Annotated in this window: 41 protein-coding genes and 1 pseudogene (2 of these 42 running past the window's edge); 17 read left to right on the top strand and 25 right to left on the bottom strand. The window is 40.7% G+C overall.

The genetic code is table 11. The features are described 5' to 3' along the window. The 8 genes from L3V46_RS05325 to L3V46_RS05290 all read right to left on the bottom strand — a co-directional run. Window positions 1-636 carry the 5' portion of an ABC transporter substrate-binding protein gene (locus L3V46_RS05325; RefSeq protein ID WP_004823403.1) on the bottom strand. The gene continues 423 nt to the left of window position 1, outside the view, so 636 of the gene's 1,059 nt are visible here — the first part of the coding sequence; it begins with the start codon at window positions 634-636; its stop codon lies off the left edge, out of view. Between the two features lie 294 nt (window positions 637-930). Further along, complete coding sequence (locus L3V46_RS05320) at window positions 931-3,159, bottom strand: TonB-dependent siderophore receptor (protein ID WP_239045131.1); 2,229 nt, start codon at window positions 3,157-3,159, stop codon at window positions 931-933. 143 nt (window positions 3,160-3,302) lie between these two features. Further along, window positions 3,303-4,277 carry a siderophore ABC transporter substrate-binding protein gene (locus tag L3V46_RS05315; RefSeq protein WP_239045130.1) on the bottom strand — a complete coding sequence of 325 codons (975 nt, stop codon included), beginning with the start codon at window positions 4,275-4,277 and terminating at the stop codon, window positions 3,303-3,305. Between the two features lie 6 nt (window positions 4,278-4,283). Beyond that, a complete protein-coding gene (locus L3V46_RS05310; protein WP_239045129.1) occupies window positions 4,284-5,054 on the bottom strand; it encodes an ATP-binding cassette domain-containing protein in 771 nt (256 codons plus the stop codon). Next, the gene (locus L3V46_RS05305) at window positions 5,051-5,998 is read right to left on the bottom strand and encodes an iron chelate uptake ABC transporter family permease subunit (protein ID WP_239045128.1); all 948 of its coding nucleotides are present in this window, start codon (window positions 5,996-5,998) and stop codon (window positions 5,051-5,053) included. Before L3V46_RS05305 ends, L3V46_RS05310 begins: the two co-directional genes overlap by 4 nt. Next, window positions 5,995-6,939 carry an iron chelate uptake ABC transporter family permease subunit gene (locus L3V46_RS05300; protein ID WP_239045127.1) on the bottom strand — a complete coding sequence of 315 codons (945 nt, stop codon included), beginning with the start codon at window positions 6,937-6,939 and terminating at the stop codon, window positions 5,995-5,997. Before L3V46_RS05300 ends, L3V46_RS05305 begins: the two co-directional genes overlap by 4 nt. Next, entirely contained in the window at window positions 6,939-8,708 is a 1,770-nt protein-coding gene (locus L3V46_RS05295) for an ABC transporter ATP-binding protein (protein ID WP_239045126.1), read from the bottom strand. The genes L3V46_RS05300 and L3V46_RS05295 overlap by 1 nt, the downstream gene beginning before the upstream one ends. Continuing rightward, a complete protein-coding gene (locus L3V46_RS05290; RefSeq protein WP_239045125.1) occupies window positions 8,702-10,507 on the bottom strand; it encodes an ABC transporter ATP-binding protein in 1,806 nt (601 codons plus the stop codon). The genes L3V46_RS05295 and L3V46_RS05290 overlap by 7 nt, the downstream gene beginning before the upstream one ends. A gap of 213 nt (window positions 10,508-10,720) precedes the next feature. Here L3V46_RS05290 and L3V46_RS05285 point away from each other — a divergent pair, with 213 nt between their 5' ends. After that, a complete protein-coding gene (locus tag L3V46_RS05285; protein ID WP_209827401.1) occupies window positions 10,721-11,341 on the top strand; it encodes a TetR/AcrR family transcriptional regulator in 621 nt (206 codons plus the stop codon). 167 nt (window positions 11,342-11,508) lie between these two features. Here the strand turns inward: L3V46_RS05285 and L3V46_RS05280 are convergent, their stop codons facing one another. From L3V46_RS05280 to L3V46_RS05270, 3 genes are all read right to left on the bottom strand, one after another. Continuing rightward, on the bottom strand, window positions 11,509-12,957 hold the full coding sequence (locus L3V46_RS05280; protein ID WP_239045124.1) for an NAD-dependent succinate-semialdehyde dehydrogenase: 1,449 nt from the start codon (window positions 12,955-12,957) through the stop codon (window positions 11,509-11,511). Window positions 12,958-12,988: 31 nt separating this feature from the next. Next, a complete protein-coding gene (gene gabT / locus L3V46_RS05275; protein ID WP_239045123.1) occupies window positions 12,989-14,251 on the bottom strand; it encodes a 4-aminobutyrate--2-oxoglutarate transaminase in 1,263 nt (420 codons plus the stop codon). Window positions 14,252-14,529: 278 nt separating this feature from the next. Continuing rightward, on the bottom strand, window positions 14,530-15,855 hold the full coding sequence (locus L3V46_RS05270; RefSeq protein ID WP_239045122.1) for a hypothetical protein: 1,326 nt from the start codon (window positions 15,853-15,855) through the stop codon (window positions 14,530-14,532). Between the two features lie 306 nt (window positions 15,856-16,161). On the opposite strand from L3V46_RS05270, the gene L3V46_RS05265 reads away from it, so the two are divergent. Continuing rightward, entirely contained in the window at window positions 16,162-17,667 is a 1,506-nt protein-coding gene (locus L3V46_RS05265; RefSeq protein ID WP_004823419.1) for a PLP-dependent aminotransferase family protein, read from the top strand. A gap of 415 nt (window positions 17,668-18,082) precedes the next feature. Next, entirely contained in the window at window positions 18,083-19,540 is a 1,458-nt protein-coding gene (locus tag L3V46_RS05260; RefSeq protein WP_239045121.1) for an amino acid permease, read from the top strand. 120 nt (window positions 19,541-19,660) lie between these two features. Here L3V46_RS05260 and L3V46_RS05255 read toward each other — a convergent pair whose 3' ends face one another. Genes L3V46_RS05255 through L3V46_RS05230 form a run of 6 tightly spaced genes read right to left on the bottom strand, consistent with a single transcriptional unit; the run spans window position 19,661 to window position 26,484 of the window. Continuing rightward, window positions 19,661-20,719, bottom strand: a complete 1,059-nt coding sequence (locus tag L3V46_RS05255; RefSeq protein WP_056513081.1) for a 2,3-butanediol dehydrogenase — start codon at window positions 20,717-20,719, stop codon at window positions 19,661-19,663. A 22-nt stretch (window positions 20,720-20,741) separates the two neighbouring features. Continuing rightward, a complete protein-coding gene (locus L3V46_RS05250) occupies window positions 20,742-21,527 on the bottom strand; it encodes an acetoin reductase (RefSeq protein ID WP_239045120.1) in 786 nt (261 codons plus the stop codon). Window positions 21,528-21,538: 11 nt separating this feature from the next. After that, window positions 21,539-22,939, bottom strand: a complete 1,401-nt coding sequence (gene lpdA / locus L3V46_RS05245; RefSeq protein ID WP_239045119.1) for a dihydrolipoyl dehydrogenase — start codon at window positions 22,937-22,939, stop codon at window positions 21,539-21,541. A 10-nt stretch (window positions 22,940-22,949) separates the two neighbouring features. Next, complete coding sequence (locus tag L3V46_RS05240) at window positions 22,950-24,485, bottom strand: 2-oxo acid dehydrogenase subunit E2 (protein WP_239045118.1); 1,536 nt, start codon at window positions 24,483-24,485, stop codon at window positions 22,950-22,952. 1 nt (window position 24,486) lies between these two features. Further along, the gene (locus L3V46_RS05235; protein ID WP_004717558.1) at window positions 24,487-25,506 is read right to left on the bottom strand and encodes an alpha-ketoacid dehydrogenase subunit beta; all 1,020 of its coding nucleotides are present in this window, start codon (window positions 25,504-25,506) and stop codon (window positions 24,487-24,489) included. 15 nt (window positions 25,507-25,521) lie between these two features. Next, complete coding sequence (locus L3V46_RS05230) at window positions 25,522-26,484, bottom strand: thiamine pyrophosphate-dependent dehydrogenase E1 component subunit alpha (RefSeq protein WP_004823426.1); 963 nt, start codon at window positions 26,482-26,484, stop codon at window positions 25,522-25,524. A gap of 362 nt (window positions 26,485-26,846) precedes the next feature. Between L3V46_RS05230 and lipA the strand changes: the two genes are divergently transcribed. From lipA to L3V46_RS05210, 4 genes are all read left to right on the top strand, one after another. Further along, window positions 26,847-27,854: a lipoyl synthase gene (lipA, locus tag L3V46_RS05225; protein ID WP_239045117.1), complete on the top strand. Its 1,008-nt coding sequence runs from the start codon at window positions 26,847-26,849 to the stop codon at window positions 27,852-27,854. Between the two features lie 295 nt (window positions 27,855-28,149). Continuing rightward, entirely contained in the window at window positions 28,150-29,247 is a 1,098-nt protein-coding gene (locus L3V46_RS05220) for a helix-turn-helix domain-containing protein (protein WP_004823428.1), read from the top strand. Between the two features lie 828 nt (window positions 29,248-30,075). After that, window positions 30,076-30,993 (top strand): siderophore-interacting protein, encoded by a 918-nt coding sequence (locus tag L3V46_RS05215; protein ID WP_275424472.1) that lies wholly within the window; start codon window positions 30,076-30,078, stop codon window positions 30,991-30,993. A gap of 517 nt (window positions 30,994-31,510) precedes the next feature. Then, window positions 31,511-33,679 (top strand): TonB-dependent siderophore receptor, encoded by a 2,169-nt coding sequence (locus tag L3V46_RS05210; protein WP_239045116.1) that lies wholly within the window; start codon window positions 31,511-31,513, stop codon window positions 33,677-33,679. A 179-nt stretch (window positions 33,680-33,858) separates the two neighbouring features. Here L3V46_RS05210 and L3V46_RS05205 read toward each other — a convergent pair whose 3' ends face one another. Then, complete coding sequence (locus L3V46_RS05205) at window positions 33,859-35,451, bottom strand: BCCT family transporter (RefSeq protein WP_004717570.1); 1,593 nt, start codon at window positions 35,449-35,451, stop codon at window positions 33,859-33,861. Between the two features lie 263 nt (window positions 35,452-35,714). Between L3V46_RS05205 and betI the strand changes: the two genes are divergently transcribed. The 6 genes from betI to L3V46_RS05175 all read left to right on the top strand — a co-directional run bounded on the left by betI (window position 35,715) and on the right by L3V46_RS05175 (window position 43,038). After that, window positions 35,715-36,338 (top strand): transcriptional regulator BetI, encoded by a 624-nt coding sequence (gene betI / locus L3V46_RS05200; RefSeq protein ID WP_004717575.1) that lies wholly within the window; start codon window positions 35,715-35,717, stop codon window positions 36,336-36,338. Continuing rightward, the gene (gene betB / locus L3V46_RS05195) at window positions 36,331-37,803 is read left to right on the top strand and encodes a betaine-aldehyde dehydrogenase (protein WP_004717577.1); all 1,473 of its coding nucleotides are present in this window, start codon (window positions 36,331-36,333) and stop codon (window positions 37,801-37,803) included. Before betI ends, betB begins: the two co-directional genes overlap by 8 nt. A gap of 90 nt (window positions 37,804-37,893) precedes the next feature. Further along, the gene (gene betA / locus L3V46_RS05190) at window positions 37,894-39,588 is read left to right on the top strand and encodes a choline dehydrogenase (protein WP_004717579.1); all 1,695 of its coding nucleotides are present in this window, start codon (window positions 37,894-37,896) and stop codon (window positions 39,586-39,588) included. A gap of 67 nt (window positions 39,589-39,655) precedes the next feature. After that, window positions 39,656-40,450, top strand: coding sequence for a TorF family putative porin (locus tag L3V46_RS05185; protein ID WP_004717580.1), 795 nt, complete (start codon window positions 39,656-39,658; stop codon window positions 40,448-40,450). Between the two features lie 599 nt (window positions 40,451-41,049). Beyond that, window positions 41,050-41,637, top strand: a complete 588-nt coding sequence (locus tag L3V46_RS05180; RefSeq protein WP_004823436.1) for a TetR/AcrR family transcriptional regulator — start codon at window positions 41,050-41,052, stop codon at window positions 41,635-41,637. Between the two features lie 192 nt (window positions 41,638-41,829). Next, a complete protein-coding gene (locus L3V46_RS05175; protein WP_239045115.1) occupies window positions 41,830-43,038 on the top strand; it encodes an MFS transporter in 1,209 nt (402 codons plus the stop codon). 133 nt (window positions 43,039-43,171) lie between these two features. On the opposite strand, the gene L3V46_RS05170 is transcribed toward L3V46_RS05175, so the two are convergent. Further along, a complete protein-coding gene (locus L3V46_RS05170; RefSeq protein ID WP_239045114.1) occupies window positions 43,172-45,076 on the bottom strand; it encodes a hypothetical protein in 1,905 nt (634 codons plus the stop codon). 8 nt (window positions 45,077-45,084) lie between these two features. Beyond that, window positions 45,085-46,085: pseudogene (locus L3V46_RS05165) on the bottom strand (T6SS immunity protein Tli4 family protein). Between the two features lie 371 nt (window positions 46,086-46,456). On the opposite strand from L3V46_RS05165, the gene L3V46_RS05160 reads away from it, so the two are divergent. Beyond that, on the top strand, window positions 46,457-46,831 hold the full coding sequence (locus L3V46_RS05160) for a hypothetical protein (protein ID WP_167321156.1): 375 nt from the start codon (window positions 46,457-46,459) through the stop codon (window positions 46,829-46,831). Between the two features lie 226 nt (window positions 46,832-47,057). On the opposite strand, the gene L3V46_RS05155 is transcribed toward L3V46_RS05160, so the two are convergent. Next, window positions 47,058-49,385 (bottom strand): TonB-dependent receptor, encoded by a 2,328-nt coding sequence (locus L3V46_RS05155; RefSeq protein ID WP_239045113.1) that lies wholly within the window; start codon window positions 49,383-49,385, stop codon window positions 47,058-47,060. A gap of 146 nt (window positions 49,386-49,531) precedes the next feature. After that, window positions 49,532-51,010 carry a PLP-dependent aminotransferase family protein gene (locus tag L3V46_RS05150; RefSeq protein WP_239045112.1) on the bottom strand — a complete coding sequence of 493 codons (1,479 nt, stop codon included), beginning with the start codon at window positions 51,008-51,010 and terminating at the stop codon, window positions 49,532-49,534. Between the two features lie 108 nt (window positions 51,011-51,118). Here L3V46_RS05150 and L3V46_RS05145 point away from each other — a divergent pair, with 108 nt between their 5' ends. Further along, entirely contained in the window at window positions 51,119-51,574 is a 456-nt protein-coding gene (locus L3V46_RS05145) for a GNAT family N-acetyltransferase (RefSeq protein ID WP_239045111.1), read from the top strand. 101 nt (window positions 51,575-51,675) lie between these two features. Here the strand turns inward: L3V46_RS05145 and L3V46_RS05140 are convergent, their stop codons facing one another. Further along, window positions 51,676-53,106, bottom strand: coding sequence for a PLP-dependent aminotransferase family protein (locus tag L3V46_RS05140; RefSeq protein ID WP_239045110.1), 1,431 nt, complete (start codon window positions 53,104-53,106; stop codon window positions 51,676-51,678). A gap of 109 nt (window positions 53,107-53,215) precedes the next feature. Here L3V46_RS05140 and L3V46_RS05135 point away from each other — a divergent pair, with 109 nt between their 5' ends. Then, window positions 53,216-53,998 (top strand): aldolase, encoded by a 783-nt coding sequence (locus L3V46_RS05135; protein WP_239045109.1) that lies wholly within the window; start codon window positions 53,216-53,218, stop codon window positions 53,996-53,998. Window positions 53,999-54,003: 5 nt separating this feature from the next. Continuing rightward, complete coding sequence (locus tag L3V46_RS05130; RefSeq protein ID WP_034615826.1) at window positions 54,004-54,888, top strand: dihydrodipicolinate synthase family protein; 885 nt, start codon at window positions 54,004-54,006, stop codon at window positions 54,886-54,888. Window positions 54,889-55,104: 216 nt separating this feature from the next. Here the strand turns inward: L3V46_RS05130 and L3V46_RS05125 are convergent, their stop codons facing one another. Further along, window positions 55,105-56,298 carry a hypothetical protein gene (locus L3V46_RS05125; RefSeq protein ID WP_239045108.1) on the bottom strand — a complete coding sequence of 398 codons (1,194 nt, stop codon included), beginning with the start codon at window positions 56,296-56,298 and terminating at the stop codon, window positions 55,105-55,107. Between the two features lie 145 nt (window positions 56,299-56,443). Then, a protein-coding gene (locus L3V46_RS05120) for a thiamine pyrophosphate-binding protein (RefSeq protein ID WP_239045107.1) crosses the window boundary here: on the bottom strand, window positions 56,444-57,671 show its 3' portion. It continues 413 nt past the right edge of the window; 1,228 of the gene's 1,641 nt are visible here — the last part of the coding sequence; its start codon lies off the right edge, out of view — the gene reads right to left on this strand; the stop codon is at window positions 56,444-56,446.

The following is a 57,671-nucleotide window of genomic DNA, read 5'->3' as shown; positions in this document are numbered from 1 at the left end:
ACGTTTGGTGGCTGCCTCAACAGCCGATGCCCCTTTGACATATACGGCATCGACCTCACCTGTAATCAAGGCATCAAGGCCTGACCAATAGGCACTGGCATCACGATCTTGTTTCGATTCAGCACGCTCAGGAACTTCAATAAAATCAACATCACGAAAACTTAAATTTGCAAGTTGTAAAGCCCCTCGAATACCTTGCAATGACATGGCTCTAAAAATACTGCCTGCACGTTTATCGGCATATTCAGGTAAAGCCACTTTGGCATTTTTTAAGTCTTCAGGTTGACGAATTGCTGAATCAGGTCGAACAATAATCACTTGCCATTCATCAATCCAAGTTAATCCAATCAGACGACTTGGGGCACCTTCTGAACGCGCAGCCAAAGCAGGTACATTGCCACCCTCACGGAATAAAGCCGGAAGCTGATGATCAAAATGATGCACAGACAAGCCTTTACGTGCATCTTGCAATACCGCAACATCAATACCATGTCGCTCAAATTTTTCGACCAAGGTGCCGCGTTTTAATGAGATTCCTGTTGCAGTGGGTACTGGACATCGTGTGACCCAAATTTCAGATAAAGTACTTTTTACAAATTCTTTAGAATTTTCTTTTTTATCGACGACAAGTGACATAGGTATTCCTTAAGATACTTCCAATTTCATATCACTTGTATTGAGCAGCTTTTATGCCAATATTTATTTTTATAATTTTCAATGCCTTATGAAAAATATAATTTTAATAAATGTTTAGATTTCATCACTTGTTTTAGATTTAGTGTTGTTTTATCAACAGCGCTTTAAGCAAGCCTGCCCTGAGACACTCCTCATCCGCTTTATTTTTTTGATTGAACAGATTTAAATGATTTAAAGCGCCTCATTGAATCAACATACAGCACCATATAAAAATATAGTGCTGTATCGCTTAAATTAAAAATCGATAGAAGCCGACAGCATATAAGTTCGAGGCGCACCCAAGGCTAAACTGGACAATTGTGGCATGCCCCAATAGGCCTTATTGGTCACGTTATTGATACTCGCAGCTAAGCTCAGTGGAAAACTTGAAACATTGGTCTTATATCTCGCCCCAACATCAAACAGTGTTCGTCCAGAAGCATGTAGTGTATTTTCCTGATTGATATATTGCTTTGAAACTGCTGTGGCATTTCCAGTCAAGGTTAAACCCTGCAACATCGAAATATCCCACTCCATGCCTAATTTCGCCTGTTGCTTGGCAACCCCAGTCGCAGTATTGCCTTGGTTTTTACCACCTGCAGTTTTGGTTAATTCAGGATCAATATAGGCAACACCACCGATTACACGAAGATTCGCATTAGGTGCTCCAAAGAAGCTCCATTCAACTCCTCTATTGCGCTGCTCGCCATCAGCAGTAAAAATATTGCTGACGGGATCGGTATAGCTACTTGGTTTTTCAATTTCAAACAGACTCAAAGTATTTGAGAATTTACCCAAGTCTACTTTAACCCCAAGTTCTTTTTGTTTTGTTTTAAAAGGTGCAAAAACTTCACCCGCATTTGCTGCAGTATACGGTGCAGTTGAGCCTTGGCTTAAGCCTTCAATATAGTTTGCATATAAGGAAATATGCTCTGTGGCTTTAAACAATATCGCAGCCCCAGGTGTGGTGGCACTTTCATCATAACGTGATGTCCGACTGCCTGTAACAATATTAAAAGCTTCACTCAGCACATTCTGTTGTCGTACACCCAAGGTCAATTGGACTTGATCTTGAGCAAAAGATAAGGTGTCCGCAATCCCATAACTGTTTAAACGAGATGCTGTTTTAGAAATATGTGGCGCATTAAAGCGAACTGGATTTCCCCAAACTGGATGATAAAGATTGGTGATCCATTCAGCCCCAGCCACATTTCTTACCCCATAGTCATTTTGATCATGTTGGTAATACGTTGCATTGACAACCCATTGGTGACCAATAGATCCTGTATCAAATTTTCCTTTTATGCCCAGATCAGCTGATTTCTTTTCAAGGTCAAAAGCCAACTGACCAATCTTGGTTTCAAGCCTGCCTTGACTGTCGAGCACGGTCGCTGACATGGCACCATTATATTTATAATCAGTTTTACTTTGTCCATAAGTGGCATATGCCATAACTCGATCACTCAAGTCATATTCGCCACGAAGCATAGCGCCCTTATCTTTGGTTTCAACAAAAGACCAGTCTGGATTTAATAGTGTGTCTGGTTTTGGTGGTTTAGGAATCGCAACCCCTGAGAGTAAATTAATCCCACGGTTGACACCATCTACTCGATCCTCAGCTGTATAGAGGTCTGCTGAAATACGTGCACGTTCGCCACGCCAATCCAGACCTAAAGAAACTAAGGCTGTTTTTTTATCTTGGTCTTTAATTGCGCCTGTTCCATCACGATATACTGTATTTAAACGTACACCAAAATCTTTATTTTGACCGAAACGTCTGCCGATATCGAGATGACCACCAAACTGTGAATCAGACATATAGGTCGCGGTAAAACGTTGCAATGGATCATCGCCTGCACACTTGCTGACTAAATTGACCATGCCCCCCACAGATCCTGCTGGCGGCATCCCATTGAGTAATGCTGTAGGTCCTTTGAGGACTTCGATTCGTTCAAACATTTCGGGAGAGGTTCGATAAAAAGGTGTGATGCCAAACATGCCGTTCATTGACATATCACTTGTACTCGAAGCAAAGCCACGAATATAGTAGTTTTCACTCCATCCGCCACTGGCACCATTGGTAAATACCGATGGGTCGGTTTTAGCAATGACATCGGTAATATCTTTTGCCTGTTGATTTTCAATATATTGGTCTGTATAGCCAATGCTATTAAATGGCGTTTCTAAGAAGCCTTTTTCACCTAAAAAACCTAACTTATTCTGCGAAGAAATCTGCCCCGCTAAAACACTGTTTTTTTCATTCACAGCTTGTACATGAATGGTGGGTAAATTTTGCAATGCCTCGCGATCTGATGGTGGCAGGTCAGGTGTTTGCGCATGAATTGTTGAGATCGGAATCACCAAAGTTAATCCGAAACCCAACAACATTTGAGCAGAAATCAAGTTTTTCAGTTTAAATTGCGGGCTTAAATCTCGGCACTGTGGTTTCAAAGCGTGCTGAAAAAGTGGATGACCATATTTCATATATAAATTTCCTTTCATTTTTTAAGCACAAGTTTCCCTATCACACTTTTTTTATTGAAAAGTATGCTGTAGTCACTTGTTCACGGTATGAGTGTTTTGGCTAGAGCTTATCTGGCTATAAATTTATCGTGTAAAGACCTAATTCATAGCTGATACCCCTTGATGACATCATCAATTAAAATATGCATGGAGGTTGGGCTTGCCGCAGTGATGTACCAAGCATCTGCATCAACAAAAACCACTTTGCCATTTTTCCATGCTTTGGTTTGGCGTAATAAAGGATTACTCATCCGCTCAGCATCAATCGTCGGACGATGTTCCATGACGGCTGTACGATCGACGATATACAAAATATCGGGATCAGCCTGTTTGATAAATTCACTAGAAATCGGTTGACCATGCAAACTTGTATCTACCACTGTACTGGCTGGTTTTACCCCGAATGCATTAAATACAAAGCCATAACGTGACTGAACCCCAAAGTTGCTAAAGGCACCATTGTTATGTAAGACCACCAAAGCTTTTTCAGGACGATTTGCAGTTATTTTTCGTACTTCTGCTACTTTGGCATCCAATGCATCTACTTTTTGCGTCGCCAATTGCTGTTGATTAAAGATCTGGCCTAAAGTGATCAAATGCGCTTTAATCGCCTCAATGTGATGCTGCTGACTGTTATTGAAATTGATGTCATAGTGCACAGTCGGTGCAATTTTACTCAACGCTTGATACTGATTTGCTTGCAGTGGCGTCATTAAGATGATGTCTGGTTTGAGTGTGTAAATCCGTTCCATATTGGGCTGAACAATCGCACCTAGATCTTGAACCTTTTGATCATCTTTATACTTTTGCAAAAAATGTGGTACATAATCTTTGGGCATACCCGCAATAGGAATACTCAGTTGATCAAGAAAATCAGCTTCATTCATATCCAATACCGCAGCACGTTGAGGATGATAGGCAATGCTGGTGGTTCCTAGTTCATGTTTAACCATGATCGGGGTTGCTAATTTTTGAGCCCCTTGGTTCGCATCAGCAGCAGGTTTTTTGTCACATCCCGATAAGCTGATTGCGGCTATCATGTTCAGTGCCAGAGTCCAGCCGTTATTTTTCCATTTCATGTGTATTCAAGCTCCTGTTGAGTTGAAGTAGTTGCACATACAGCCTTGTTCACTGTAGGTAATTTCAAAATCAAGTTCATACAAATCATCTAATTGTTGCGCAGTAATCACCTGTTTGACTGGGCCACTAAAACGTAGTTTGCCGTTCTTCAAGGCAACAATATGGTCAGAATAATTCGCTGCAAAATTGATGTCATGAATCACCAGAATCACGGTACGCCCCTGTTCATCACATAATCGACGTAATGCATGCATGATCTGAACAGCATGTTTCATATCAAGGTTATTTAAAGGCTCGTCCAATAAAAGCACCTCAGTCTGCTGAGCAATGGTCATCGCCAGAAAAGCCATCTGCCGTTGGCCTCCACTCAATTCATCGATATAGGCTTTACGTAATGCTTCTAAATTTAGAAATTGAATCGCCTCATCAATCACCTGATGATCGTTTGCGGTCAAAGCACCACCGCTATAAGGGAACCGCCCAAAAGACACCAGTTCTTCTACGCTCATGCGTAAGTTAAAGCTTGGAGACTGTCGTAAGGTTGCAACATATTTGGCATATTCAGCCGTTCGGATCTGGGTAATATCTTTCTGCTGAAATAAAATTTGACCTTGATCAGGGCTCGATAAATTTGCCAGCATCATCAATAAAGTCGATTTACCCGCTCCATTTGGACCAATGAGTGAAGTCACCTGCTTTTCAGGAAATTCAATATTGACATCCGAAAGCACATTTTTTCCCCCATAGGCTTTATGGATATTACGCACCCTAATCATGAAACACCTCTGGCACGAACTGTCAGTACAAGAAAGTACACACCACATACCAAATTGACTAAAATACTGACTGTCGTTTTATAATTAAAAACATGCTCAACTAAAATCTGAGCGAGAATAAATATGGCGATCGCAACAACACAGCCGATAACTAAGGTAAATTTATGTTGATGCGTTCCAGCGAGTGCATAAGCAATATTGGCAATAAACACCCCCATAAATGCGGTAGGGCCAATCAAGCTGGTTGAAATTGCAACCAAGATCGCAATCAAGGCAAGATAAAATTTGACGTATTGATGATGATCAATCCCCAATGAAATTGCCTGTTCACGACCGAGCACCATCACATCCCAAACAGCATATTTTTTTCTCAGTAACCCAAGAACCATAACGACCGTCACCACTGCATAAATTAATGTTTCAGGTTGAGAACGATTAAATGACGCATAGCTGAGCCCTTGAAATACTGAAAACTCACCGGGGCTTATTTTGAGCTGGATAAACTGAGTGACGGTACTAATCACCATAGTGAGTACTAAACCAAATAACAGCAGTTGAAAGACATCATTGCGCACTCGGGTCAGCAACCAACGGTGCATTGCCCACGAATAAAACAGCATCAGCAAGATTGAAACAAAGAAATTTCCATTTAAACCCAGCCATGACAATCCAGAAGTGCCAAGAAAAAACAGCAACATGACCTGCCATAACAAATAGACGGTTTCATAGCCCATGATGGATGGGGTTAAAATACGATTGCCGACGATGGTCTGAAAGATAATCGAAGAAAATGCAACACATATTCCGCCAAGCACGATGGTGGCGAGCCGAACCAGCCGTTGCGGAATGACATAAGCAAAATCTAATCCTGCATTTAGAAAGACAAACAATACCGCCAGCACCAGTACGCCGAATACCAGCAGCGATAGCTTCAACTTTGTCACGATCGAAGCCCCCTCAGAATCAATATCAGGAATAAAACCCCACCAACACCACCAGCAGTTAAACCGATAGGCACTTCAAAGGGATAAAGTACAGAGCGTCCGATAAGGTCACAGACCAGCAGTAAAGAAGCACCTGCCAAAGCCACAATGGGTAAGGTTTTTGCCAAGTTTTCGCCATACATCAAGGCAACCAGATTGGGAACCACCAATCCGACAAAAGGAATAGCGCCAACGGTAATCACCGTTGCTGCAGAAGTGATTGCAACCAGCAACAAACCAATTGCAGCCATCCTTGCATAGCCTAGCCCCAGACTTGAGGCCATCTCCTCGCCCATCCCCAGTACCGTAAAGCGATGAGCAAAAACATAGCTCAGTACCACGATGGGCAAGATGATATAAATCATTTCATAGTGGCCTTGAATGACTCTTGAAAAGTCCCCCATCAGCCAGCCTTGCATGCTCTGCAAAATATTATTGCGATAAGCATAGAACTCTGCCAATGCACTCAATATGCCGCCATACATCAAACCAATCACGGGCACTAAAACGGTATTCCTAAATTGGATACGGCGAATGATGGCGATATAAATCAGACTGGCAAGAAAACAAAAAAGCATCGCAAACAGCATTTTACTGAGCACACTTGCGGCTGGAATAAGCGTTAATGACACTAAAATTCCAAGCTTGGCTGCATCCAAACTCCCAGTTGTACCCGGTTCAACAAAACGATTTCGGACAATATGCTGTAAGATCACACCACACACTGACAAGCCCACACCCGTTAATACAATCGTGATCAAACGTGGAATCCGACTTGCACTAAGGGTGAGCCATGCATCACTGGATGCAGAAAATAAATCTGACCATGCGATTTGCTGAGCACCCAGCAGTAAGGATGCGATGCACAACATACCAAACAGCAACAATAAAACGACAGGCATTAGGCATGCTCTCCGACCTGTACATTTTTGCCTAGTCGCCATCCTTTAACCGCCTGCCCCTGCGCTAAATAACGGGCATAATGTCCATGCAACAAGCGTAATTGTGCGGGTGTTCCCTGCTCAATCACTCGGCCTTTTTCCAATACCGCGATGTGATCTGCAGCAGCAATTGTCGAGAGTTGATGTGCGATCACCAATATTGTTTTTTGACCCCGTAAGCGATTCAGCAATTCACAAATAATCGCCTGATTTTCTGCATCTAAAGCAGCAGTTGCTTCATCCACCAAAAGAATAGGTGCGTCTTTAATCAATGCGCGTGCAATGGTAATCCGTTGTCGTTCACCGCCTGATAGTCGTACACCACCCTCTCCCACCATGCTTTCAAGACCATCAGGAAGGCGCGCCAACATTTCTGTGATGCCCGCTTGCTGGACTGCCTGCATCACCTGTTCATCGGTTGCATTGGCTTTACCCATACGAATATTCTGAGCAATCGAGCCCGAAAACAAATAGTTGTCTTGGAAGATTTGACTGATCTGTGTAGTCAGTTGTTCATAACGTAATTGCTTGACATCCACCCCACCTAACAGCACTTGCCCTTGATTGACATCAAAAAAACGAGCAACGAGCTTGGCTAAAGTGGTTTTTCCAGAACCAGAAGCACCTATCAGCGCCATCATACTGCCTGAAGGGATATATAAATCCACACCCTTTAAGACATCAGGCTCATCCTCTGCATAACGGAATTGAACATTTTTAAATTCAATCGATGCATCATTGGGGCTTTTAGAAATCTCAACTTGTGCTAATGCTTTGGCGTTAAAAATCTGTTGTATGGCTTCAAGTTGACTGCCTGCACTACGCAATACTTCGCTATAGCTTGCAACCTCAAGCAAGGTGTCAATAAATCGACAAACGAGGAGCAGTGAAACGGTAATGTTAACAATGTCTGCCAATAAGAGCTGATTTGCGCTGTGGATGTTTAGCCAAAACACCGTAACAATCAAAAATAGCGCAAACACAATTTGAATGGCCCAGCTATTCAATACCGCAGATAAGGACGACATTAAAATAAGCTTTAAACCGAAATGTCGTTGCTGGTCTACAGCTTGATGAATAAATCGGGTGCTACGACCTTCACCATTAAAAGCACGTAAAACGGATTGAGCTTGCGCGAACTCCACCATACGTTGGCTTGTTTCAGCAAAACTCTGTTGGTATCGCTCATCTGTAAAACGAGCAATTTTGCTGGTCAATCTAAAGACCAGCACAATCAACGGAAGCGCAACCAATGCAATTAAGCCGAACACACCATGTATACATAACAATGCGATGACAATGACCAAAGGCGTGATCACACTGCTAATCACAGGGGTAAAAACGTGTGCTGGTAATTGTGCAACCGACATCATGCCTTGAGTGACAAGATGATTGAATTGAGTGGTATTTTGTTGGGTAAACCAACCGACTGGTAGACTTGCGGCATGATGCCCCAAACGCAGACGGGCATTTTCTAAAACAGCAATACCAACCGCAATTCCCATTTGCTCCACTACGCGGCGAAGACACCAACACAGGATGATTGCAAAAAATAATAAGATCAGCCAAAGCGCCATTTGATCAAGATTAGCAAGCATCAATTGAGACAAAATCAACGCCAACATGATCAAGCTCAGGCCACAAAACACAGCATATACAACTGCCATCGCCAGATAACGGTGAAGAATAGTGACATCATCACCCAGCAATTGAGAAAAGGTTTTTAGCATGATGCTTCTCCCATTTGCGTGTGAACATGCTTTTCGGTATAGGACCATAATTGGTGATATAAACCTTGCTGAGCGAACAACGCTTCATGGGTCCCCTGTTCAACAATTTGTCCTTGATCAAGGACAAGAATTTGGTCAGCATTCATAATGGTATCTAAACGATGTGCAATAACTAAAAGGGTTCGACCTTGAGCAAATTTTGAAAGTGCATCCTGAATTGCAATTTCATTTTCAATATCAGCGGCAGCTGTGGCCTCGTCCAGCACCAATATCGGGGGGTCCAGTAAAATTGCTCTGGCAATACTGATCCTTTGTCGTTCCCCTCCTGACAACTGGGCATCTTTCCCCACAATAGATTGATAGCCCTGCGGCAACGCCATAATTCGATCATGAATATTTGCCGCCTTTGCTGCGTGTTCTATTTCTTGTTGGCTAGCATTTAGACGTCCGAGTGCAATATTGTCACGTACACTGGCATGAATGAGACGGGTATCCTGCAAAACAAATCCGATCTGTTGATAAAGTGTGGTGGTTTGAATATCGCGTAGATCTACGCCACCAAGCATGATCTTTCCTGCAACAGGATCAAAAAAGCGAAGCAACAGCTGAGCAATGGTTGACTTCCCTGCACCCGATGGACCGACAATTGCAGTGATGGTTCCAGACTTAAGTGAAAAATTCAGATCCGATAGCACTTGATGCTGCGCTGTATAGCCATAGCTGACTTGATGAAAATCAATACTGCTGTCTTTAATCTGTAATTTTGGATTTCCTATAGCCATTGGCAATACTGGTGTATCCAATAATGCCAAAATTCGCTGCGCGGCAGCCTGACTGGCCTGTAGATCATGTAATAAGGTATGCAACAATAAAACAGGGGCACAGATGGTTGGTGTAATCAACATAAAAGGCAGTAAATTTATGGGTTTAAGCCAACCCAAAGAAATCAATAGTGTTCCACTCAGCAGTACAACACCTAAGATGGTGATCGGTGAAATCATCGCATGGGCATGCGCCATAGATTTGACTAAGGGACGAGTAAATATTCGAAAAGCATCTGCAAAGGAATGAACGGCCTGCTGATAGCCCTGTGAAGCCTGACCAGTTTTGCCAAAGGTTTTGACGACGGGTATCGCATGAATAAATTCAACAGCGGCACTATTGATCTGACCCAGCTGAGTGGCAAATTGCTGAATATTATTTTCACTAGCACGCATGGCCTTACGTAAAAATATGACAAAGCCTAAAAATGGCAACAATGCTAAAATTGCCATGCGCCAATCCATCATCAATAGAAAAATTACAGCAACACTAATTGTGCCGAATGCACGTCCAACAGCGGGATAAAAATGTGCAGTTAAACTATGCAACAGACCAATGTCATCCTGCATGATTTGTTTAACTTCTCCCGAACTTCTGCCTGTAAACCAACCCAGAGGAACTTGAGTCAGATGCTGGGTTATATTGCTTTGCAATTGCCCAGTAATTTCATGATCCGCCAAATGCGCGATTAACTCACTGACAGTCAACAAAAACATGCCGAGCAACAAACACCCGATACTGAGTAACATCATCCATAGGATTTTATCGTCACCCTGTTGTGCTCCACCAAGTGTAGTTACTTCGGTAAATATAGTACTGATCACCCATGTAATCGCGATCAAAGGCACCAAGGTGAGCATTGAACCAACCGCTGCTGTGACCGAAGCCAGAATTAACTTGAGCCGAATTGGATGCAATATAAAATTCAATGGATTTGAATACTGAGCCTGAACTTCTTTTACATGACTTGCACACATAACAGTAAAAATCCTGTGTCTGATCGTTCATATCCATCTGCTTTTGGTCAGTTGATTCTGACTAAAACTCCGCTAGATATGCCATCAAACAATAATGAGAATTAATATCAATAGATTTAGTTGCATTGTAGTAAACTAATTAAGCAAAGTAAACGATTTGACCCTCATCCATTCACATGGCAACATTAAAAAATTAATTTTTACGGAATAAATATGTCTTCTCTGAGCAAACCGTCTTCTCGCGGTCGCCCACGTACCATCACCCATGAACGCATCATGAATGCTGGGATTGAGATCGGTTTATTGAACCTTACATTTGTTGGCGTTGCAGCTGCACTTGGGGTCAGTCATATGGCGTTATACAAACATATTGCCAGTTTAGAAGATCTTAAATATTTGATTGCAGAAGAAATTTTTATTCGTTGGGAAATACCGCAGCCTTTAGAAAAAAATCCGATTCCATTAAAACAATACCTGTTTGAATTTATGCATTCAATTCGGGAACTGGTGAAGTCCAACCCTGGTTTTACCCCCTATTTAATTCGTCGCATGGCATCTACACCTTCAATGATTGCCAAAATTGAAAAACATCATCATCAAGTTGCGGCGGCTTATTCTCTTTCTGAAAAGCAGGCGGGCTGGTTAAATGCAACCATTGCATTTCACTGTATCGCGGTTGCAGATACGATTTATTCTGTAGCGGGTAAAGAACCGATTAAAGACACCCAACGTGCCGCTGAAGAAGCAGAAATGGAGGCGGAATTTATCCAGAGTATGGAAGCATTAATCATTGGGGCACTAACCATGATCAATGAAAGAGATGATTTAAAATAACCAGATATAAGACTTTATAGATTCAGGCTGTCTTTAACAGCTGATTCGCTAAGATCATTGTGCAATGGCTAAGCTACAAATTAAATTTTCCCTAAATTAAAAAAATCAGTCTTGAATGGACAAAACTGATTTTTAAAAAAGTATAAAGCATGATGAAAAGAACGTATTTATGCAGATAAATCCACACATAGATATTTCATTTCGAGATATTCATCAATACCAAATTTAGAACCTTCACGTCCCAGACCTGATTGTTTGATTCCACCAAATGGCGCAACTTCATTTGAAATAGCACCAGTATTAATACCAACCATGCCATATTCCAATGCTTCACCTACACGCCATTGACGTGCTGAACTCTGTGTAAACACATAAGTCGCCAGTCCAAACTCAGTATCATTTGCCATTGCCACAGCTTGTTCTTCATTGCTGAAACGGAATAATGCAGCCAAAGGACCAAAGGTTTCTTGCTTTGCAACGTGCATGTCTTGAGTCACCTCAGTTAACACCGTCGGCTCAAAGAAAGTTCCGCCTAAACTTGAACGTTTTCCGCCAATTTTAATCTGTGCCCCTTTGCTGATTGCATCTGCAATATGTGATTGCACTTTAGCAACAGCATCTTCATCAATTAAAGGGCCTTGAGTTGAGCCTTCTTGACGACCATCGCCAACTTGTAAGTTCGCCACAGCAGCCGTCAATTTTTCAGCCAATGCATCGTAAATACCATCTTGTACATAGATACGATTCGCGCAAACACAGGTCTGACCACTATTGCGGAATTTACTCAGCATAATGCCTTGTACGGCTTGTTCCAGATTGGCATCATCAAAAACCAGTACTGGTGCGTTGCCACCAAGCTCCAGTGATAATTTTTTGATTGTTGGCGCACACTGTTGCATTAAAATACGGCCCACTTGAGTTGAACCCGTAAAACTCAACTTTTTAACAGTATCACTTTCACACAGTGTTTTACCAACTTCAATTGCATCACCACTGATATGAAGCAATACATCTTGTGGCAAACCCGCTTGCACTGCCAAGACTTCTAAAGCATACGCCGTTAATGGCGTTTGCTCCGCAGGCTTAACCAGCATCGAACAACCCGCAGCAATGGCAGGCGCAGCTTTACGGGTAATCATCGCCGCAGGGAAATTCCATGGCGTAATCGCAGCTGTTACCCCAATCGCTTGCTTAATAACCAGCAAACGCTGATTTGGCTGTGTTGGGGTCAGTACCTCACCATCAATACGACGCGCCTGTTCGGCAAACCAGCGAATAAATGATGCCGCATAAGTAATTTCACCACGTGCTTCCAACAAAGGCTTACCTTGCTCTGCGGTCAAAATTTGTGCGAGTTGCTCCTGATTTTGCAAAATCAAGTTGTACCATGCCCACAACACATCCGCACGCTGCAAGGCTGTTTTTGCTTTCCACATTCTTTGTGCAGCTTGTGAACGGATAATTGCTTGTTCGACCGCCTGACGATCATATGCTTTCACCCATGCTAATGGCACATGAGTTGCAGCATCACTCACTTCGATGTAACCACCATTTAACGGTTGTTCAAAGTGAATATCTGCATGCTGTAATAAATATTTCAAATGATCTTGAAGCATTTCAATCTCCCATTTCTTATGATGCAACCAGTTATGCTGCAACCAGCGTTGCAAACCCTTGTTTTAAAATAGCGAGACCATCTTTGAATTGCGCTGTTGGAATTGTTAATGGGTATAAGAAACGAATGACATTACCATTGCGGCCACAAGTTAAAATCAGTAAGCCATTTTCCATTGCATGCGTCTGTATAGCTTTTGCTTGTTCAGCTGTTTCTAGTTCAATTGCAACCATTGAACCCAAAGCGCGAATATCGGTAACAATGCTGGTGGTGGCCTTAATTGTATTTAATACTGAAACCAACTCAGCACCCAATACATTGGCGCGATCACATAGATTTTCACTTTCAATAACATCAATAACTGCATGTGCTGCAGCAACCGCAATTGGACTGCCCGCATAAGTACCGCCTAACCCGCCAGGATTCGGTGCATCCATCACATCAGCACGACCAACTACACCTGAGATAGGGAAACCACCACCTAAGCTTTTTGCCATAGTGATGAGGTCAGCTTTAGTTTCATAGTAATTCATAGCAAATAATTTGCCTGTGCGTGCAAAACCAGACTGAACCTCATCTGCGATCAGCAAAATACCATGCAAGTCACATAGTGCACGTAAACGCGTTAAGAATTCCGCTGGGGCCACATTGAAGCCACCTTCCCCTTGCACAGGTTCAAGTACAATTGCAGCCACATCATGTGCAGCAATATCTTCAGCAAAAATATCTTCAATGCTTTGAATTGCGTCATCAATCGTAATGCCTTTCGACGCCACTGGATAACGCGCATGGAAAACGCCTCCAGGCATCACACCGAAATCACGTTTATAAGGTGCTGTTTTACCTGTCATTGCCATGGTCATAAATGAGCGACCATGGAATCCATTTCCAAAAGTTACAATACCGTGGCGACGTGTATATGAACGGGCAATTTTTACTGCATTTTCTACAGCTTCTGCGCCCGTAGAAAAGAATGAAGTTTTTGCAGGACCATCTATCGGGGCGCGTTGATTAATACGCTCGGCAAGAGATACATAACTTTCATAAGGTACAACTTGATATGCTGTATGGGTAAATTTTGTTAATTGTTCAGTAACAGCAGCAATAATTTTAGGATGACGATGACCTGTGTTTAGTACCGCAATTCCACCAGCAAAATCGATAAATTGATTGCCTTCAAGATCCCAAATTGTCGCATTTTCTGCTTTCTCCGCATACCATTGACACATGACACCAACTCCTCGAGGTGTTGCCTGCTGTTTACGCGTATTCAAAGCAGAGTGTTTACTGTCCATTTTATATCCTCAATCTTGATTCATACATGATAAAATTTCAGCATCCATATCACCCAATTGATGATATGCAAATGACATGTTGATTTGTCTTATTGTGCGCTTTTATGGGTATGAAACGAGAGCCACTTTAATTAAGTGCGAGAGAGCCAATGTATACACTTGCTCTATTTTTTAAAAAATTAAAATTCAATAAATACGGATAAATCTTAGCTTTAAAATTAGCTGATAAAAAAATGGCACCTTTTAAAAGGTGCCATTGTTTAAGTTATGCGAAAAAACTAAAAACTATAAATAAACAGTAAATTAAGGAGTTTACTCTGCCCCGATGCATCGCCCTTTGCTAGAGAATTGGCATCACCACCAATAAATACATCATTTTTCCCCACGATATATTCTGCTGCTAACGAAAATTGCTTTATGTCCATATGTGCACCGAGGATTTGCCGGGTTGATGTGGCAAAATCTGACTTATTTTTATCAAACACGGTATAGCTATAATAAGGGGTAATATCATAATCTCTATAAAAATCATTGATATGATAATCAATATTCGCTACATAGTAGTTGCTTTTGTTGGCAACAAAATATTTAGATTCAAATGAACCAACCGTTGTATAATCTGTAGCGTTTAATGACTTGGTATCACTACGATTCTGCCCAGCGGTCAAGGTTAAATTCGCCTTTTGGTAATTTAAGCGACCAAAAACATTCCATGCATGACGATGACCCGTTTGCCCATTACTATTATTTTCCAAATCCGAATACCAATACGATCCCCCTACATTGAATTGAACAGGATAATCATCGAACTGAATTTTCTGATTAATCCGTGCAACCCACATATTTTTTTCTTCGATATTCTCTGTCGTTGTATTTTCAGGCTCAACATAATTGGCTGCATAACGCGCTGAATCTCCACCACCTCCTGCAAAACTTCCACCATCACGAGCAAAATAAGCCAAGTCCAAAACAGTATTGGTGCTGAGTTGCTGCTGCCAATTGATTCCTAAATTATGCACATCTTCTAAACCGGCATTGTCCAATAAACTCCCGTACCAACTACTGGTCCAGAAACGACCTATACCAAAAGGCATATCCTGTAGTCCAAGCCTAATCCTGCTCGTATCACTTAACTTATAACCAAGATTGGCATTGACCAAAGTTGAAAAATCACACAAGGTATCATTTTGATAGCAGCGATATTCCACGCCACCAAACAAGGTCTTGGCATCATATTTTAAATCGAGTTTCGCAGCGTTAAACTTTAATTTATGGTCACTGTCCGAATAATCTTTATCTTGGTAATTCGCACGTACCCACCCTGACACCGTCAGTTTCCCCAATGCCGTATCAGCATTTCCCCAAGAAAGATCCTCAGCATAAATAGCCGTAGATACCGTCATTACGCTGAGCAGCGTAACCAACAAAATCAATTTTACTGGAATATCAGGCCTTAGACTCCACTTCTGGCAGTTCAGCATACCTCTCTTTTTGCTAAATTGATCTTCGCTAAGTGCATCAAAATATGCAGATGGCTGAAGATCATTATTCCAAGTAATTGCCCCTTGTTGCTTATGTGTAAAATCGCTCACTATCTTGTTCATTATATGATCCTATTTTTGTATGTAGACGCATTTCCTCGCGACTGCAAAAAACTAAAAATGATGTAGCCTTGTTGATATTTACGATTCCCTAAGTTTTAGCAGCACAATCTGAGCTAAAAAATAAGCTTGATTTTTTTGCTTGGGCTTTTAGTCAGATCTGTGTATATTTTTTTCTGCCATTTACGGGTTGCTATTTTTCAGCCAGAGATGAAGCAATTTTTTAACAATCATGGTCTGACTAGATCATTTTGCACGTGTTGACAGTGTGCCCACGAGAGCCATTTTCAATTTGTAGGAGAGAGCCAATTGCGTAGCTTGCTTGGAGATTATTTACTACAACGATTGCAGCAAGATATCGATGGAACCTTGCAGTTACGGCTATTTCGCTGCTTACGCAATGCCATAATTGATGGTGTATTGGCACCTAAAACCCGTTTACCTGCATCGCGTGACTTGGCAAAAGAAATTAAAGTTTCTCGCAATACCGTGTTAAGCGCGTATGAACAATTACAAGCACAAGGTTATGTAAATGCCCGTACTGGACAAGGGACTTGGGTCGCAGACGAATTACCTGAATCTTTTTTAGTTAAAGCAGAAAATCCCCATCAGCCCATTCAAGAAAAAAAATCTCAGCAAAGTTACAGCTTATCTCAACGTGGTTCTTACTTAATCGGCTATTCCGCTGCATCACCCTATCAATGGGGGGCATTTGTACCAGGCGAACCTGATGTAACTGAATTTCCGCATCATATTTTTAGCCGAATTCAAACCCGTTTAAGCCGTGAACCAGAAATTAATCAATTAATTTATAGCAATGCTGGTGGCAGTTTGGAGCTACGTCAGGAACTCGCGGAATACCTCAAAATTGCGCGTTCAGTTCAATGTGATGCAGACCAAATCATCATTACCGAAGGTACCCACCAAGCTATTGATTTAGTTTCGCGGACCTTGACTGATATCGGTGATGAAGTTTGGATCGAAGACCCGGCTTATTGGGGAGCCCGCAATATTCTACGCATTAATGGGGTTAATCTACGTTCACTGCCAGTTGACCAAGATGGGATTATTCCAGACCTTCATCCTCAATGCCCGCCTAAGCTGATCTTCGTTACGCCATCTCACCAGTATCCATTGGGTTCACATCTAAGTCTTGAACGCAGAAAACAGCTGATCGCGTTTGCACGTCAACATCAATGCTGGATTGTTGAAGATGATTATGACAGTGAGTTCAGATTTTCAGGACAACCCTATCCCTCTTTACAAGGCTTAGAACCAGATTCACCCGTCATTTACATGGGAACATTCAGTAAAACCATTTATCCAGCGCTACGTATTGGTTATTTGGTCGTGCCCAAAAAACTGTTTTCACCATTACGCATCGTCTCAGCAGAGCTCTATCGAGGTGGACATTTAATCGATCAAAAAGTATTGGCTGAGTTTATTCGTGAGGGGCATTATGGCGCACATATTCGACGTATGCGTTTACTTTATAGCAAACGCCATGCATTTTTAATTGATTTAATTTACCGTCATTTAGGTCAAGATTTCCTACATGAATACAATACAGCAGCAGGTTTACACCTTATTTTAAAATTACCAAGTCACAGTGATGATGTCTTGATTGCATCGAACGCGCTTGATCAAGGGGTAAAAGTCAGAGCACTGTCACAATACTATACAAAACAATACTCTACTCAACAGAAAGGTCTATTGCTCGGTTTCGCCTGTGTTAATGAACAAGCCATTTTTGTCGCTTTCGGTATTTTACTGAAATGCTTACGTGATGTTGGTATTCCGACGCTCAATCATTAAAAAATCAGAGATCCATTAAAATTTCATTTTAAAGTTTAACTTCATTTTTAGCCGCTTTAAAACATCAACACAACCATAGAATATTGTTCATTTTATTGAGCAACTTGATTTTTCTGTACATTTTTTTCCCTCGCCCTTTTCACATTTTTAAAATAATTGGCTCCTTTGAATAGATAAAAAGTGGCTCTCGTCACCTGATAACAAAAAAGCCAAATTAATCGAATACATAAAAAGTATGTAAACAGTTTAGTCGCCAAAGGGTAATCCTTCCCCTGTTTACAAAATATGCGATTGAGCAAAGTTAACCTCATCTTCATTCAGTGCTTAATCATTTAGCTGCATTTCAAAGGATAGATCATTAAAAAATAGCATAGCGCTCAACTGCAATTATATGCTTGATATTAAGGGAAATAATATGACTGGAAATCAATCTGCTTCCAAGCTAGATTCGTCACAAGGCTTAAAAAATGGACTTAAATCCCGCCACCTCACTATGATTTCGATTGCCGGTGTAATTGGTGGTGCATTATTTGTTGGCTCTGGAAATGTGATCTACGATGCAGGACCAGCTGCAATCCTTGCCTACACTTTCGGCGGATTATTGGTTCTACTGATCATGCGTATGCTGGGTGAAATGGCAGTACTGAATCCTGACAGTGGCTCATTTTCAACTTACGCAGACCGTGCCATTGGTCGTTGGGCTGGATTTTCGATTGGCTGGCTGTATTGGTCCTTTTGGACTTTACTGATGGGATGGGAAGCCTTTGTTGCAGGCAAAATTCTCAATAACTGGTTTCCATTTATTCCCATTTGGGGCTATATGCTCCTTGTTATTGTAAGTTTAGTTTGGATTAATTTACGCGATGTTAAAAACTATGGCGAATTTGAGTTTTGGTTTGCCTTAATCAAAGTCATTGCCATTATTCTATTCTTGGTGATCGGAAGTTTAGCCATCTTGCATATATGGCCTTGGGGTGATGCCGCTATGGTCGGTGGTATTACATATTTAACAGCTGAAGGGTTTATGCCGAATGGCTTTTCTTCAGTCATTACTGCCTTGCTCGGTGTAATGTTTGCCTATATGGGCGCAGAAATTGTGACTGTTGCAGCCGCTGAAACCAAAAATCCAGCCAAAGAAATCCGCAAAGCATCCAATTCAATCGTATGGCGGATCATTTTATTTTATGTCGGCTCAATGTTGATTACTGTTTGCTTAATTCCACATAACAACCCTTTATTAAAAGATCCAACTTGGGGGACATACAGTGTAACCCTAACAGCACTGGGTATTCCTGAAGCACGTCATATTGTCAATTTTGTGGTGTTAACCTCAGTATGTAGTTGCTTTAACTCGGCGCTTTACACCTGCTCTCGCATGGTATATTCGCTTTCTAAACGAGGAGATGCACCGAAGAGCTTTGCATTGACCAATCGTAATAACAGCCCATGGATTGGCGTCATTTTTTCGAGTCTGTTTTCATTCGTTGCCGTTTATTTTACCGCGACTGAAAGTATGAATATTTATGATGTACTCATGCTGACAACAGGTACAGTATCCCTCTATGTATATCTCGCAATTGCTTTTTCACAATTAAAGTTACGTAAAAAACTCGAAGCCGAAGGTGAACATATTCCATTTAAAATGTGGTTATTTCCTTGGCTGACCTATCTGGTGATTGTCTTTATTATTGGTGCATTAATTACAATGGTTATTGAAGGAACTTATTTTAAAGAAGTTGCATATACCAGTGTACTGGCCTTACTTATCGTAGGTCTTGGGATTTGTGCACAAAAGTTTAATTGGGGCGCTCATCAAGCATCAGAGAATAAGGCTTCACAAAGCAACGTTAAGCTCAGTGATAATAACTCTTAATACAACAGCAGAAATCAGCTTAAACCGATCTGTGAACAACATTCATATTTGTTCACAGATCATTTTCATTATTTGCTTGCTGACTCAATATTGGCATTGAATAAAGACACACTCAATTTACTAGGGATGCACAATAATTTTAACCGCAGATTCGTTGTTATGAATCAAGGTTTCAAAGCCTTGCGAAACCAAATCATCTAAAGCAATTCTTTGGGTAATAAAAGGTTCTAAATTAATTTTACCTTGCTCAACCAAGCGAATGGTTTCTTGATGATCATTGACATAGGCAATCGTGCCGCGAATATCCAGCTCTTTCATCACCACACTATGCACATTAATCGTTGCAGGATGACTCCAGATTGAGACTATCACCACCACACCGGTCGGTTTCATGGCTGCCACCAGTGTATCCATGACCTTATTGACACTACTGCATTCAAAAGCCACATCCACTCCACGGTCTTGGGTAATTTTCATTACTTCAGCCACAACATCCACTTGAGACGGATCTAGCACATAGTCGGCAACACCTGCTTCTAAGGCTTTTTCTTTACGTTTTGCACTGAGCTCGGTAATGATGACTGTTAAGCCTTTGGCCTTTAAAATTGCAGACAATAACAATCCAATCGGGCCCGCTCCACCAACCAAGGCAATATCACCTGACTGTGCTCCACTTCTTACAAAAGCATGATGTCCGACAGATAAAGGTTCAATCAATGCGGCTTGATCCAAGGGAATTTGGTCAGAAATGGGATGTACCCAACGGCGTTGTACCGCAATTTTTTCAGATAGCCCACCACCGCGACCACCTAGACCAATAAAATTCATATTTTTTGACAAGTGATAATTGTCATGTGGTCCAGTCGGAACATCATCAGCAATGATATAAGGCTCAACCACAACATGTTGCCCCACCTGAATATCATCCACGCCATCCCCTACAGCGTACACCACACCTGAAAACTCATGCCCCATGGTCACGGGTGCAGCTTCACCCGAAATCGGGTGCGGATGACCACACGGAGGAATAAAAATTGGACCATCGATAAATTCATGTAAATCTGTGCCACAAATACCACACCATGCGACTTGGATTCCAACAGTTCCTGGTTGTACCTGTGGTTCTGGAATATCCTCAATACGGATATCCCCTTTATCATAAAAACGAGCTGCTTTCATTGATGCATTCCTCATTCCAGTATTAACGATAAACCATCCCGCCATCGGTCAAAATTGACTGTCCAGTAATATAGTCGGCATCCTCACTGGCTAGAAAAGCAACCAATGCGGCAACATCATTTGGGGTTTCGGCACGTCCTAAAGCAATTCCATCCACATATTTCTGATAAGTTTCACCAACAGGTGCACCTGTGATATCAGCAAAACGTTGATCTATCTCGACCCACATATCTGTACCAACTACACCAGGACAGTAACTATTTACCGTGATACCAGCACTGGCATATTCTTTTGCTGCGGTTTGAGTCAAGGCACGAACGGCAAATTTAGTGGCTGAATAGACACCAAGCAAGGCAAAACCCTCATGCCCAGCAATCGAACATGCATTGATGATTTTGCCAGAATGTTGGCGTTGTTTAAATTTATCGGCAGCGGCCTGAATCCCCCACAGCACACCACCGACATTGATATTCATAATCCGATTAAATTCATCTGGACTCACCTCCGCCAAGGCTTGGACTTGGGCAATCCCTGCATTATTAATGATGATATCAAAGCCATTTAATGTCGATTCTGCATGATCAATCGCACTGCTGATTTGTACAGGATCAGCAACATCTGCAATAAATGTGGTGGCTTTTACCCCAAATGCTTGAATCTCTTGCTGAACAGCAGTTAACTTTTCTTGGTGAAGATCAACCAAGGCAATATGTACGCCCTCTTGTGCCAAGCGTAAAGCAATACCGCGTCCTATACCCTGTGCAGCACCTGTAATTAATGCGACTTTATTGTTTAGACCTCTAGGCATGTTGCGACTCCTTAAATATGGATTGCACGTTGCATTGCCGATAAAACCGACTCATGCATCGCCTCAGATAACGTAGGATGTGGGAAAATCACCTGTGCTAGGCTTTCATCAGTGGCTTCTAAATATTTAGCGATGGCAAAGCCCTGAATATGTTCAGTGACCTCATGCCCCACCATATGTGCCCCCAATAATTCCCCTGTTTCTTGATTAAAAATGGTTTTTACAAATCCTGTGGTCTCGCCTAAAGCCAAAGCTTTACCATTGGCTTGTAAAGGGAATTTACCCACATTGATTGTAAAACCAGCTGCTTTGGCTTTTTGCTCGCTTAGCCCAATACTTGCCACCTGCGGATGGGTAAAAATACACCCTGGAATTTGGCTACGATCTAAAGCATGTACATGTGCCAGCCCTGCAATTTTCTCCACGCATAAAATTGCTTCATGACTGGCTTTATGTGCCAAGCATGGTGCACCTGCGACATCACCAATGGCATACACTCCAACCACATTGGTCTTACACCATGGATCAACTTTGATAAAACCATGCTCAAACTCAATACCCAATCTTTCTAAACCCAGATTTTGAGTATTAGGTTGCACACCGATTGCGGAAAGGACTTTTTCAACAGTGATGATTTGTACACCAGTTGCAGTTTCAACATGACAATGCACTTGGTCCTTGGCGATTTCGATGTTTTGTACAGCCGCTTCAGTTAAAACCGTCATGCCATGCTGTTCAAATTGCTTTTGCACATATTTGGCAACTTCAAGGTCTTCACTGGGTAGGATCTGTTTGGCAATATCAACCAAGGTGACTTGGCAACCTAAGTCTTGATATAAACTGGCAAACTCGCTGCCAATGGCCCCTGAACCAATCACCAAAAGTGATTTCGGCAATTGTTCTGGGATTAAGGCCTCTTTATAACTCCATACATGCTGTCCATCGACAGGAACATGCGCTAAATTGGCGGCTCTAGCACCCGTTGCCACAATAATATGCGGTGCAGAAATCTGTTGTTTTTGCCCCTTTGCATCAGTCAGTTCTAAGCGTTCTTTCGCGATAAATTGAGCGCTTGCATTAAAAACAGTAACTTGATTCTTTTTCAGTAATTGGCCAATCCCTTGTACCAATTGTTCAGACACCTGACGGCTATGACGTACTAGTTGTTGGATATCAAAATCAATCGCACCCAAAGAAAAACCAAACTGTTGTGAATGTTTAAATTGCTGTGCAAGTGCCGCGCCACTCAATAAAGCTTTGGTTGGAATACAGCCCCAATTTAGGCAGATACCACCCAAATGCTGTTCTTCAACAATGGCAGTTTTTAAGCCCAGTTGGGCTGCGCGAATCGCAGCCACATAGCCCCCTGGACCAGCGCCTATCACAATAAGATCAAATTGTGTGTCTGACATGCTCATGCTCCTACACCAAAATCAATGCAGGATTTTCAACAAACTGCTTAAATGCTGCCAAGAACTGTGCGCCTAACGCACCATCAATCACCCGATGATCACAAGACAAGGTCGCGGTCACCATCTGTCGAATCACGATGCTCTCATTTTCAACAATTGCCCGTTTTTCTGCTGCACCTAAAGCTAAAATCGCACCTTGGGGTGGATTAATAATCGCGTCAAACTGTTGAACGCCGAGCATACCTAAATTCGAAATACTGAAACTGCCACCCTGAAATTCATCAGGCGCCAATTTTCCGGTTTTGGCACGTGTTGCAAGATCACGCATATCATTGGAAATTTGTGCCAAAGACTTGGTATTGGCAGCTTTAATGATTGGAGTGATAAGGCCATTCTCAATCGCTACAGCAACCGAGATATCCGCCTGATCAAACTGCAAAATCTGCTGATTCTCTTCATCAAACTGAACATTGACCTGCGGCACTTTGATCAATGCAGCTGCTGCCGCTTTAATCAGCATGTCATTGATTGACAATTTCACTTGCGGCACAGTGGCATTAATTTGCTGACGTAATCCCTGAATGGCATCTACATTTAAATTAACTGTTAAACGGAAGTGTGGTGCATTGCGTTTTGCTGTCTGTAAGCGTAAAGCAATGGCTTTACGCATACCATTCATCGCAACGGTGGTCACCTTGGCAGTTTCTGTCAGTGTTACATCAGCGCTGTTTTGGGCAGGTGCAGGGTTTTCACGCTGATAAACTGCTTCAACATCTTCCTTACAAATACGCCCTCTGGAGCCTGAGGCACGGCAGTCATGTAAATTAATGCCCCATTGTTTGGCTAAACGACGTGCAACTGGTGTTGCCAACACTTGGCTATCATCTGCTTTAGATTTCGCCACTTTACCACTCGGTTGCTGTCGAATATCGGGCCATGATCCACCCGCAGCTTGAACTGCGGTTTGAATGTCTTGCACACTGATACGACCTTCACGCCCTGAGCCTGAAACCAGCGCCAAATTCACTTGATGCTTTTCAGCCAATTTCAAGGCATGCGGTGTTGCAAAAACATCCTCAACAGGTTGATAACCTTGTAATGCTGCAGGAATTACATAGCCATTTTGGGCAACAGCTTTTGATACCTGCTCAGTATGATTCGGTTTAGGCACAGCTTGTGTCTTGGTTTCAGGCTGAGTCGCTGTCAGCTTTTCAGTAACCACTTCAACAGCTTTGCTTTCATTGACAATAGGTGCACCAGCCAAAGATTGAGCAAAGGCATCAATTTCAGCATCAGAAACTTGCGCATCTGCACAAATTGCAATGATCCCGCCAACCACTAAAGTATCGCCATTATTGGCAGTGATTTTACGCAAGGTACTATCAAACGGTGCTTCAAGGACATTGACGATTTTTGTGGTTTCAATTTCACAAATTTCTTGTCCTTTACTAAACTGCTCACCTTCTTGAATCAACCATTGGGCAATGGTGCCCTCTTCCATCGACAAACCCCATTTTGGGATTTCTAAAGTTTTAATTTCGCTCATCCTAAGCCTCCAACGTTTTACGTACAGCCTGTTCGATACGTTCTACACTTGGTAGCCATTGTTTTTCTAATACGGGTGAAAATGGCACAGGTGAATGCGGTGGTGTCACCAGTTCAATGGGTGCTTTGAGATAATGAAAGCCTTTTTGTGCAATCAATGCAGCCACATCATGCCCAAAACCACAACGGGCAGCAGACTCATCAACAATCACCACACGCCCTGTTGACGCGACAGATTCTAAAATGCCTTCTTCATCCAATGGAGAAATCGTTCGTGGATCGACAACTTCGACGGAAATCCCCTCCTTGGCAAGCTTATCCGCGACTTCATTGGCACGATGCACCATTAAACTTAGTGCAATAATCGTGACATCGGTTCCTTCACGGGTGTAATTTGCTACACCAAAAGGGATGGTATATGGTTCATCTGGAACTTCACCTTTGATGTCATAAAGCAATTTATGTTCACAAAAAACCACGGGATCATCATCACGGATGGCTTGGATCAATAAGCCTTTTACATCATATGCACTGGATGGCACCACGACTTTTAAACCGGGTACAGCAGCAAACACGTTATACGGGGATTGTGAATGTTGCGCGGCAGCAGAAAAGCCTGCGCCGATCATGCCTCGAACCACCAAAGGCGCTTTGGCTTTTCCACCAAACATATAACGAAATTTGGCCGCTTGGTTATACAACATGTCATGACATACGCCATAGAAGTCCATAAACATCAGGTCAGCCACAGGTCGTAAACCTGTTGCAGCAGCCCCTGCCGCCATTCCAATAATTGCAGATTCAGTAATCGGGGTATCGATCACACGCTCAGAGCCAAACTCTGTCCATAGCCCTTTGGTGACACCAAGTACGCCGCCAAAGCCTTCGAGTTTATTGTCATCCGTATTTTTACCGCCATGCCCGCCACGGACATCTTCACCGACAACAATCACGCTTGGGTCACGGCGCATTTCTGATTCAATCGCTTCTTTAATCGCGTTTCGATAACTTTTATTTGGCATTGCTTTACTATTCCTTTAGTAAGAGACATAAACGTCGGTAAGAAGTTGAGAAAGTTCTGGATAATTGGCAGCACGTGCTTTTGCGACAGCAGCATCGACATTGGCTTTTGATTCAACATCAATTGCATCCAGCGTGGTTTCAGCAATCTTGCCTTTGACTTTTTCACGGAAAATTTTCAACGGATCTTTATGCTCTTTGACATAATCGAGCTCTTCTTTTGAACGAATTAGTCCTGGATCACCTTCAAAGTGTCCATAAAAACGATTGGTAATGGTTTCAATCACACTTGGGCCTTCACCACGACGTGCACGTTCAATAGCTTTTTGGGCGACCTCATACACAGCAAAGAAATCTGTCCCATCTACTTTTTCAGCAGGCATACCAAAAGCCGCAGCACGACCTGCAATGTCTTTGCTTCCGACTGCATAATCATGCGCAGTACCTTCACCAAAACCATTATTTTCAAAAACAAAAATCACTGGGAGTTTTAAAACCACAGCCATATTCATCGCTTCAAAGGTCAAACCTTGGTTAGAACCACCATCCCCAGTAAATGACAGACCAATTCCACCCGTCTTTAAGGTTTTTGCGGTTAACGCAGCACCAATTGCCAAAGGCGGCCCACCACCAACAATACCGTTGGCTCCCAACATACCTTTGTCTAAATCAGCAATATGCATTGAACCGCCTTTGCCGCGGCACAAACCATCGTCTTTACCAAAAATTTCCAACATCATGCCGTGAATATCACATCCTTTGGCAATGCAGTGACCGTGACCACGATGGGTTGAGGTAATAAAATCCTTGTCGGTCAAATTTTCACAAATCCCAACGGCTACCGCTTCTTCACCACTGTAAAGATGGATAAATCCGGGAATATCACCTGTATTATTTTCATCGTGAAGTCGATCCTCAAACTCACGAATATCTCGCATCCGTCTGTATGCTGCTAGCAATTGCTCTTCCGTTAATTGCATATACTTATTCCTTCATGTTCACAGTTAAAAGTAAAAACCATATATTTAAAAATAAACACTGGTGTTTAAAATTCGTATATTTATATAAAATTATTTCATTCAAAATTAATATTAGACTAAAAAAATATTTCTTTATAAAACACAATAAAAATATTAAAAACAGTACGTTATAAAGCAAAAAATATTTGTAAATTTTTATAATTTTCAAAAACTTAAAAAATCAAACCTTTAACCAACCTTTATTTTATAATATTAATATTTTGCACTCTTTTATTATATTGATAAATATTTTAAATATATTTGACAGCATAGATAAAAATGTCATTTTATATTAAATTATTTTATTTAATGGACTATTTAAAATGGATTTAAAAGTTTCAGTTACCACGGGACAAAAACTACGTGGTGCAGATAAATTGGCACGTATTCCAGTAAAAATTATCAGCACTGAACAGATCCCACAAAAGCCTGAATGGATTCGCGCCAAGATCAGCCAGCCTGAAGAGGTGCAACGTATTAAAAATTTATTACGTCAACAAAAACTACATACCATATGTGAAGAAGCCGCGTGCCCCAATTTGCCACAATGCTTTGGTGGTGGAACAGCGACCTTTATGATTATGGGAGATATTTGTACCCGTCGATGCCCATTTTGTGATGTGGCCCATGGACGTCCCAATATTTTAGATGCTGATGAACCGAAACATTTAGCAGAAACCGTTAAAAATCTAAATTTAAACTATGTGGTGATTACCTCAGTAGACCGTGATGATCTTCTTGACGGTGGAGCACAACACTTTGCTGCATGTATTCGAGAAATCCGTAAAAGTAGCCCAGATACGCTGATTGAGATTTTAGTCCCTGATTTTCGGGGCAGATTAGAAGTTGCCCTCAACATTCTGAGCGAAACCCCGCCAGATGTATTTAATCATAATATTGAAACGGTCCCTCGTTTGTACCGTGCAATGCGTCCGGGTTCAGATTATCAACATTCACTGGAACTGTTAAAACGGTTTAAGCATTTACGCCCAGACATCGCAACGAAATGTGGCTTGATGGTGGGATTGGGTGAAGTCGAAGCAGAAGTTATTGTGTTGCTGAATGACCTCAGTGACTATCAGGTAGACTATGTCACCATAGGTCAATACTTACAGCCATCTAAATCTCATGCCCCAATACATCGTTTTGTTTCTTTGAAAGAGTTTGAACATTATCAAGCACATGGTGAGTTATTAGGGTTTAAAAATATATGGAGTGCGCCAATGGTTCGTTCCAGCTATTTTGCTGATCGTCAATACAAGGGCGAACCTGTACCCAAGCCGTTTACACGGGAAAACATTGCCACAGAAATTATTGCCACAGAAATTTAGGATGATTCAGTGTTAAAGTGAATATGGACGCCTAAACATTAAACAATGAGTACTAAAAAGAATACGCTGTCTTTTTATTGGTAACTTTATTTAACATTTGTGAGCAGAAAACTCATTTCAAAGTGAAACATTAGCTTCTAAAGTGAGACAAATGAATAAAGATGATTATTTTTAGAACACTATTTGTTTGAATATAGCTCAAAATCTGGTGTGATCCTCAACTAAAATCACCAGACACAGTGACAAAGAATACAAGGTATTAATGGCATAACCATTCATCATAAAGGAATATGATATGAAGCTATTGAATCAATTACAGCCACAAGCGCTTCGTTTACAGACCACACATTTTGTCAATATCGAATCCGTCACTGCTGCGCCACTTCTCGCTTTACCTCCAGAACCAGAACCTTCACTGTTTCGTCGTTCTCTTCAACATAATTATGCGGATTTACTAAAAATTGCAGATGATTCTGAAATGGCAATTGGGATCACAGATCATCATGGCACATTACTTTGGACATGGAGCAGTCGTGCTATGCTCTCCTCTGCTGAGCAAGTGCATTTTGTCGAAGGTGGACATTGGTCAACACAGGCTGTCGGTACAAATGCAATTGGTTTAGCCTTAAATAATCATCTCTCTAGCTGTGTTTATTCACATGAAAATCAGATGAACAGTGTACAGGATTGGGTTTGTTATGCCGCGCCGATTGTTGACCCTGTATCTGGACAATTTCATGGTGTGATTAATTTATCGACCAAGTACAAGAAGCATACTTCACTGGGTGTATTGGCTGTAGAACGCTGTGCAGAGTTGGTTCAACGTGCGATTCAATTTGAACAAAAAAACATGCTTTACCTCAAAGTTTTTGGTACACCCAAAGTTCAATTTAACCAACAGCTTTTAACTTTGACCCATCGACAAATTGAAATTTTATGCATTCTTGTGTTACACCCAGAGGGTATTAACCTAGATGAACTGCACTATGCGTTATACGGTGATCGGGACATTAGTGAAAAAACCTTAAAAGCAGAAATGTCACAATTACGTACCTTACTTCCCAACTGTATTTTATCGCGCCCTTATAAGTTAGTTTGTGAGATTCAAACCGACTTTACCAGAGCTGAACAGTCCCTCAATGCAGGTTTTCTCGCTAGTACATTTTCCCTCTACAAAGGTAGTTTTTTGGCCAAATCAGAAAGCCCTTTCTTGACCACATGGCGTGATTGTTTCGATGCGCGTTTAAGTCATCTGATTTATCAAATTCAGGATATTGACCCACTTTTAAAAATTATTAGTCGTCTTCCTGAACGTAATGATGCAATACAACGGGTACTGGAGTTATTGCCTGAACAAAGTCAGCATCGCGCGTATTTTTTAAAATTACTTTAGGCTCAATGAACTTAGATATTTTATTGCACAACTTGTAGTACAGTGCCGTTTTGCTCCGATGTTTAAGGCTATAAAGTTGCTCTGTATAAAAAATAATAAGTGAATCGATCTAAGACTAATTTTTAAGGCCAACGACAGAAAATGCACGGTAAATATAGTCAACCTGTCAAAAAAAATCAGACACAATAATATAATTTCTCTTAATTAATATTTTTAATTAAATCAAACATATGATGAAATAATATTGTTTAATTATATAAAAGCTTACACTGCCACATCTTACATTCAAAGTTTAAATCCCTTTGCGTAGGCGATGCCTCACTTTTCAGAGATGAAAAGTGACAAAAATCTTCTATTGGGCGAGGGGTACGTCCTGTACCCCCGCCCAACGGCGACATCCATGTCGCCTCACGGTAGGATCACCAGCTATGATTCAAAAGTACAAAAATGAATTGATAACCAACAATTTTTAAAAGTTCATACAAAAACATAAGCTTCATTTATGCTCAATGACTTGATGCAAATCACTTGTATGAAATAATTAGGTGATTTAACTATATAGAAAATTATAAGATTAAAATTAATATATTTTTCATGTAATTAAAATAAACCATTAGCCTGATCAATACTACAACGCCTCACAATCTTACCTCTCTCCGCAATAAATCAATTGCTAAAATTAAAATACAAGTAATTTAAACATAAATGCTCTTTAAATGATAATGATTATATTTTACATTTAACGCTATGCAGATCTTCTCGATCCGCTCAGCACTGAAAGAAAGGCAATTGTGGTTTATTGCTTAATAAATATAGGTAGACTTAATAATGAATAGCCAACAACAAACGACATCAGATCAAAAAATAGTACCAGACAAAAAAACGGTTTCAGACAAAAAAACAGTATCAGACCCAAAAGCGATACTGAAACAAGATGATCATATGCGGAATCTGGAAGTCATTGAGATGACGATAACGGCGATATCTCATCCTTTTCCTTCAATTGTACGTATCCGGGGGGAAATCAATACAACACAGCCAGACTTATGGACAACACCCAACCTTGCCATTCGTTTAGAAGTACTTCAACAAGCAGACGGCTTACCCATATCACGTGTATATACCGTGCGTTGCTTTGATCCAAGTACCCGCCAAATTGAAATAGACTTTGTTCTACATGCTGACCCAAGTCCAGCAATGCTTTGGCTAGATTCAGCAAAAATTGGCACTAAAATTCAACTTACTGGTCCAAGACCGCACTTTCTCCCCAATTTTACCCCAGCCAAACGCGTGGTGATGTTTGCTGACGAAACCGCCATTCCTGCCGTTTATTCAATTTTACAGCATTGGCAAACGGGGATTCATGGAGAGATTTATATCGAAAGTTGTGAAGCCAATATTATTGATGATTTGCCAAAACATAGTAGTGTAAATATGCATTTACTCCATCGGGAAAAACCACAGCAAGCGGGTAAATTGGGCATGCTACTTAAAGTTGCCGAGCAGTTTAAAGATCGTGAAGATATAAGCGTTTGGGCAGCCTGTGAACGTAATGAAGCAAGAGCAATACGTAAGCTGTTTACCCAACACAGTCATTTGAGTAAAGATGATATTCGTGTAGCGGGCTATTGGAATGTCGGTATGTCCAGCTCAACATTAGATCTGAGCCGAGTCGCATATTATCAAAAACATCTAGAACAAGGTAAAACGCTAGAAACATTTGATGATCTAGATATGCCTGTTTAAATCAAGCCATTACCCGATTTAAATAACCCCATCTCACTGTTCTTAAGACGGTTATTTCGGGGGAGTATTTGAAATGGAAATCAATTCTTGAGGTTGATGCTCTGGCTTTATTATGGCCTAACTCAATGATGATTGAACACAATTGACAGCAGCCGACTCGGATCTCGCGATCCGAGTCTTTTTTATTATTCATTGCTCAGGCTGTGTTGCATAGCTATACATCATGGTCTGCTTAAAGATCCAAAGCGAATCCACTACAACATTTTTTCATGATGACTAATTATAACTACCGCGAAAACATGGTGATATAATTGCTGAAAATAAGATTACCAAGGTTGTTTTTCTCTAGCCAAGTGCAAAACTTAAAACCAATCTACCCGCCTTAACAGATGAGCCAATGTTATCTCAAAATGACAGGGATAAATTTGTTTGATCCTTTTTTAAATCTCAAACGACATTATAAGCGTACTCCTCACATCTTATAAGGCCGCTTTCGATGTCATCAACAAGAATGCAAATGACAGACAAAAAATACCTGTCAAAAATGATTCAAATGATCATGTTAGGTCTCACTTCTGTAGCTGCTACTACCCTTTTGCATGCTGCTGAAGAGACGACTCAAAATAATGCAGAACCTCTCGCATTGCCAACACTCAAGTTTACAGCAAACCAATTGGGTGAAATTACAGAAAACAGTGGTGTCTATACTCCGGGTTCAATTGCCACAGCAACGCGTTTGGTTTTAAAACCCAAAGAAACCCCACAAACGATTAGTGTGATTACTCGCCAAGAAATGGATGATTTTAATCTCAACTCTATCGATGATGTTATGCGGCATACCCCGGGTGTTAGTGTGGTGACCTATGACAGTGAACGGACAGAATATTACTCCCGTGGTTTTGCAATACAAAACTTCCAGTACGATGGGATCCCGATGAATCGTGATTCGGCCTACTCAGCAGGAAATACCCTGAGTGATATGGCGATTTATGATCGTATCGAAGTTTTAAAAGGAGCAACGGGGCTTTTAACTGGGGTGGGTGATCCTGGTGCAACCATTAATCTCATTCGTAAAAAACCAACCAAAGATTTCCAAGGAAATGTTTCTCTTGGTCTAGGCACATGGAATAACTACCGCGGCCAAATTGATTTAAGTGGTCCACTTAACGAAACGGGCAGTATTCGTGCGCGTGGAGTTGCTGCATATCAAGACAAAGAATCTCAATTAGATCGCTATGAACGCAAAACCCCTGTGTTCTACGGCATATTAGAAGCAGATTTAACCGACAATACCCTACTGACTGTAGGCGCAGATTATCAAGACAATAAACCTAAGGGATCAACGTGGGGCGGTATCCCGATTTATAATTCGGCGGGCCAATTCAATAAAATGCCGCGTGGCTTTAACAATGGTGCAAATTGGAGTAATTGGGAGCAATATACCCGAACCATTTTCTCAACCTTAGAGCATAAATTTGATAATGATTGGGTCGCAAAAATCCAGTTAAATCATCAAATCAATGGCTATGATGCACAATTAGGCGCAGCGGCTGGTGGTCATCCAAATCCATCGACTGGCACTGGTGTTTCAATGTGGGCTGGAAACTATAAAGGCGAAACCAAAAGTGATGCTGCAGACATCTATGCAACAGGTCCATTTCAACTTTTTGGCCGTGAACACGAGCTGGTTGTCGGTGCAAGCATTTCTGAAAGCACTTGGAAAAATAATGGTTATAGTGCACCAACTGGTTATAAAACCAGTGTAGATCAATATTATCAATGGAACGGGAACGTTGCGGAGCCTGATTGGCAAAAAGGTAATCATTGGTCAAACAATGAAACCACCAAGCAGAATGGATTTTATCTCACTTCCCGTTTGAATTTACATGATGATTTAAAAGTCATTTTGGGTGGACGTATTGCAAACTATAAGTCAGAAGAGACGAAAGAGTCAGGTATCTTTATACCTTATGTCGGTGCGGTTTATGATTTAAATGACCAATACTCAGTTTATGCAAGCTACAGCACCATATTTAAACCTCAATCTGCACAAAATCCAAACGGTAAAACACTTGATCCACTTGAGGGAGAAAACTACGAAGCTGGAATCAAAGGTGAATTTTTTGATGGTCGCTTAAATGCAAGCTTGGCATATTACCAACTCAAACAAGACAATTTTGCAAAAGAGATTCCAAACGTCCTTACACCATCTGGTGGTGTCGCGTCTGAAGCGCTACAAGGTGTCAAAACCAAAGGGGCTGAACTCGAAGTTACCGGTGAAATTCGCCCAGGTTGGAATTTACATGCTGGCTTTAATCATAAAATCTCTAAACAAGATGGGATAAAGCAGAGCACTTTGACCCCTGAAAATGAATTTAGCCTTTATACCAGTTATAAGCTCAATCAATGGGTGGATGGTTTAACCATTGGTGGTGGTGCACGTTGGCAAGATAAGACTTGGGGCGATGTCACCAATCCAATGTATAAAGATCCTGTTAAACATGTGGTGTCTGATTATTGGCTATTTGATGCAATGGCAAACTATGAAGTCAATGATCAACTATCTGTTTCTTTTAATGTAAACAATCTTTTAGATGAAAAATATTATACGATTTTTAGCTGGTATAGCACGTATACATGGGGCGAAGGCCGTAACTATAATTTAGGACTTAAATATAAGTTTTAATCCGGTTTAACTGACTTCCTCTAGGCAATAAGCAAACTCCATACTGCCTAGAGGAATTTCTTCTATTTAACAGGCGCAATCAACTTTTGCTATTGCGCCAAAATCACTGATCTCATTTCATCCTGCACTAGCATCAACCTAATTGTGTATTAAATCCTCATGTTGATCTGTGGATCTTATTATTTGACGAGTTCAGAAGAATCAGTCGTTTTGTTGATGGCTTGTGGTGGTTGCGGGCTGGCTAAGTCCTGATTAATTGCTTTGGTTAAACCAAACATATACAGCAAAATAATCACCGAGAATGGTAAACCACATAGCACCACGGCACTTTGCATCGAATGAAAACTACCTGCTAACAGTAAACCAATACTGACAATCGTAATCACCACAGACCAGAAAATTCGCAACCAAATCGGTGAATCACTTTCATTGCTTCCGCCTTTTGTAGACAGATTTGCAATCATCAGCGTACCAGAACCCACTGGGGTCAAGAACAGTACAAAACAAATCACCACAACAATCCCAGCCACATAAGGATTAAAAGGTAAATATTCGAGCAACTTAAACAAAGACAAAGCTGGATCGGTAAGAACCATATCGCCCAAAACTTTTTGTTTTTGAGTCAAAATTAAATCAATTGCAGTATTTCCGAAAATGGAAATCCAAGCCAAAGTAAAGCCTAAAGGGATCAGACACACACCCAAGACCACTTCACGAATGGTGCGCCCTTTTGAAATACGCGCAATAAACATCCCAACGAAAGGTGCCCAAGCAATCCACCAAGCCCAATAAAACACCGTCCAAGAACCGAGCCAGCCTTTTGCTTGTGGATTGTATAAATACACATCAAAGCTTTTCGCAACAAAATGGTTGAGATAGTCACCCACATTCTGTACCAAACCATTCAGTAAATGATTGGTGGGCCCTGTTAAGAACACAAATAACAATAACGCATAGAGTAAACGTAAGTTAATCCGTGAAAGCCAAGCCAGTCCTTTTTCAATCCCCACCACCGTGGTGATTGTCGCAACAGACATCATCACCAATACCACTGCGATCAGAGTTACATTGTTGTCGGGAATGGCTGGGACTAAATAACTAATGCCCGAAACCAACACCAGTGCACCAATGCCTAGATTGGTGACCAAAGAAATCACCGTGGCTAAAATCCCAAAGCCATCCACAAAGTCGCCGATCAAACCATAGATCCGATCGCCAAAAATTGGATAAAGCGCAGAACGTAAAGCCAGAGGTAAATCTAAGCGAAAGGCAAAATAGCCCAAGGTGACACCCAATAAGGCATAGAGCACCCAGCCATGTATACCCCAATGTAAAAAGCTATACATCATGGCATCTCTGGCAGCTTGGATTGTGCCGCCCTCGCCTTCAGGTGGTCTTAAGAAATGATCGACAGGTTCAGCAACACCATAATACAGTAAGGCAATACCGATACCTGCTGAAAACAGCATAGACACCCAAGCCAAGTAACCAAACTCAGGTTTATCACCATCTTTTCCAAGTGGAAGTTGTCCAGCACGTGAAAAAGCCAACCATCCGACAAAACCCAGACATGCCACAATCACCAGCATGTAATACCAACCAAAGAGTTGATTGGCCTGCTCTTGCACATAGGTTAGCCAAAACTGACTTCTTTCTGGAAATAAAACAAACAATAGGCCAAAAATACCGATACTGATTGCAGAACTTCCAAACACAAATAAATTTAATCGAATCCGTTCGGATGAATATCCTTTATGGCTATTTGACACCATGCTATTGCTCCTTGCAATCGGTGTATTTTCTTAAAAAATAATAGGATATGTACTATTTTTACTGAACATCCTGATGGATCAGAATGTTGATGTATACACTTACATTTCTTATTACTCATCAAAAAATTATTGATTTTTGCAGATTATACTTTTTATTGATTGAACGTTCAATCAATAAAAAGTATTATAAAAAAATGCTAAGATGTTCTACATTGAGTAATGTTAAATAAAAAGTGCCTTTTCAGCACTTTAAGTGGATATACATGACAAAACGTAGAGTCAAACCAGAGCATGTGCGACGTGAAGAAATTATTAACGCCGCATTTGATGTGATTTATGAAGTGGGCTTATCCAATATGACCATTGCACAAATCGCAAAGAAAGCCGAGCTATCCACAGGTATTGTGAGTCACTATTTTGGTGATAAACAGGGATTAATAAATACCTGCATGCAAGAAATGCTGAATGTTTTACGTCGCAAAACCGACCAAAATAAAACTGAAGCAGACGAGCATCCAGAAAGCCAACTTAAAGCGATTATTGACTCTAACTTTGATATTAGTCAGGTCAATAAACAAGCCATGCGCATCTGGTTAGACTTTTGGTCTGCAAGCATGCACCTACCCGAACTTGGGCGCTTGCAACAAATTAATGATCAACGCCTGTATTCAAACTTGAAGTTTCACTTTCTCAAGTTATTGGATAAAGAACAGGCAAGCATTGCCGCTCGTGGTTTAGCGGCATTGATTGACGGATTATGGTTACGTGGCAGTTTAAGCAGTCATGATGAATTTGACAGCCAGCTGGCACGTTCCATTGCTTACGATTATGTAAAAACGCAATTGCAATTTGCGAAAAAACCTTTGCAGGAGAGACAGAATGAGTGATTCACAAGTTCATCAATTGTACATCCATGGTCGCTATGTAGCAGCGACCAGTGGTAAGACCTTTACCAGTATTAACCCTGCCAACGGTGAAGTGATCGCAACCCTTCAACAAGCATCACAACAAGACATTGAAGCGGCTGTTCAAAGCGCACAACAAGGTCAAAAAATTTGGGCCGCAATGACAGCGATGGAGCGTTCTCGTATTTTACGTCGCGCTGTCGACATTTTACGTGAGCGTAATGATGAACTCGCTCGCTTAGAAACCCTCGATACAGGTAAAGCCTATAGCGAAACATCGACCGTTGATATTGTCACCGGTGCTGATGTACTCGAATATTATGCAGGTCTCGCGACTGCAATTCAGGGAGAGCAAGTTCCGCTTCGTGAATCAAGCTTTTTCTATACCCGTCGTGAACCGCTTGGTGTTGTCGCGGGAATCGGAGCTTGGAACTATCCAATTCAAATCGCATTATGGAAATCTGCCCCTGCGCTAGCTGCTGGGAATGCCATGATCTTTAAACCAAGTGAAACCACACCGCTGAGCGTATTCAAACTTGCTGAAATCTATACTGAAGCTGGACTACCAGATGGCGTATTTAACGTGGTACAAGGTGCAGGCCGTGAGATTGGACAATGGTTAACTGAACATCCAATTATTGAAAAAATTTCTTTCACTGGTGGTGTTGAAACAGGCAAGAAAGTTATGGCAAGTGCCGCAGGTTCTACACTCAAAGAAGTGACCATGGAACTCGGCGGTAAATCCCCTTTAATTATTTGTGATGATGCTGACCTCAATCGTGCAGCAGACATTGCGGTGATGGCAAACTTCTTTAGTTCAGGTCAAGTCTGTACCAATGGTACACGTGTCTTTGTTCCAAAAGCACTGTTGGCAGATTTTGAAGCCGCTATTGTAGAACGGGTAAAACGGATCCGTATCGGCGATCCAATGGCTGAGCAAACCAACTTTGGTCCACTCACCAGCTTCCCGCATATGGAAAAAGTCTTGTCTTTCATTGAGTCAGGCAAACAACAAGGTGCCAAACTGCTCATTGGCGGTGGCCGTGCGACAGAAGCTGAATTGGCGCAAGGTGCTTATGTGTTACCGACAGTTTTCAGTGACTGCCAAGATGATATGCGCATTGTAGAAGAAGAAATCTTTGGCCCTGTCATGAGCATTCTCAGTTATGAAACTGAAGAAGAAGTCATTCGTCGTGCCAATGACACCACTTTTGGTTTAGCAGCGGGTGTTGTGACACAAGACATCACCAAAGCACATCGTATTATTCATCAAATCGAAGCAGGTATTTGCTGGATCAACACATGGGGCGAATCCCCTGCTGAAATGCCAGTGGGTGGCTATAAGCAATCAGGCGTCGGTCGTGAAAATGGTTTAACCACACTTGGGCATTACACCCGTATCAAATCAGTTCAAGTTGAGTTAGGTGAGTATCAAAGCATTTTTTAATGCACTCACACTTTCTCCGTATATCAATCCTATGTGCCATGTCATCACCTGATTGCATTGGCACTTTTAAAAAATACAAAAAGGATAATTATGACTACTCAAGCATATGACTACATTATCATCGGCGCAGGATCTGCCGGAAATGTGCTCGCAACACGTTTAACTGAAGACAAAGACGTTACTGTTTTACTCTTGGAAGCAGGTGGCCCAGACTACCGTTTAGATTTCCGTACTCAAATGCCAGCAGCGTTGGCCTACCCACTACAAGGACGCCGTTACAACTGGGCATATCTCACTGATCCTGAACCACATATGAATAATCGCCGTATGGAATGCGGCCGTGGTAAAGGTTTAGGTGGTTCCTCATTGATTAACGGGATGTGTTATATCCGTGGTAATGCAATGGACTTAGATAACTGGTCGACGCTCAAAGGGCTAGAAGACTGGAGCTATGCAGACTGCTTACCATATTATAAAAAAGCTGAAACCCGTGATATTGGTGGCAATGACTACCACGGCGCCAATGGCCCTGTATCTGTGGCAACCCCTAAAAATGGCAATAATGTCTTGTTCCATGCCATGGTTGAAGCAGGTGTACAAGCAGGCTATCCACGTACAGATGACTTAAATGGTTATCAACAAGAAGGTTTCGGTCCAATGGATCGTACCGTGACACCAAAAGGCCGTCGCTCTAGTACCGCACGTGGTTATTTAGACATGGCAAAAGGTCGCCCTAATTTAACGATCGTGACCCATGCCACCACCAATAAAATTTTATTTAATCAAAAGCAAGCGATTGGTGTGGAATATATCATCGGTGCGGATAAAACCAATCTCACACAAGCACGTGCAAACCGTGAGGTCTTGCTTTGTGCGGGTGCTATCGCATCACCACAAATTTTGCAACGTTCGGGTGTTGGTGAAAGTAGCTTCCTTAAATCAATGGACATCGATGTTGTACATGATTTACCGGGTGTCGGTGAAAACTTACAAGACCATTTGGAAATGTACTTACAATACAAATGTAAGCAACCTGTTTCACTCTACCCCGCTTTAAAATGGTTTAACCAGCCTGCAATTGGTGCTGAATGGTTATTTAATGGGACTGGTATTGGCGCAAGCAACCAGTTTGAAGCAGGTGGTTTTATCCGCAGCTCAGATGAATTTGACTGGCCAAATATTCAATATCACTTCTTACCCGTTGCGATTAACTATAACGGCAGTAATGCAGTGAAAGAACACGGCTTCCAAGCGCATGTTGGTTCTATGCGCTCACCAGCACGTGGTCGAATTAAGCTGAAATCTAAAGATCCATTTGAACATCCAAGTATTCTGTTCAACTATATGTCGACTGAGCAAGACTGGCGTGAATTCCGTGATGCCATTCGTATCACCCGTGAAATCATGCAACAGCCTGCATTAGATGCATATCGTGGCGATGAAATCAGTCCTGGAAAACAGGTGCAAACTGATGCTGAACTGGATGATTTCGTGCGCAACCATGCTGAAACTGCTTACCATCCTTCATGTAGTTGTAAGATGGGTGAAGATGAAATGGCAGTGGTTGACGGTCAAGGTCGTGTACACGGTCTACAAGGCTTGCGCGTTGTTGATGCTTCGATTATGCCGCTGATCATTACTGGAAATTTAAATGCCACAACGATTATGATCGCTGAAAAAATCGCAGATCAAATTCGTGGCAAAAAATTGCCACGTTCTGAAGCGGGTTATTACAAAGCTGGCACAGCACCTGTGCGCAAAGCGCCTTTACGTCCGATCGTGTAAAAGTATTCATATTTTAGCGACACCTCAGTTTTGACTGAGTGTGTCGCATCTTTCAAGGACGAATAAAATGAGAAAAAAATTATTATTGACCATCCCTTTGAGTTTATTTTTTCAAACCCTACATGCCAATGAATCTGGTGTAGAAACGCCGTCTCCGTATAGTGCAAATTTGACAGTAGCCAGCCAATATATCTCACGTGGTTTTCAACAGACCTGGGGCAACCCTGCTGTACAAGGCGGATTTGATTATGCTCATCCCAATGGTTTTTATGTAGGAACTTGGGCTTCTACTGTGAGTGATGACTTCATCCGTGATGCCAATGTTGAATGGGATGTCTATACTGGTTATAGCCGTAGTTTCGGTCAGTTAAATCTGGGTACTAAAGTCGCTTATTACTACTATCCTGGGGCAAAAACCACTGCTGAAACAGGTCATACCCGTTTTGATTATGGTGAAATTATTCCAGAAATCAGCTATGGTCCGCTGAGTGTTAAATATGCAATTACCTATACTCAAGATTATTTTGGCAATAATTCTGACACTTTAGCAATTGGTTCCAATAAGCACTCTCGTGGTTCAGGCTATTTAGATGTGAATTGGTTACAACCCATCGCTCAAGGTTGGTCGCTGAATATGCATTATGGCAATCAACGTATAAAAAACTTTTCTGCCGCAAGCTTTCAAGATGCCAGTGTTGCCATTAACAAAGCGCTGCCTTATGGCTTATCTTCCAGTTTAAGTTATAGCAAAGCATGGGACAAAGACGGATATTATCAAAAATACAGCAATGGCAATCCCAATGCCAAAGTTTCAAATCCAATTGATTCCACCCTCACTTTTTCACTCACTAAAAAGTTTTAAGCTAAAGTTTAAATATTCAGTAACCTGTTATAAATCAACCAAAAACCATGCCCTTCATGAGCGTGGTTTTTTAATGTCTATAGTCACCCCCCTAATTATTCATACAAGTGATTTCTATCAAGTCATTGATCAGAAATGAACTTATGTTTTTGTATGTGCTTTTAGAAACTGTTGGTTATCAATTGATTTTTTTACTTTTGAATTATAGATGGTGATTCTACCGTGAGGCGACATGGATGTCGCCGTTGGGCGGGGGTACAGGACGTACCCCTCGCCCAATAGAAGATTTTTGTCACTTTTCATCTCTGAAAAGTGAGGCATCGCCTACGCAAAGCTATTTAAACTTTGAATGTAAGGTGTGGCATTGCAAGCTTTTTATAATTAAATAATTTATTTTCTCATGCAATTGATTTAATTAAAAATATTCATTAAAAGAAATTATATTCTTGTGTCTGAGCTTTTTTGACAGGTTGACTTATATCTTGGCTTAATTCAATAAAGCAAACTCAAATCTCCCCATACTGTTGAATTATCATTAGACAGCCATTGATTGTTTGTATAAAGCATTAGGAACGATTGTTCCAATATAAATTAATATTATGCGTACGAAAGAGTTTGATCCTGAAGAAGTTGAAAATGCGGTGATGCAAGTTTTCTGGCGTAAAGGATTTGCAGCGACATCAATTCAAGATTTAGTTGAGGAAACTGGACTCTCACGCAGCAGTTTATATAGTTCCTTTAAAAATAAAGAGCAGCTATACCAACAAGCCTTATCTCGCTATCAACGCCTGATCAGTAAATCAAATATTGATTTATTATCCAGTGATGGATCAGTCAAAAGTATCATCCAACAATTACTATCTCGTATCATTGAAGATGAATTAAATGATCCGCAACATCGCGGTTGCCTAATGGCCAATGCCTGTTTGGAGTTAGCAGGACACGATCAAAAGACCGCAGAATCTGTCACGTACAACTTTGAGCGATTACAGCTCGCACTGGAACAACTCATGATCAGAGGAAAGCAATCTGGTGAAATCACCCTACACAGTTCTCCACAAGCCTTAGCACTTTTTTTCGTGAATACCATTCAAGGCATTCGCGTTTTGAGCAAAGGCTGTAGCGCAGAAAATCGTCAGCAATATCTAGAGAATGTTGCTGAAGTCGCACTAAATACCTTGTATTAATTTTTAGTTTCCCCCCTTAGCCGACTGGGTAGTTTGCAATGCTGAGGGTTTTATTTACCTTAAAATGGAATGATCATTCCAATATAAATACAACATGGAGTAAACAATGAATATTGATCTTGAAAATTTTGGGATGCCTATATTCCTTAAACGAGATGACCTTTCTGTCAATCATACACAGAGGTATAGCGCATGAATCAGTTCAACAACAGATCAGAGCAGAACCGATCTACGCCCAGCTTACCAATTTGGAAATTATTGGCATTTACGGTTGCAGGTTTTATTACCATTATGACGGAAATCATACCTGCGGGCTTATTGGCATTGATCAGTCATGACTTAGAGGTGTCTGAAGCTTTAGCAGGGCAAATGATTTCAGTTTATGCTTTAGGATCGGTCATTGCGGCGATCCCTGTGGTTGCTGCAACACGAAGTTGGTCAAGAAAACCTTTATTGTTATTGGCAATCACAGGCTTGTTTGTCTTCAATAGTCTAACAGCGCTATCTTCCAGCTATATTGTCATCCTGATTTCACGATTTATTGCAGGAATGTCTGCTGGAATTATCTGGGGTATCTTGGCAGGTTATGCTCGAAGTCTGGTTCCTGCCCATCTGCAAGGCAGAGCGATGGCAATCGTTGGAGTGGGTCAACCCATCGCATTATGTCTGGGTGTGCCTTTAGCTATTGGGTTGGGCAATCTGTTTGGCTGGCGTGGGGTTTTCTGGATGATTTCAGGACTTGCTTTAATCCTGATCATCTGGATAAAAATAAGCCTTCCTCATTTGGCAGGACAACCAGCAAGCAAACAACAATCCATTCTCAACGTCTTGGTACACCCTGGTATAGGCGCAATTTTGGCTGTTATTTTTGTTTGGATTTTGGCACATAACATACTTTATACCTTTATTTCACCTTATTTGTCTGCTGTACAGCTGGGTGAGCATATTGATCTTATTCTTCTTATTTTTGGTCTTTCTTCAATACTCGGCATTTGGATTACAGGGATTTGGATCGATAGATCATTACGCAAATTAACCCTGATCAGTTTAACAGGCTTTGCCATCGCTGCTCTTTTCATGGGCTTGAGCGGTCATCACATCTGGCTTGTGATGCTAGGTATCGTACTTTGGGGAATGACTTTTGGTGGTGCACCAACCCTACTACAAACTGCGTTGGCAGATGTCGCAAGTGAAAATGTAGATATTGCCCAATCCATGCTGGTGACGGTGTTTAATCTTGCGGTTGCAGGGGGCGGTATTTTAGGTGGCATCCTGCTACAAAATGTAGGCATAGACTCATTTTTTGTTTGTATCATCGTTTTATCATTATTGGGGTTATCTATTGTATTTTTTGCGCATAAAAATGGTTTTAAATCAGGACATCGTTTGGGCAGCCAATAAATTTAAAGCTGTCATTTAACACCATGCTTCGATGACAACATCTATTGGATCAAACAGCACCATCATCGTTGATTGGGCTATTTGATCCACCTCTTAAACGATAGCTATGTATTTATCAAATAAAAACAGTCATTTATTGACTATTTTTTTCATTTTCACAGACTTCTTCTGCTGAAGCTTGCTTGATAATATCGACTATATTTGCAATACAATAGATTGTGTTTAATTGAACATCTGCATGATCATAACTACTCGCGTGTTCATAGCCATTGATAATAAAGGTTTCTTTTAGTGCCCTTGTATCCTCCCGTACATCCTGTCCAGATTGATAAGAAACAGTACCATCACCTCTCGAAGTCGGCTTAAGATCTAAATAAAATGTAGCTTTATTGGTTTTAGAAATTTTAAATTTTTCATCTAATAGGACCTCTCTTATCCCATCTTTTTTATACGCATTATTATGTAAATTATGCGATTTAGAGCCAGCTATTTCCAAATCAGCATCATCTTCCTGAGTATTCGTTACATCGTCCTCTTTGATGTCACTTCGATCTTTTATATCTGGAAACTCGATTAAATTTTTCTTGCCATATAAACTGATTAATTCAATCAGTTCATTGGCACTGCTAATATTTAACTCTTCCTTACAACGCCACACCACTTGACCAAATGCTTTAAAACTTTCGTCAGCAGCATAGTTTGCATAAGTATTGGGATGATAAGTGTCAATAATATGATTATGTAATTTTTTTACTATATCTACATTGTCCACATATACATCAAAAGTACTCTCATAGCCTTTTTCATTGGCTTCTTGCTTTAATAAGCCAGCAGGATCAATAAAATCTGGATTCATCATTGCCCACCAACTGTCTTTTCTTTGGTAGATTTCAGTATAAGGATCAGCAGTCTGGGGGAGTGAAGCAGTAATTTCACCAGTAGGTGTCTTTGCTTTGATTAACATCCATGCTTTCGGATTTTTTGGGAAATCTACAGTATTTGAATAATTGGCGAAGGGTAATAACTCCAAGCCGCCAGGCGCACTAGCCAATGTTGCAGTTAATCGTTCCGAGGTATCTCCAAACATAAATTTGCTTACCCAGGCTTTTAGGCTGTTGAGTAATCCAGTTGAGGCTTTCCAACCATCCCAACCTACGGTGAGGCGTTGATAAACCGCTGGTGCCCCACTGGCTGGCATCGCACCATGTACCACACCCGCAATCTTATCTTTAACTTTATCGTTTTGAATCAAGGCACGGGTTACTAGCCCTCCCATGGAATGGCTGACGATAATAAATTTTTTAAATTTTGCGGTAGGAAACTCTTTTTTAACTTGTGCCATAACTTCATTATTAAGTCGATCCGCTACTTTTTCTGCAGAATTCATATTGGTATCCAACCAATTATAACCACAGGCAAATACGGGGAATCCATAGTCTGCGAGTTCTTTATGTTGTTCTAAACTTAATAATTCAATCACCTTACTGCTTGACCAGTTTTTGAGTACTTTTTCTGTTTTTTGATTTCCTGGCTGTACAATTTTCTCCCATTCAGTTGTACCGTTAAACTGGTCTTTCTTTTGGTCTTTAATTTTTTTAAATTGTTGATTTAAATTACTTTCTAAATAAATCAATAAATCTGCATAACCAAGGTTAATCACGGAGCCCCAGCCTCGTGCCAGCGCTATTTCTTTTGTGATATGTGGAATTTGCTTTTTACTTAATTTAACCCCACCATCATATCCCACCTCAGTCGTTTTAGGATTCAATGCAATTTGCCGTTCCTTGGCATCTCTTTTACTATATTCGATAATCGTGGAAAGTGAGATTTTGGGATACCAAACTTTATTTTTCTTTGTATCTTTGATATTTGAACCCATGATCCCTGGAATAAAAATAATCGGCACCACATATTTCGGCGGTACGATTATTTCACATTCGGTCTCGACACTACTGGGTGCAGTGTATGAAACATAGGAAACGTTTCCTGATTTATAAAGTATTTCATACGCTTCATGACGATGGACATTATTTGACATTGTTATTCTCAGAATTTACGAATGGTTTTTAGAATCGACTCATATAGTTTTATGGCATCATATTGTTCTAAACTACTGCTTTCTGTAAGAGGAGAAGAATATCCTGTATCTGTTTCAAAACCGATTAAAGGGTCCTTATTGTCCCGTGCAGTCCCCGTATGTTCCCATAAGGCACTAATCCCATTTCTGCCTTTCATTTTTTCAACCGAAATCCATTCTTGACCCGTTAAATGAGCCGTATTTTTTTCACCTTTACGAATATTGTCTTTGTTCATTTGCCGCTGACTTTGTCCGACTTGACTTAATTTACTTTCAATTCTAGGAATCAACTGTGCCGTTTCTCTTGAGTTTGTTTCTGCATCGAATCTTAAAACCACAGTTGGATAGTTTTTGAAGTCAAAAGCAAGTGTCTGTTTACTGTGTCTAAATTTTTGATCATTGTCTTTGATAAAACCTTGATAAATACATTGTCCATTTTCTTGAGGGATTTCATGTCAGGACGATAACGCAAATTTTTAATTAAATGCTGCATCGCCTCATTACTTTTTTCAGTCCATTTCGGCATATCACTATGCCCGCCTTCAATTAAAAACAGGGTTCTTTTATCAAGTACAAAACCAAAAACACTAAAAGGACGACCTTCCTTCTTTGATTTTTTACCTTTAAGCGTTTTGGTAAGTCGTCCCTCAATTTTTTGTATTTGGAGATCTTCAGTGATAAACCAGTCATCTTCAGAATATTCTTTTTTTACTTTTTGAATAGCCGCATCAAAATCTTGAGGTGTGGCATTTTCTTTCACTTTAATGATAAAAGAATCATATTGATCATATCTTTCCAGTGGATTTGCTTCAGCAGGAATATCAACCACATAACGCCCAATACAATAAGTTTTTGTTTTTTCCAAATTAATCATATTATTTCCAGTATTTTTTATTTCTGATTTTGCAAACGTGCAGCTTGTATTGAAGACACATACAGCGAATAGTAAAGAAGCATATATTTTATTCATTGATATTTCCTTTTTTAGATAAGCGCTATGATATGTATTAAGTATTCTTAACTATTCAAAAGAGTAAAAATATTGTTCAACATTTATTATTATAGCCTTACCACTAATAAGCAAAACTTAATATAAAATATAGTTTTTCTCAAACAAAATAGGTATCTTTTTGTTTCAATGCAATTTTAAAAATAATTGGTATATTTGAATTGTATCGCTACACCCTTTGTTAAATCATATTTTCTTATCAAGTTTTTTAATTCTCACAATGTATCTATTCTGCACATCCCTTCAAAATTTACCGATTATCACATAGACTTTTTGCAAAATTTAATTGATAATGATTATCAATTTCATTATCTGAAAAATTGGTGAACACTTTGGAACAGCCTACTCTAGCGACTGAAGCGATTCGAGCATTTTTTACCTTACAATGCTGCTGGTTAAACAGTGAAGAAATTTATCTTGAACAAGGTTGTTTGCATTGTGGTTCGGCAGCAACTTATTTAATTTATTTTACCCATGCGCCTATTCAAAAATTAATGCTTGATTTTATTCAAAAATATAACTGCCATAACAGCAAAAAATCAGACTTACTCGACTTATTAGACTTTGAACAGAATTATAATGATTTTTTACAAGTGCTTGAAAGTGCAGTAAACAGTTATGCTCGACAATATCAAAACCAAGCTTGTCATTTGGCATTTGAAAGTGTTGAATCTATTTTTGAACGTGAAGCAGCCATCGCATGTTAAGGAATTGGTACTGCAATAAATCAAACTGTAATGATTGAATCGAATAGGCTATTTTTTAAAAGCTATTTTTTAATTTAATGACATCAATTTGTTACTCTCAATCTATCAAAATAAAGGGGCCAACATGTTGCTTGAAGTCTTCTCGACAACAGCAACTTATTGACCCCGATAATAAGTCTTAAGTTAATATCCAGCATATAAGACTTAGCCAACAAAAGTTAAGCGATTAAATTTTCATACTTATACCCAGCTGTACCCCACGCCCAGGAAGCGGTGCAATGTATTTTAATGGCGAGTTCTGTGGTCGTGCATCTTCATTTAACAAATTAGACCCATTGAGGAAAACATCAAAATTGGCATTTTGTAATTTGAAGTGTTTTTGAATTTGTAGATCCAGCAAGTTATAAGACGGCAATGGAATTTCTTTAGACACATTTTTGCCTAAATACTGAGCTTGATCATAGTAAATATTGGATAAGCGTGCTGACCAATCATTTTTATTCCATTCAAGGTTTAGCCCATAACGGTTCGTTGGCATGTTGGGTAAGTAATTTCCATCATTTACCAAACTGGTTTTGTTTGGATTAAGGTTTTTATTTTTCACCAAGTCAGCAAAAGCAGAGATCAAAAGATTGCCATACTGATTGAGTTCAAACTGTTGTTTTAAATCAATTTCAAATCCAGTGATTTCAGCATCTGTCTGGGTCCAATATTTAAGTGGCAAGCGATTACGCATTTGTGCCCCTGAATGGGTCAAATACAAATACTTGTCATATTTCATCTTATATACAGTCGCTTCAAAATTAAAATTTTTATAATTGAACAGACCTGTTAACTCAAGATTTTTGGATTTTTCTTCTTTGAGTTTTTGATTGCCTTCTTCTTGTAACATAATTGAATAATGTGGATTGCTGGCATAAAGTTCATTAATTTCAGGCGCTCTATCTGACACTGAATAACGCAACTTTAAACCCAATAGATCATTATATTTTAGGTATGAACCGAAACTGTAGCTTTCAAGATTAAATTTTGTATCGGTGAGTTTTGTATTTGGTGAATTTCTGGATGTCTCAAAATCACTTTTTTGAATTTTATGTTCAACCTTTTCGTTACGATAACCTGCATCGAGTTCTAGCCAATCAAAGTCTAATTTTTCCTTGATAAACACGGCTTGTGTTTGCGTATTGATATTCGGTAAATAACGTAAATTTCCATGCCCTACCACTTTACGATCAATCTGATTAAAGCCAATAAAACCATTCCAAAATTCAGCAGGTCTATGCTTCAGTAATAATTCAGCCTGTTGAGTATCAAATTTATAGTTATTGGCCATTTTTGATCCTAAATATTCTCCTGATGTATTAACGCTCTTACTCACATCAAATTGTATTTGTTTCAATAACAACGGACTAAAATTAAACTCGCTGTCTAAGGCATATCTTCGCTGATCTGTTTTTACCCCGACTGGTATGCTGTCACTGGTAGATTGAAAAGATTTATTTTCAAGAGAAAATCCGGGTACCCCATATTCACTTTTTTTTGAATCAGCACTGAGCCCAATACGTCCATTGTTGAGAAAATAAGTACTTCCAATCGCAAAGTGCTGATTGTCTAAATAGCTATTGCCCAGCTTGTTTTTATAGTTGGGTGTGACATCTTTATTAATTTTATTTTCAGTATATTGCTGGGTATTGGGCACATATTTAGGGTTTACTGGATTGGTATAGGTTTTTCCACTCCAAACTGAGGTAGGTTTATCTGTATAGAAGGAAAATGAACCATCTGCCCAATCAGGATTTTCCGTCATAAATTGGTCAATATAAGGCTGTGATGCAGTATTATAATTTTTTTGAATGCGTGCTTCTTTTTGGCAAGCATCTGCCAATGCTGTATTTACCCCACCCGTCGCTGGAAATACACCAGTATTACATATGCTCGCTTTACCCTCTCCCGGAATTTTATAAGCTGACATATCTTGGCTAGAAAACAATACATTGGTAGAAAAATTACTTTGGTTATTGAGATTGAGTTTAAAGCCTTTGGCATCAAAATCATTCCAGCCCTTTTTCGCTACAAGCTCTAATTGAGAACTTTTATTCGGCATCGCTGTATCGATTAGACCAGAATCAATATTCACACTTCCGCCAATGGCATTACCACCATAACGTACACTGTCTGAAGATTTATTGACGGTAACAGATTGAGTGAATAAAGGATCAAAAGGGATATTAATATTGCCACTGATACTATTCATTCCATAAATAGACTGACCATTTTCCAAAATCTGCACCCGGTTTCCACTCAAACTGCGAATCACAGGCGCACCTGAATTGGGACCAAAAGCGCTACTTTGTACTCCTGAAAGATGCTTTAAAGCATCACCTAAAGTTTTATTGTCTGCATTTCTATTTTCTACAACGATACTTTGATTGATAAATGGATCATTTTCAGCATTGACTCGAATCACTGGAAGTACAGTCAGTTGTTTGTTTTCAATCGCATATGCAGGAAAGACCGGTAAAGAAATAGCGATTGCTAAAGTATGGTGACGCATCATGGATTCCGGATTGTAATTTATTGTTATGTTATAACATTACATAAACAGATGTACAACAATTATCATCAATGCTTATACAGCTAGACCAGCTAGTGATTTATATCGGAAATAAAGAAATATAGAAGATGAAAAAGGAAGCCGTATTAGGTGTGCTTGATCTGTTGCGCCAGCTTCTGAATATTCATGCTAATCTCATCTGGAGTATGCGCTGCATAGCCAAACAATACTGCTGCTTTTTCATAAGGCTGTTGACAGTAGCGAGATAAAGGCTGAACAGCCAGATTAATAGCAAGACACTGATCAATAAAGCTTTGCTCAGTCCATGGGGCTTTTAGCCAACAAATCACATGAATCCCTGAGTCGGTTGGCTGAACAGTCAATACATCTGCAAGAAACTGTTGAATCGCAGCAATTAATGCCTGTTGACGTTCTTGGCAAGCTTTACGCACTTTACGGACATGGCGTGCATAATGCCCCTCTTTGATAAACAAAGCCAAAGCCGCTTGTTCTAAATAAGCACTCCGCGTATCGGTATAATATTTTGCCAGACTCAATGTTTCTATCAGCGATTCTGGAACCACCATAAATCCAAGTCGAAACTCAGGAAACATCATTTTAGAAAAAGTACCTGAATAGATTACTCTTTGCTGTTGGTCTAAGCCCTGTAAGGCTTGAATTGGATGCGTTCCATATCTAAACTCACTATTATAATCATCTTCAAAAATCCATTTTTGCTGACTTGCGGCCCATTCCAATAGGGCCAATCGTCGACTTAAACTGAGTGTTCCACCTAAAGGGAACTGATGAGAGGGTGCGGTATAGATGAATTTACTTTCGGAATAATGCTGAATAATCTCAGCAATTTTCATCCCTTCGTGATCACTTGATACAGGATGAACTTGAATGCCAAAACTCCGAAAAATATTTAAAGCGGCATCATAGCCGGGCTCATCTAAACAGATCTGATCCAAAGGTTGTAATAATGCATAAGCTGCAAGATGAATCGCTTGTTGGGTACCATTTACAATCAAAATTTGTTGTACATCGCATTTTAGCCCCCGCGTAGAACGAACATAATCACAAATAGCCTGACGTAAAGGCAAATAGCCACGACAATCATGAAACTGACCCAATTGCTGATGAGACTGCCGCCAAGCACGTCCCAATAATTTCCCCCAAAGTGAATGGGGAAATAAATCGGTACAGCCAACGCCGACATGAAATATTTTTTCACCCTGCCCAGATACATTTTGTTTCTGCCAAGCAGGTAATAAATTTGCGATATGCGGATTAATATTTAGCTTGTGACAGATGTCAGATGCAGATTCTATCGCTATCTCTTGTATAGAAATTAATTGGTCAGGAATCAGCTCAGCGACATATGTACCAGAGCTTGGCTTGGTCACAACATAGCCTTCATCCAGTAAACGATCCATTGCAGCCAAGACTGAATTTCTAGAAATCGACATCATTTCCGCCAAGACACGACTAGAGGGCAATTTGGTTCCAGAAGCCAGACGACCATCCAAAATTGCATCACGTAAAACGCTATATAAACCCTCTTTAATCACCCCTTTAGGCAAGATCAAATGGGGGAAATAAGCCGATGCTGCTGTCGCCATAAGTAAAACTGGTACTGTTAAAAATACTTAAAGTGTATCTTATTTGAATACCACAATCACACTTAAACTCATTTCTCCTCTTTCTTTCCCGACGACTGGAGAATACCTGTGGAAAATTTAGTGGTTCAAATTGTGCCTGTTGCACAACAAGACTATAAACAATGGGTGGAGTATTGGCTGGCTTATCAAGACTTTTACCAAGTGGCTTTATCCAATACAGTTACGCAAACCACTTGGCAACGTTTTTTTGATGATCATGAACCGATCTATTGTGCTGTTGCTAAACAAGGTGAGCATGTTCTGGGCTTTGTACATTATGTTATCCATCGCTCGACATGGGCCGAGGCCAACTTTTGCTATCTTGAAGACTTATATGTTTCTCCACAGGCAAGAGGTCAACATCTAGGCAAGCGCCTGATTGAATATGTACAACAGCAAGCGATTGTTCAACCCTGCGCGCGCTTGTATTGGCACACGCAACAAAGCAATCAAACTGCACAAAAACTCTATGACTGGATTGCTGAAAAACCAGGGGTCATTGAATATCGTATGGCGTTAAATTAATCCATAAAAAACCAGAAACACAATGCTTCTGGTTTTTGCTTAAACCCTTCTAAAGTCAGTTCAACAAGATTCAAAATACTTTCTAAGTATATTGAGCATCATCAGCTCACAAAAACCTGATACAACTTTTCAACAGTTTGACGGATTTCCAATTCGGTCAGGGCTGCAAAACCAAAACGAATATAGAAACTGTGATCAGAATGATGCCATTCCGAACCAAAATCATATTCAGAATCAATATGTAATTGCTTTAAAACCGTTAAAAACTGCTGTTGAAAAGGCAATTTAAACTTTACCCACAACGCCATGCCGCCTGCAGGTGGGGCTATTTCAACCCAGTTCTCAAAAGTTTGCTGAAAAGCCCTCACAGCAAAATCTCTACGTTGCTGATAAATCTTACGCATTTTACGGATATGCCGCTTAATTTCACCCTGCTGCATCAGTTCAGCCATTGCCAATTCAGTAATCGCATTGCCCTGTTTATCGATCAGCAAAATGTCTTGTTTCATCGCCTGAATAATTTGCACATTGGTCACCACATAACCAATTCTTAAACTGGGCGCAAACACTTTAGACAAAGAGCCGATATGAATCACTTTGTCTGCTGCCGGTAAGCTGATTAACGGCGGAATAGGTCGACTGTCATAATGAAATTCATGGTCATAATCATCTTCAATAATATAAAAATCAAAGGCTTTAGACAGCTCTAACAGCTTTAATCTTCGATCCATAGACATCGTCACTGTCGTTGGATATTGATGATGAGGTGTGGTGTATACCGCAGCAACTGCATGGCTGGACAAAATTTCAGTTAAATGATCGGTATCTAGACCATGCTTATCCAAACGCACGCGAATAATTTGATAATGATTAGACAGGAATGTTTCCACTGCAGGTGGATAAGCCCATTGCTCTACCACAATAATATGACGCTGAGACTGATGTTGAGCCAGAACCCGCGCAGCTAGAAAAATCCCCATTTGACTGCCACGAACCACACAAATATTTTCCATAGAGGTCTGTATAAAACGCTCCATAGACAACATCTTTAATAAGGCTTGACGAAGTTCTAAACTTCCCTGCGGATCTCCATATCCCATGGTTTGATGACGTGTTACTTGAATCAATGCATGCCGATAAGCCCGTGAAAACAATTCATACGGGATCAGCCGATTGTCAGGCACACCATCATTTTTGATCAGCATCTGAGTTGGCAAAACGGGTGTGGAATTAGGTTGCTCAAGTGTAGGCGATGACTGCGCTTTTAAGTCTGGTAAATTCTCAGAGACAAAGGTGCCTTGCCTAGCTTTTGAAACCAGCCAACCCTGTGCCTCCAAATCTTCATATACCGATTGTACGGTTTTTCGGTTAATCCCGAGTTCATCCGCCAGTGTCCGTGAACCTGGCAAGCGTGTTGCCTGAGTAATTCTGCCAGATAAAATCTCTTGAATAATCTGATTTGCCAACTTTAAAAAAAGGGTCTTTTCTTCACGATCTTCTAAATGTAGCCGAATTTTCCAAGGCTGACGCATAACTCTCTGGCCCATATAAGTTTTAGAAACTGGATATTTTAATCCATCCACAGAATTTTTATTCTGTACTTAGGCGATGTGAAAATCAACTCAGCGAGAGGTTTTATTTATGCAAACGGCACAACTCAATAAACAGCAATTGATGCAAAATGCACAGCAAAATATGCAGCAATTTATTCAAGATTCAAACTACACAGATCGACAAAAGTTGGCATTAAGCTGCCGTATTTTATTTGACCACGGCCATGATGCTGGCTTAGCTGGACAAATCACTTGTCGTACCACGCAAGGCAATAGCTTTATCACCCAGCGTTTTGGTCTCGGCTTTGATGAAATTACCGCGCAAAACTTATTGGAAGTTGATGAAGATCTAAAGCCACTTGATCAACAAGGCATGGCAAATCCTGCAAATCGCTTTCATACATGGATTTATAAACAACATCCTGAAGTGAATTGCATTATCCATACTCATCCAACACATATTGCAGCTTTGTCAATGCTCCGTGTGCCCTTAGCGATCGCACAAATGGATACCTGCGCTTTATATGAAGACTGTTCTTTTGTGGAAGAGTGGCCGGGAGTCCCAGTCGGCAATGAAGAAGGTATTTTTATTTCAGAAGCCTTAGGTAAAAACCGCGCTGTACTGCTGTCACATCATGGTCAGCTGGTGGCAGGTAAAACCATTGAAGAGGCTTGCAACTTAGCCATTTTAATTGAACGTGCTGCCCGACTTCAGCTTTTGGCAATGGCTGCTGGACAAATTCAACCTATCCCACATGAACTGGCAAAAGAAGCTCATGACTGGGTTTCTACCAACAAGCGTAATAATGTCAATTTTGCCTACTATGCGCGTAAAGCTTTAAAAAATCATGCAGACTGTATCGAGGAGTAATGAAAATGAAATTAGAAGGCATTATTGCATACCCTATCACACCATTTCATCCAGACACACAAGCTGTCGATGTTGATGCGCTGACCATCACATTAAATGCTCTACTGGAACAACAATGTAATGCCATTGTGCCATTGGGCAGTGCTGGTGAAAGTGCTTATTTATCTTGGCAAGAATGGCAACAAGTCGCACAAAAAAGTATCGAAGTCGTTAATCAACGTGTCCCGGTCATGTTGGGAATTTCTGAACTCACAACGGCGATGGCGATTCAAAAAGCCCAAAAAGCCGAGGAGCTTGGCGCTGATCTAATTATGGTGATTCCAGTGTCTTACTGGAAACTCAATGATCAAGAAATCTATGATTATTATCAGCAAATTGCTGCCTCCACCAAACTGCCGATCATGGTCTATAACAACCCTGCAACCAGTGGCGTAGATATGTCACCAGAATTGATCGTGAAAATGTTTCAAGAAATTGAGAATATTTGCATGGTTAAAGACAGTACAGGTGATATTCAGCGCATGCATAAATTTCATGAATTATCTCAAGGACAGTTGCCCTTTTATAATGGCTGTAATCCTTTGGCGCTTGAAGCATTTTGTGCAGGTGCAAGTGGTTGGTGTACTGTGGCGCCAAATCTACTCGGTCAGCTACCAAGTCAATTATATCAGGCAGTCAAAGATGGTGATTTAGACCACGCCAAAGCCTTGTTTTATCGTCAATTGCCTTTGTTGCGCTTTATTGTACAAGGCGGCCTACCGAAAACAGTCAAAGCAGGTTTAAATGAATTAGGTTTTTCTGTAGGTGAACCAAGAAAACCGTTACAACATGCCACTCCACTAGAAGTTCAGCAATTAAAGTCGTTGATGGCCTTAGCAAAACAAGCGTAACGATCCTAGTATACGCTTGTGAAGTTATAAAATTGATCCGATAAACATGCTTTGTTGCATACACAGCCGATCTGCTGCTTTGACAGATACTCATTTGACAAATACTCAAATGATGAGTAAATGTCATCCATCGGTGTTTAAATCTAAATGCAACAAAGCAGTTATTGCCATAGCAAATATCGCCATAACAAACAGATCAATTCCCAAATTAACTTTTTAAAAACTAAATCCAAGGTTTAAATTGATCCGATACAACCATTGGTCACTATAGGGTGAAACGGTCGAGCTAAAACCGGTTGAATTCATTGCACCGCCAATAATATTGGCATTTTTCCCCCAAGTATAATCAGCCCACACCATAAAGGGTGACGCAATAAACATCATCCCGGTGGTATTCATTTGAGAATCTGACCAATCATCACGTTTCTTATCCATATAACTATAATCATTGTAGAAACGGATCGCTTTGAGTTTGCCCATATTTTGCATAGGTAAGGTATAGGCAAGATTTAAACTGGCAACTGTCGCTTCAGAGGCAATAAAATAAGCAGGGGTAAATCCGTTATTCCCCATTAAAGTCATATCATTATTGACCCCGTCAGGGTTCTTTGCATCATATTGATAATGAATCACAGAGCTTTGTAAATTAAAGCGTTTGTAATTGTTATCGCTATGCACCCCTACTGCATAATATTGGCCATTTTTATCGGTGGTTTTATTATGCAATTGCGCAATTGCCCCCGATACCCCGACTTCCTGCTTACCCACCTTGGTGTCTAACTTGCGCACAATCCGCGTATTGAATTGATGGCGCTTTTCATTTTGATAGGCTTTTTGACTTGGAAATGCATTGTCGGCAAGATCATCATAAGTGGCACTTTCCGGCGAATAGCGCAGATTGGTTGCCAGCATTTCAGGGTAATAGCCCAGTTTTACATCCCAGTCCTGATTATGAAAATTCCAGTTCAAACCTGGGGCAATGTTATTGCCATAGCCCAAAAAGAATGGGATATGGTAAGTCCAACCATTTTGCGGATAAGGATAAATCGCAAAAGGTTTATATACAAAGCCGGCTTCTAGACTATTCTGTTGATCTAAATTGTAGCCCACGTAGGCTTTTTCGATCGAGCGTTTCTCTTGGTCTTGAAACAAGTAGCTTGCATTAAAATAGGCATCGTCAAATTTACCTTTGACATCGACTCTAAAAATATCAAAATAGAGTTTGCCAAAGCCATCATTCGGTCCTTCCCAATTTTCATAGCGTTGGTTTAATCGCACCACGCCACCCAATTTTATAGAGTCCGTCTCATCTTCACTTTTCCATTCTAATGCTGAGCTTTGCGCCAAAACATTGGATGAGGTACCCAAATACAATGCTGCAAGTAGCATCGCGATAGCTGTCTTTTTCATAATTGCGTCCTTCCCTTGTGGTCCAACGATCCTGTTGGACTTTTGTTTTACCTATAAAACATAGTTTTTATTGTATTTTGAGCAAAAAAAATTTGCCGGAGCTTTTGCTGAACATCCGATGCCAGCATCGAATGTTCAACTGGTTTTAATAGAGTTTTTTCTGCGGCGGTCCTGCAAAGTTCAGTGGTCCAATCGAATTCATATCCAATTCGATCACACTTGGCCCTTGAAAGTCGACCGCTTGTTGAATCACGCTTTTAAACTCATCTGCACTGCCCACTTTCCAGCTTTTCACTCCCATTGCTTCCCCTAAGACTTTATAATCTGGGGTATGCAATTCGTTGAAATATTGACGCCCACCAAAGTAATTCTTTTGGATACCACGCATTACGCCATAACCACCATCGTTCATGATCATTAGCACCATGTTGGTATTTTCTTGCGCCATGGTGGCAATCTCACCGATACCGAGCATCAAACCACCATCGCCCACGAGACCAATCACTTTTTTATCTGGATTGGCAATAGAAGCGCCAATTGCCGTGGCTAAACCAAGACCAATTGCCCCTGCAAGTGAGTGAATATTTAGATTCGGTGCTTGTACTGGAAATAGTCGGCTGCCCCAAGTACTGCCTGACATGGTAATGTCACGAACAAAGATGCCGTCTTGTGGCAGTGCCGCACGTAAGTGATCACAGATCAGTGCATATTGATCCAGCTGAGTACGCAGTGCCTCAATAGCGGACTGTTTTGCTGCAACAACCGCTGCATCATAATCTGTATCAACTTTTGAGATACCGCTTAGCCCTGTGAGCACACGTTGTAATACAGCTTTGGCATCAGCACAAATGAAGTTACGAACTTTATAATTACGTTGCTGCGCCACTGGATTGGCATCAATCTGAATCAGATTATCAGGGAACTGCACCGAATAGGTTTTGGTTTCATTGCTGCGTAAACGCGAGCCCACTACCACCAATAAGTCAGCCTGTTTTAACAGTTGCTCAACCCCTGCTGAGTTATGGAATGCACCTAAACTGCGTGGATGCTCATCCGCTAACACACCACGGGCATGGGTCGAAGAAACCACAGGAATCCCAAGATCTGCAATAGCTTTCACTTCATCAACACTATTTAACGTGCCACCACCAATCCAGAAGATGGGGCGTTTGGCTTTTTTAACTTCTTCAACAATTAAATCAATTTCAACTTGCTCAGCCTGCGGTAATTCAAGCGCTTTGACAGGACCTAAATTCAATGGCAAGTCAATTTCTGCAGCTTGCACATCAATCGGGAGCTCAACGCTTACAGGCCCCATCGGTACTGTGGTTGCAACACGAATTGCTTCACGAATTACACCCACTGCATTGTCT

This window comes from Acinetobacter sp. AG3, from assembly GCF_022343575.1.
Taxonomy (GTDB): Bacteria; Pseudomonadota; Gammaproteobacteria; order Pseudomonadales; family Moraxellaceae; genus Acinetobacter; species Acinetobacter guillouiae.
This window is presented reverse-complemented; position numbering and strand designations above follow the sequence as displayed.

Bases quoted from the DNA above. Each gene is read 5' to 3' on its own strand.
- L3V46_RS05320 (WP_239045131.1), bottom strand. From the start codon at position 3,159: ATGAAATATGGTCATCCACTTTTTCAGCACGCTTTGAAACCACAGTGC.
- L3V46_RS05315 (WP_239045130.1), bottom strand. From the start codon at position 4,277: ATGAAATGGAAAAATAACGGCTGGACTCTGGCACTGAACATGATAGCC.
- L3V46_RS05310 (WP_239045129.1), bottom strand. From the start codon at position 5,054: ATGATTAGGGTGCGTAATATCCATAAAGCCTATGGGGGAAAAAATGTG.
- L3V46_RS05300 (WP_239045127.1), bottom strand. From the start codon at position 6,939: ATGCCTGTCGTTTTATTGTTGCTGTTTGGTATGTTGTGCATCGCATCC.
- L3V46_RS05295 (WP_239045126.1), bottom strand. From the start codon at position 8,708: ATGCTAAAAACCTTTTCTCAATTGCTGGGTGATGATGTCACTATTCTT.
- L3V46_RS05290 (WP_239045125.1), bottom strand. From the start codon at position 10,507: ATGTGTGCAAGTCATGTAAAAGAAGTTCAGGCTCAGTATTCAAATCCA.
- L3V46_RS05285 (WP_209827401.1), top strand. From the start codon at position 10,721: ATGTCTTCTCTGAGCAAACCGTCTTCTCGCGGTCGCCCACGTACCATC.
- L3V46_RS05280 (WP_239045124.1), bottom strand. From the start codon at position 12,957: ATGCTTCAAGATCATTTGAAATATTTATTACAGCATGCAGATATTCAC.
- gabT (WP_239045123.1), bottom strand. From the start codon at position 14,251: ATGGACAGTAAACACTCTGCTTTGAATACGCGTAAACAGCAGGCAACA.
- L3V46_RS05270 (WP_239045122.1), bottom strand. From the start codon at position 15,855: ATGAACAAGATAGTGAGCGATTTTACACATAAGCAACAAGGGGCAATT.
- L3V46_RS05260 (WP_239045121.1), top strand. From the start codon at position 18,083: ATGACTGGAAATCAATCTGCTTCCAAGCTAGATTCGTCACAAGGCTTA.
- L3V46_RS05255 (WP_056513081.1), bottom strand. From the start codon at position 20,719: ATGAAAGCAGCTCGTTTTTATGATAAAGGGGATATCCGTATTGAGGAT.
- L3V46_RS05250 (WP_239045120.1), bottom strand. From the start codon at position 21,527: ATGCCTAGAGGTCTAAACAATAAAGTCGCATTAATTACAGGTGCTGCA.
- lpdA (WP_239045119.1), bottom strand. From the start codon at position 22,939: ATGTCAGACACACAATTTGATCTTATTGTGATAGGCGCTGGTCCAGGG.
- L3V46_RS05240 (WP_239045118.1), bottom strand. From the start codon at position 24,485: ATGAGCGAAATTAAAACTTTAGAAATCCCAAAATGGGGTTTGTCGATG.
- L3V46_RS05235 (WP_004717558.1), bottom strand. From the start codon at position 25,506: ATGCCAAATAAAAGTTATCGAAACGCGATTAAAGAAGCGATTGAATCA.
- L3V46_RS05230 (WP_004823426.1), bottom strand. From the start codon at position 26,484: ATGCAATTAACGGAAGAGCAATTGCTAGCAGCATACAGACGGATGCGA.
- lipA (WP_239045117.1), top strand. From the start codon at position 26,847: ATGGATTTAAAAGTTTCAGTTACCACGGGACAAAAACTACGTGGTGCA.
- L3V46_RS05220 (WP_004823428.1), top strand. From the start codon at position 28,150: ATGAAGCTATTGAATCAATTACAGCCACAAGCGCTTCGTTTACAGACC.
- L3V46_RS05215 (WP_275424472.1), top strand. From the start codon at position 30,076: ATGAATAGCCAACAACAAACGACATCAGATCAAAAAATAGTACCAGAC.
- L3V46_RS05210 (WP_239045116.1), top strand. From the start codon at position 31,511: ATGACAGACAAAAAATACCTGTCAAAAATGATTCAAATGATCATGTTA.
- L3V46_RS05205 (WP_004717570.1), bottom strand. From the start codon at position 35,451: ATGGTGTCAAATAGCCATAAAGGATATTCATCCGAACGGATTCGATTA.
- betI (WP_004717575.1), top strand. From the start codon at position 35,715: ATGACAAAACGTAGAGTCAAACCAGAGCATGTGCGACGTGAAGAAATT.
- betB (WP_004717577.1), top strand. From the start codon at position 36,331: ATGAGTGATTCACAAGTTCATCAATTGTACATCCATGGTCGCTATGTA.
- betA (WP_004717579.1), top strand. From the start codon at position 37,894: ATGACTACTCAAGCATATGACTACATTATCATCGGCGCAGGATCTGCC.
- L3V46_RS05185 (WP_004717580.1), top strand. From the start codon at position 39,656: ATGAGAAAAAAATTATTATTGACCATCCCTTTGAGTTTATTTTTTCAA.
- L3V46_RS05180 (WP_004823436.1), top strand. From the start codon at position 41,050: ATGCGTACGAAAGAGTTTGATCCTGAAGAAGTTGAAAATGCGGTGATG.
- L3V46_RS05175 (WP_239045115.1), top strand. From the start codon at position 41,830: ATGAATCAGTTCAACAACAGATCAGAGCAGAACCGATCTACGCCCAGC.
- L3V46_RS05170 (WP_239045114.1), bottom strand. From the start codon at position 45,076: ATGTCAAATAATGTCCATCGTCATGAAGCGTATGAAATACTTTATAAA.
- L3V46_RS05155 (WP_239045113.1), bottom strand. From the start codon at position 49,385: ATGCGTCACCATACTTTAGCAATCGCTATTTCTTTACCGGTCTTTCCT.
- L3V46_RS05150 (WP_239045112.1), bottom strand. From the start codon at position 51,010: ATGGCGACAGCAGCATCGGCTTATTTCCCCCATTTGATCTTGCCTAAA.
- L3V46_RS05140 (WP_239045110.1), bottom strand. From the start codon at position 53,106: ATGCGTCAGCCTTGGAAAATTCGGCTACATTTAGAAGATCGTGAAGAA.
- L3V46_RS05135 (WP_239045109.1), top strand. From the start codon at position 53,216: ATGCAAACGGCACAACTCAATAAACAGCAATTGATGCAAAATGCACAG.
- L3V46_RS05130 (WP_034615826.1), top strand. From the start codon at position 54,004: ATGAAATTAGAAGGCATTATTGCATACCCTATCACACCATTTCATCCA.
- L3V46_RS05125 (WP_239045108.1), bottom strand. From the start codon at position 56,298: ATGAAAAAGACAGCTATCGCGATGCTACTTGCAGCATTGTATTTGGGT.